A 56,415-nucleotide genomic window follows, 5' to 3' on the forward strand; every position below is an offset into this window, starting at 1 on the left:
CGCGCGGTGCTGGGCGAGATGGCCGGGGACGTGCTGGGCGGGGGCGGCCGGGGCGGCCTGCTGCGGGGCGGCCGGCTGCGGAGCGGGCTCGGGCTGCGCCGGGGCCGGGGCGGGCTCCGCCGGAGCCGGGGCGGCGGCCGGAGCGGCACCCGCCTCGCCGATGACGGCGAGCTTGGCGCCGACCTCGGCGGTCTCGTCCTCGCCCACCACGATCTCCAGCAGCGTGCCGGAGGCGGGGGCGGGGATCTCGGTGTCGACCTTGTCCGTCGACACCTCCAGCAGCGGCTCGTCGGCCTCGACGGTGTCACCGACCGACTTCAGCCAGCGGGTGACGGTGCCCTCGGTGACGGACTCGCCCAGCGCGGGCAGGACCACGTCCGTGCCCTGGGCGGAAGCGCCGCCGGCGGCGGCCTCGGCGGTGGGCGCCGGGGCGGGAGCGGCCTGCTCGGTGGACGGGACGGCAGCGGCGGGCTGGGGAGCCGGCTCGGCGGCCTGCTGGGCGGCCGGGGCCTGCTCGGCCGCGGGGGCGCCGGAGCCGTCGTCGATCACCGCGAGCTCGGCGCCGACCTCGACCGTCTCGTCCTCGGCGACCTTGATGGAGGACAGCACGCCGGAGGCGGGGGCGGGGATCTCGGTGTCGACCTTGTCCGTCGACACCTCCAGCAGCGGCTCGTCGGCCTCGACACGCTCGCCCTCGGCCTTCAGCCAACGGGTGACAGTGCCCTCGGTGACGCTCTCGCCGAGCGCCGGAAGGGTTACGGAAACCGCCATGGTTTCGGTTGCTCCTTTGGAAGTGCGGAAGTCTGTGTCGTCGCGCCCGAACGCGGCGAAGCGTCAGTCGTGGGAGTGCAGCGGCTTGCCCGCCAGCGCCAGGTGGGCCTCGCCGAGCGCCTCGTTCTGCGTCGGGTGGGAGTGGATGAGCTGGGCCACCTCGGCCGGCAGCGCCTCCCAGTTGTAGATCAGCTGGGCCTCGCCGACCTGCTCGCCCATACGGTCGCCGACCATGTGGACGCCGACCACCGCACCGTCCTTGACCTGGACGAGCTTGATCTCGCCCGCGGTCTTGAGGATCTTGCTCTTGCCGTTGCCCGCGAGGTTGTACTTCAGGGCCACGACCTTGTCCGCGCCGTAGATCTCCTTGGCCTTGGCCTCGGTGAGGCCGACGGAGGCGACCTCCGGGTGGCAGTAGGTCACCCGCGGCACACCGTCGTAGTCGATCGGCACGACCTTCAGACCGGCCAGCCGCTCGGCGACCAGGATGCCCTCCGCGAAGCCGACGTGCGCCAGCTGCAGGGTCGGGACCAGGTCACCGACGGCGGAGATGGTGGGCACGTTGGTGCGCATGTACTCGTCGACGAGGACGTAGCCGCGGTCCATGGCGACCCCGGCCTCCTCGTAGCCCAGACCCTGCGAGACCGGGCCGCGGCCGACGGCCACCAGCAGCACCTCGGCCTCGAACTCCTTGCCGTCGGCGAGGGTGACCTTGACACCGTCCTGGGTGTACTCGGCCTTCTGGAAGAAGGTGCCCAGGTTGAACTTGATGCCGCGCTTGCGGAAGGCGCGCTCCAGCAGCTTGGAGGAGTTCTCGTCCTCGACCGGGACGAGGTGCTTCAGGCCCTCGATGATGGTGACGTCCGCGCCGAAGGACTTCCACGCGGAGGCGAACTCCACGCCGATGACGCCGCCGCCCAGGACGATCGCGGACTTCGGCACGCGGTCCAGGACGAGGGCGTGGTCCGAGGAGATGATCCGGTCGCCGTCGATCTCCAGGCCCGGCAGCGACTTCGGCACCGAGCCGGTCGCCAGCAGGATGTGGCGGCCCTGGATGCGCTGCCCGTTGACATCCACAGAAGTGGGCGAGGACAGCCGGCCCTCGCCCTCGATGTAGGTCACCTTGCGGGAGGCGATCAGCCCCTGCAGACCCTTGTACAGGCCGGAGATGACCTCGTCCTTGTACTTGTGGACGGCGGGTACGTCGATGCCCTCGAAGCTGGCCTTCACGCCGAACTGCTCGCTCTCGCGGGCCTGGTCGGCGATCTCGCCCGCGTGCAGCAGGGCCTTGGTGGGGATGCATCCTCGGTGCAGGCAGGTGCCGCCGACCTTGTCCTTCTCGATCAGGGCGACGTCCAGGCCCAGCTGCGCCCCGCGCAGGGCCGCGGCGTATCCACCGCTGCCACCGCCGAGGATCACTAGGTCGAAAACGGTGCTGGCGTCGTTCGCCACGTCACGTCCTCCATGCATGTGCGCCACGCCGGTCTCCAGTGACCGGTCGGCGGCTGGTGTCCGGCCGCTCTTTGCTTTCGGCCCTTCGGTGGGGCCCTGTCCTGCCGAGCCCCATCTTCGCACTTGTCGCGTCGCTACGAGACGCCGGGCAGGTGTGTGAGACACCCCACGTCGTCGAGCGGTGCGAGCGGACACCCCCCGGGGGCCCGGCGACGCCGGGACCTCGCCCTACCCGCACGTGAGATCCCGGCGTCCGCCCGCGGACTCAGCCCAGCTCGCCGGCGGCCGTCAGCTCGGCGAGCCGGACCAGCGTCCGCACACCGGAACCGGTCCCGCCCTTCGGCGTGTACCCGAACGGGCCGCCCTCATTGAACGCCGGACCGGCGATGTCCAGGTGCGCCCAGGTGATGCCCTCGCCCACGAACTCCTTCAGGAACAGGCCGGCGACCAGGCCGCCGCCCATCCGCTCGCCCATGTTGGCGATGTCGGCGGTGGCCGAGTCCATGCCCTTGCGCAGGTGGTCGGGCAGCGGCATCGGCCAGGCCGGCTCGCCGACCTCCTCCGCGGCCTCGTGCACCCTGGCGCGGAAGGCGTCGTCGTTCGCCATGATCCCGAACGTGCGGTTGCCCAGCGCCAGCACCATCGCCCCGGTCAGCGTCGCCACGTCCACGATGGCGTCGGGCTTCTCCTGGGAGGCCGCCCACAGCGCGTCGGCGAGCACCAGCCGGCCCTCCGCGTCGGTGTTGAGCACCTCCACGGTCTTGCCGCTGTACATGCGCAGCACATCACCCGGACGGGTCGCCGAACCGGAGGGCATGTTCTCGGCCAGCGCCAGCCAGCCGGTGACGTTCACCTCGAGACCCAGCCGCGCGGCGGCGACGACCGCGGCGAAGACCGCCGCCGCACCGCTCATGTCGCACTTCATCGTCTCGTTGTGGCCGGCCGGCTTCAGCGAGATGCCGCCCGAGTCGTAGGTGATGCCCTTGCCGACGAACGCCAGGTGCTTCTTCGCCTTCGACGAGGTGTACGACAGCTTCACCAGCCGCGGGGCGGACGCCGAGCCGCCGCCCACGCCGAGGATGCCGCCGTAGCCGCCCTTGGCCAGCGCCTTCTCGTCGAGCACCTGCACCTTGATGCCGTGCTCCTTGGCCGCCGCCTGCGCGACGGCCGCGAACGCCTCCGGATTCAGGTCGTTCGGCGGGGTGTTGACGAGGTCGCGGGCGCGGTTGAGCTCCTCGGCGACCGCGGTGGCCCGCTCCAGCGCGGCCCGGTACGCCTTGTCGCGGGGCTTGGTGCCCAGCAGCGCGGCCTCGGCGAGCGGCGCCTTGCCGTTCTTGGCGTTCTTGCCGTTCTTCGAGCCGGAGTTGTCCGAGGTGTCCTTGTACGCGTCGAAGGAGTACGCGCCGAGCAGCACGCCCTCGGCGACGGCGCCCGCGTCGGCGGCGTCCGCCAGCGGCAGCGCGAACGCGGCCTTCTTGGAGCCGGCGAGGGCCCGCGCCGCGGCACCGGCCGCCCTGCGCAGCGCCTCGGCGTCGTAGCCGGAGCCCTTCTCGGGCTGGGAGCCCAGGCCCACCGCCACCACGACCGGCGCCTTGAAGCCGGCCGGTGCGGGGAGCTTCGTCACCTCGCCCTCGGCACCGGACGCGCCGAGAGTCTCCAGGACGCCGGCCAGCCTGCCGTCGTACCCCTTGTCCACGGCCTCGGCGCCGGGCGCGACGACCGGGCCGGAGGACCCGGTGCCCTTGGCGACACCGATCACGATCGCGTCGGCCCTGAGGCCGGCCGCCGCGGCGGTGCTGAGAGTGAGAGCAGTCACGGTGGTGAAATCTCGCTTCCGATGTGAAGTTGCAGTGGCCGAAAGTCGGTGGGTCGACCGGGCCCGGCGGTCCGCCCCCGGGTCGGACGACCCGGGAGCGCGTTCTCGGCGGGGCCTTCCCCGGTGCGGCGAACACTCGGGACGAGACTACGCGCGTATGTGTGTTCGCTCATTCATGTGGGGTGCACTCAGCCTTGAGCGGAAGCGGGAACCAGGGGCGCGACGGCGAGAACCGGACACGGTGAGGGGGTGCCGGGGGTGTGTGCCGGGGCCGGCTCAGCCCAGGGCCGCCACCACGAGCGCCGTGGTCGCCGCCGTCTCCGCGAGCCCGCCGAAGACGTCGCCAGTGATCCCGCCGAAGCGCCGTATGCAGTGCCGCAGCAGCAGTTCGGCCGCCCCGAGGGACAGCACCACGGCGAGGACGGCCCGCACGGCACCGCCCGCTCCGAGCAGGGCCCCGGCCGCCGCCGACGCGCCGGCCACCAGCAGCGCGACGGCCACCGCACCCCTGGCCGGCACGACACCGGCGACCGCCGCACCCAGCCCCTCCGGCCGCGCGGCCGGCACCCCCGCGCGGGCGGCGAGGGTGAGCGCGAGCCGGGCGGCGGCCGCCGCGACCACGGCGGCGAGCGCACCCCGCGGCCAGGAGCCGTCGTAGGCCGTGGTCAGCGCGGCCACCTGGGCCAGCAGCACCAGGACGAGGGTGATGACGCCGAAGGGGCCGATGTCCGACTGCTTCATGATCCGCAGCGCGTCCTCGGCGGGCCTGCCGCTGCCCAGCCCGTCGGCGGTGTCGGCCAGACCGTCCAGATGCAGACCACGGGTCAGCACGGCCGGTACGGCGACGGAGGCGACGGCGGCGAGCAGCGGCCCCGAGCCGAGCAGCAGCAGGGCGAGCCCGGCGGCGGCGGACAGCACGCCGACGACCAGTCCGGCCAGCGGGGCGCAGAGCATGCCGCCGCGCGCGGCCCCGCGGTCCCAGCGGGTCACCCTCACCGGGAGCACGGTGAGGGTGCCGAAGGCGAAGCGCAGGCCGTCGGCCGGGCGGCTGGAGGAGGGGTCGGGCACCGGCGCAGATTACCCGGCGGTCAGCAGGGCAGCCGCGGCGGCCGTGGATAAAGTGCGCATATGGGACAGTGGTGGGAGCGGAACATCATCGAGCCGGGCAAGCTGCCGCTGCTCCTCGCGCTCACGGCGTTCGTCCTCACCTTCGTGATCACCCGGATCATCACCCGCATGATCCGGGCCGGCAAGGGCCCCTTCGGCAACGTCAAGGCAGGGAAGCTGCACATCCACCACGTGGTGCCGGGGGTCATCCTCACCATCGTCGGCGGATTCGGCGCGGTGGCCGGCGGCCGGAACGGCTTCGGATCCGCGCTCGCCGCATTGGTGTTCGGCATCGGCGCGGGGCTGGTGCTGGACGAGTTCGCACTGATCCTGCACCTCGACGACGTCTACTGGAGCGAGGCCGGGCGCAAGAGCGTCGAGGTGGTCGTCCTCACCGCCGCCCTGGTCGGACTGCTGCTGCTCGGCTTCCTGCCGTTCGGCGTCGACGACCTCAACGACGACGAACTGCAGAACCGGGCGAGCGTCACCCTCAACGTGGTGGTCAACTTCCTGTTCTCGCTGATCGCGCTGAGCAAGGGCAAGCTGCGCCTGGCGATCTTCGGGGTGATCGTCCCCGTCGTCGCCCTGATCGGCGCGCTGCGGCTGGCCCGCCCCGGCTCACCATGGGCCAGACGCTTCTACCGCCGCCGCCCGCGGGCCCGCGCCAAGTCGATCCTGCGCGCCTACCACCACGACCGCCGCTGGTTGGGCCCCCGCCGCGTCCTCCAGGACTGGATCGGCGGCAAACCGGACCCGACACCGCCGTCCCTGCTGCCGTAGCCGGCAGGAGCCCCTGCACGGGTGGCGAGTGGCCGGAGGGGGCGGTGGCACCCGCCCCCACCGGAACCGGGACCGGACGCCGCGTCAGGACTTCTCCGGTCCCTCTTCCTCCGGGGTCTCCGCTGCGTTCTCCGGTTCCTTTTCCTTCGGTTCCGATTCCGCTTCCTTCGGTACCGATTCCTCCGCGGCCTCCGGGAGTCCGGCTGCGAGGGCGGCTGATGCCTGGACGAGGGGGAGGGCGAGGAGGGCGCCGGTGGCCTCGCCGACCGTGACGCCGTGGGACATCAGGGGCTCGAGGGCCATGCGGTCCAGGGCCTTCGCCTGGCCCGGCTCGCCGCTGTCGTGGGCGGCCAGCCACCAGTCGGGGGCGCGGAAGGCGATCCGCTGGCCCACCAGGGCGCACGCCGCCGTCACCACGCCGTCCAGCACCACCGGAAGCTTGCGCACCGCGGCCTGCAGCAGGAAGCCCGTCATGGCGGTGAGGTCCGCCCCGCCCACCGTGGCCAGCAGCTGCAGCTGGTCGCCGAGCACCGGGCGGGCCCGCCGCAGCGCGTCCCGGATCGCGGCGCACTTGCGCATCCAGGCCAGGTCGTCGATCGCCTGCCCGCCCCGCCCGGTGACCACCGACGCGTCCGTGCCGCACAGCGCCGCCACCAGCACGCCCGCCGCCGTCGTCCCGCCGACGCTGATGTCGCCCAGCACCACCAGATCCGTACCGGAGTCGGCCTCCTCGTCGGCCACCGCGACGCCCGCCCGGAACGCCGCCTCGGCCTCCTCGAGCGTCAGCGCGTCCTCGATGTCGATGCGCCCGCTGCCGCGCCGCACCCGGTGCCTGACCACGTCCTCGGGCAGCGAGCCCGGATCGCAGTCCAGGGCCATGTCGACCACCCGCACCGGCACGCCCATCCGCCGGGCCAGCACCGACACCGGCCGGCCGCCCTCCAGCACCTCGCGCACCAGCCGGTCCGCGCTGCCCGCGGGCCGCGCCGAGACGCCGAGCCCGGCGATCCCGTGGTCCCCTGCGAAGAGCACCACCCGCGGCCGTTCGATCGGCCGCACCGGCACCGCGGACTGCGCCGCCGCCAGCCACTCACCCAGCTCGTCGAGCCGGCCCAGCGACCCGGGCGGCACGATCCGGCTCTCCCGGTGCGCCTCGGCGTCACGGCGCACCGCGCTGTCCGGACGCTCGATCAGATCGGTGAAGTCGTCGAGATTAAGCGAGCTCATTCGCCGAACAGTACCGGCCCCGCTCGAACGGCACGGCCCCCGCCGGTCCCGCGCCCCCGTGCTCCCCTCCACCACGCCACCGTCGCGCCGTTCCACGGTCCGCCCCCTTCCGCTACGTAACGTTTTGCTCGGGATTGTCGTACGCCCGTCCCGCACGCCCTCTCGCCGGGAGCCGCCCATGACCGCACCGAGCACCCCCGCCGCAGCCTCCCGTCCCAAGGCCCCCGCACCCCGCGCGGCCCACCCGCACACCTCCGTCAAGGTGCACGAGCCGCGCCGCGAGGACTGCCCCTGGTGCGGCTCCGCCCGGCTGCGCAACCGGCTGCGCACCGGCGATCTGCGGCGGCACCGGCCGGGCCTGTTCACCGTCGACGAGTGCCGGGACTGCGGCCACACCTTCCAGAACCCGCGCCTGACCCCCGAGGGCCTCGCCTTCTACCGGCGGGCCGTGCCCGGGGCACCCCGCGACCCCGCCACCGAGGGCGTCCTCGCCCTGCGCGCCGCCCGCCGGCGCCGCCGCTCCGCCGCCCGCGCGATGCTCCGCTTCGGCGAGCCGGAGAGCTGGCTGGACGTCGGCACCGGGTACGCCCGCTTCCCGGAGACCGCCCGCGAGTTCTTCCCGTACACCGCCTTCGACGGCACCGACCCGACCGCGCGCATCGAACGGGCCCGCACCCTCGGCCGGGTGGAGGAGGCCCACCGCGGGGCGCTGACCGACCCTCACGTCCGCGAGCACGTGGCCGGCCGCTACGACGTCGTCAGCCTGCTGCACCACCTGGAGCAGACCACCGACCCCCGCGCCGAGCTGCACGCCGCCCTGGAAGCGCTGCGCCCCGGCGGGTACCTGCTGATCGAGACGCTCGACCCGCGCTGCGTGTTCGCCGCCCTGCTGGGCCGCTGGTGGCTGCCCTACGACCAGCCCCGCCGGCTGCATCTGCTGCCCCTGCGCAACCTGCGCGCCGAACTCGGGGAACGGGGCTGCGAGATCGTCACCGCCGGCCACCGCGCCGCGCACGTCCCGCACGACCTGGCCGGCGCCGCCGCCCTCGCCCTCTCCCACGCCCTGCCCGCCCCGGACACCCCCTGGCGGGCCATCCCGCCCACCCCCGCCCGGCAGCATCTGCGCACCGTGCTGCTGTACGCGGGGATCCCGCTGGTGGCCGCCGCCGGAGCGGCCGACCTCGCCCTGGCGCCCGCGCTGCGGCGCACCCCGTTCGCCAACGCCTACCGCGTCATCGCCCGCAAACCACGCGCCCGAAGGCGCGGCTGACGGCTCCTCAGCCGCGCGGCGCCACCGCGGTCAGCCGCGCAGCACGACCGCCTGGCCCGCCACCACCAGCAGCACCTGCTCGCACTCCTGGGCGAACGCCGCGTTCAGCCGCCCCAGTTCGTCCCGGTAGCGGCGGCCGGACGCGGTGGAGGGCACGATCCCGGACCCGACCTCGTTGGACACGGCGACCACCGTCCGCGCGGTCTCCCGCACCGCGTTCGTCAGCTCCCGCACCCGCTCGCGGAGCATCCGCTCCCCGCCGCCCGCCCACTCCGCGTCGTCCCACGCGCCGGCCGCGTCCATCGCATCGGTCAGCCACAGCGACAGGCAGTCGATCAGCAGCGGCGGCCCGTCGTCCTTCAGCAGCGGCACCAGATCGCAGGTCTCCACGGTCCGCCACGACCCCGGCCGCCGCTCCTGATGCGCCGCCACCCGCGCCGCCCACTCGGTGTCCCCGTTGCGCGACCCGCCGGTCGCCACGTACAGCACCTCGGGGAAGGACTCCAGACGCCGCTCGGCCTCCACCGACTTGCCGGAACGGGCCCCGCCCAGCACCAGCGTCCGGCGCGGCACATCGGGCACGTCCTCGTAGGCGCCCACCCGCAGCGACGTTCCGTCCGGCACGGCGCGCGCCCCGGCCGCCGCGAGCCGGCGCCGCAGCTCCGCGCCCGGCGGCACATCGTGGTCGACGTGCACGGCGACCACGTCCGTGGTCGGCCCCACCGCGCCCACCTCGCGCAGCCTCGCCAGCGCGTCCGGCCGCCCCACCACGTCCAGCAGCACCATGTCGTACGGCTCGGCCGGCTCCTCCAGCCCGGCCGGCGCCCCGCCCGGCGGCAGATACAGCAGCCGTTCCCCGTCCGGGCCGGTGACCGCGTACCCGGTGCCGGGCGCGTCCAGCGCCATGGCCCGCACCCGGTGCCCGGTCAGCAGCGTCAGCTCCTGGCCGTCCGGCACCCGGCCCGGCTGCGGCAGCCCGGCCGGCACCTCGACCGCGGGACCGTCGTGCGGATGCGACAGCAGCACCTGCTGCACCCCGCTCAGCGACCGCCCGGCACGCGCCGCGGCGAACGCCGCACCCGGCGTCAGATCCAGCAGCAGCGCACCGTCCACCAGAGCGGCGGTCGCCGCCCGCGCGTCCGGCCCCAGCGCACAGGCGCACACGGCGCAGGGGCAGTCGGGGCGGGGCAGTCCCGCGGGGGCACCGGTACCGAGCAGAGTGAGTTCCACGCCCCGATTTTCGCGTGTCCCCACAGCTCGTGCGCGTCCGACTAGGCTCTGGGCAGCGGCCGGACCAAGATCCGGCCGTCTCGGTGCAGTGTGCTCACACCCTGGGAGGCGTACATGGCGGCATGGACGTGGCGGTTCGAGAAGTCCGACGGGACGCAGGTCGAGCCCGCCGTGCCGGTGGAGGAGTTCTCCACCCAGGGGGACGCCGAGTCCTGGATCGGGGAGAACTGGAAGGCCCTGCTGGAGGGCGGCGCCGACCAGGTGCGGCTGCTGGAGGACGGCACCGAGGTCTACGGTCCGATGAGCCTGCACGCCGACGAGTCATGAGCCGAGCCGAGTCCTGAGCCCGCCGGGCGGGGGCCCGCCCGGCCCTCGCTCCGCACCCCGCTGACGGCCCTCGCCCGTACCCCGCCGGCCGACGCGGTCTCAGCCGCGCACGTCAACGACGCACGCTCAGCCGCGCACCCCGCACAGATGCAGCAGCGCCGCCACTCCGCGATAGGGGTCGGTGCGCCCGGCCCGCTCCTCGACCGCGAGCAGCGTCTGAAGGTCCTCGGGAGCCTCCGCACCGTCGGCCGCCGTATCCGTGAAGACCCGCACCCCGTACCAGGCGCGCAGCGGCGCCCCGATCCCCGCGAGGGTCGCCGTCAGGTCCTTCAGCCGGTCGGCACGCACGTCGAGCCCCAGCCGGTTGGTGCAGGCGGTGGTGCCGAAGGCAGCCAGCGCGCCCGCCCAGTCACCGGCCAGCCCCGGCCGCATCGCCAGCGCGTCGCCGTTGCGCACCAGCAGCGACAGCAGCCCGCCCGGGGCGAGCATCCGGGCCAGCCCCGCCACCAGCGGGTCCGGCTCCTCCACGTACATCAGCACCCCGTGGCAGAGCACCACGTCGAAGCTGCCCGGCAGGAAGTGCACGCCGGTGTCCCGGCCGTCCCCCTCGATGATCCGCATCCGTTCCCGGATGCCCTCCGGTTCCCGCGCGAGCGCCTCCCGCGCGGCGGCGATCATCGTCGCGTCCCGCTCCATACCGGTCACCGTGTGCCCGGCCCGGGCCAGCCGCAGCGCCTGCGTGCCCTGGCCCATGCCGACGTCCAGCACCCGCAGCCGCCGTCCGACCGCGAAGCGGGCGGCCATCTGCTCGTCCAGCTGGCGGGAGACCAGTTCCTGCCGTACGACGTCCCGCAGGCCGCCGAGCTTGCTCAGCCAGGCCTCGGCCGCGCCGCCGGTGAACGGCGTCGCGCTCAGGGCCGCTCCCCGCGCTTGACCTGGGGCTTGGGCAGCCGCAGCCGGCGCATCTGCAGCGAACGCATCAGCGCGTAGGCCACCGCGCCGCGGCGGTTGTCGTCGGGGAAGCGCTCCGCGAGCTGCTTCTTCAGCCGGAAGCCGGTGACGATCGAGTCGAGCACGATGGTCACGATCACCACGAGCCACAGCAGCAGCGCGATGCTCTGCAGCGCCGGCACCCGGATCATGCTCAGCACGAGGATGATCACGGCCATCGGCAGGAAGAACTCGGCGATGTTGAACCGCGAGTCGACGAAGTCGCGCGCGAACCGGCGCACCGGGCCCTTGTCGCGGGCCGGCAGGTACCGCTCGTCGCCGCTGGCCAGCGCCTGGCGCTGCCGCTCCAGCGCGGCCCGCCGCTCCTCGCGCTGACGCCTCGCGGCCTCCTTGCGCGACATCCGTGTATTGGCCACGCTGCGACGCTGGGACTGCGCCACGCTCCGCTTGGGCGTGGGGCGGCCCTTGGGGGCCTCGGGGTGACGGGTCTGCTTGGAGGTGGTCACCGTCGCCTTGTCGGCGGCAGGTGCCTTCTCTTCCTTGGCACGGCTACGGAACACAAAACCCAAGAGTACGGGGTGTCCGGGGTTGGACCCCACCCCCGCGGGGAACGATCCGGCAACACCACTCGTCTGTAAGGGGACAGAGGGTACACAGAGGGGACACAGAGGAGACGTCGTGTCCGTCTCCGGGCCAGCCGGCCGGCCGGACCCGGGGATCACCTACTCCTTGCGCCGGATCGGGAGGATGCTCAGTCGTCCTTGGGGATGAGCGCATCCGTCCCCGGACAGTGCGGTAATGGAGTCAGGGCCCGTACTGTGGGTTCTGTCGCAGGTGCTGGAGCTGAAGTCGGTCAGAAGGGGGCGCGCGAAGCCCATGAGCGGTGTCATGAAGCGTATGGGGATGATCTTCCGCGCGAAGGCGAACAGGGCCCTTGACCGGGCCGAGGACCCGCGCGAGACCCTCGATTACTCGTACCAGAAGCAGCTGGAGCTGCTCCAGAAGGTCCGCCGCGGCGTCGCCGACGTGGCGACCAGCCGCAAGCGCCTGGAGCTCCAGCTCAACCAGCTCCAGTCGCAGTCGGCCAAGCTGGAGGACCAGGGCCGCAAGGCGCTCGCGCTGGGCCGCGAGGACCTCGCCCGCGAGGCGCTCTCCCGCCGCGCCGCCCTGCAGCAGCAGGTGACCGACCTGGAGACCCAGCACGCCACGCTCCAGGGCGAGGAGGAGAAGCTCACCCTGGCGGCCCAGCGGCTCCAGGCGAAGGTGGACGCCTTCCGCACGAAGAAGGAGACCATCAAGGCCACCTACACCGCCGCCCAGGCGCAGACCCGGATCGGCGAGGCCTTCTCCGGCATCTCCGAGGAGATGGGGGACGTGGGCCTGGCCATCCAGCGCGCCGAGGACAAGACCGCCCAGCTCCAGGCGCGCGCCGGTGCGATCGACGAGCTGCTCGCCTCCGGCGCGCTCGACGACCAGTCCGGCATGCACAAGGACGACATCCAGGCCGAGCTGGACCGCCTCTCCGGTGGTACGGATGTGGAGCTTGAGCTGCAGCGCATGAAGGCCGAGCTGGCCGGCGGCAGCACGGGCGGGCAGCAGGCCATCGAGGGCGGCAACGGACAGCAGCAGACCCAGCAGGAGTCGCAGGACACCCCGCGCTTCGACAAGCAGTAGCAGCCCACGCCGAGGAGGCGTCGTGATCGTACGGATCATGGGGGAGGGGCAGGTGGCTCTGTCCGAGAGCCACCTCGCCGAGCTGAACAAACTCGACGAGGAACTCCTCGCCGAGATGAACAACGGCGACGGCCCCGGCTTCCGCGCCACGCTCCAGGCCCTGCTGACGAAGGTCCGTGAACTGGGCGAGCCGCTGCCGGACGACTCCCTGGAACCGTCCGACCTGATCCTCCCGTCCCCGGACGCCACCATCGCGGAGGTCCGGGAACTGCTGAGCGACGACGGCCTGATCCCGGGCCCCTGACCCGTGCGGGCCGGTGAGCCGCGGCCCGCCCCCCGCTCCGGGGCGTGCCCCGTCGGCGGACGGCGGCAGCCCGGGCGCGCGGAGCCGGGCTACCGTACATGCCCGTGACCACGTTCCAGCGGGCCAGACGCTACGCCAAGACCCACCCCCTGGCCCTGGACGCCGCGCTCGCGGCCGGCGTGCTGCTGTGCATGCTCGCCGGCTCCTTCCTCGAGCCGCACGACCCGCAGGGCGCCAGCTGGGGCCTGCGCACCCCCGACCCGCTCAGCCTGGTCCTGATGACCCTCGGCGCCGCGGCCCTGGTGCTGCGCCGCCGCGCCCCGCGCACCGTCCTCGCGGTGACCTCGGCCTTCTCGCTCACCGAGTCGGTCACCGGCGACCCGCGCGCCCCCGTCGCCATGAGCGCGGTGATCGCCCTCTACACCGTCGCCGCCACCACCGACCGCCCCACCACCTGGCGCGTCGGCCTGCTCACCATGACCGTGCTGACCGGCACCGCCATGGCCGCGGGACCGCTGCCCTGGTACGCGCAGGAGAACCTCGCCCTGTTCGCCTGGACCGGCATCGGCGCCACCGCCGGCGACGCCGTGCGCAGCCGCCGCGCCTTCGTCCAGGCCATCCGCGAACGCGCCGAGCGGGCCGAGCGCACCCGCGAGGAGGAGGCCCGCCGCCGGGTCGCCGAGGAGCGCCTGCGCATCGCCCGCGACCTGCACGACGTGGTCGCCCACCACATCGCCCTGGTCAACGTGCAGGCCGGCGTCGCCGCGCATGTCATGGACCGGCGGCCCGACCAGGCCAAGGAGGCCCTCTCCCACGTGCGCGAGGCCAGCCGCACCGCGCTCGGCGAACTGCGCGCCACCGTCGGCCTGCTGCGCCAGTCCGGCGACCCCGAGGCACCCACCGAGCCCGCTCCCGGCCTGGACCGGCTCGACGACCTGGCCAACACCTTCCGCAGCGCCGGCCTCACGGTCGAGGTGGCCCGCGCCGACCAGGACACCGATCTGCCCGCCGCCGTCGACCTCGCCGCCTACCGGATCATCCAGGAGGCCCTCACCAACGTGCAGAAGCACGCGGGTCCCGGCGCCCGGGCCGAGGTCAGCATCGTCCGGGTCGGACCCCACATCGAGATCACCGTGCTCGACGACGGCGCCGGCGGCCGGGACCACGAGCCGGCACCCGGCGGCGGCCACGGACTGCTCGGCATGCGGGAACGCGTCACCGCCCTGCGCGGCACCCTCACCACCGGCCCCCGCTACGGCGGCGGATTCCGCGTCCATGCGATCCTGCCCGTCCAGACCCGCACGTCCGCCTCGCCCGCCGCGTCCGCCGACGCCGCGGGCGGCCCGTGAGCCGCGCCCAGGGGGAGCCCGTATGACCATCCGTGTCCTGCTCGCCGACGACCAGGCACTGCTGCGCAGCGCCTTCCGGGTGCTCGTCGACTCCGAGCCGGACATGGAGGTGGTCGGCGAGGCCGCCGAGGGCGCCGAGGCGGTGCGCCTCGCCCGCGAGCAGCGCGCCGACGTCGTCCTGATGGACATCCGGATGCCCGGCACCGACGGCCTGGCCGCCACCCGCACCATCTGCGCCGACCCGGAACTCGCCGGGGTGCGCGTGGTGATCCTGACCACCTTCGAGGTCGACGACTACGTGGTGCAGGCGCTGCGCGCCGGTGCCTCCGGCTTCCTCGGCAAGGGCTCCGAGCCCGACGAGCTGCTGAACGCCATCCGCATCGCCGCCGCGGGCGAGGCGCTGCTGTCCCCGGCCGCCACCAAGGGCCTGATCGCCCGCTTCCTCGCCCAGGAGGGCGGCGACGGCGACCGCCCCGACACGGCCCGCGCCGACCGCCTCGCCGCGCTCACCGGGCGCGAGCGTGAGGTGCTGGTGCAGGTCGCCGGCGGGCACTCCAACGACGAGATCGCCGAACGCCTCGAGGTCAGCCCGCTCACCGTGAAGACGCACGTCAACCGGGCCATGGCCAAGCTGGGCGCCCGCGACCGCGCCCAGCTGGTGGTGATCGCCTACGAGTCGGGCCTGGTCCGTCCAAGGGTGGACTGAGCCGGGGCGGGGCGTACTGCGGGCGGAGTAGAGGCCGCCGGAGGAATCGCACCTCAAGGCTACGGATCGGCGGCCTGACGTGCCCGAGGGTGTATCACGGGCGCCCGGCTGCGCCCATCCGTGCGTCTGTACGTCCTCCCAACAGAAGAGAGACCCTGACCCATGTCCTGGCTGTCCAGGTTCAGCCTCGCGCAACGGGCACTGATCGGACTGATGTCGATCATCGCGCTCGTCTTCGGGGCGATCGCGATACCCCAGCTGAAACAGCAGCTGCTGCCCACCATCGAACTGCCGATGGTCTCCGTGGTCGCGCCCTACCAGGGGGCCTCCCCGGACGTCGTGGAGAAGCAGGTCGTCGAGCCCATCGAGGGCCACCTCGAGGCCGTCGACGGCCTCACCGGCGTCACCTCCACGGCCTCCGAGGGCAGCGCCGTGATCATGGCGTCCTTCGACTACGGCAACGACACCAAGCAGCTCGTCGCCGACGTCCAGCAGGCCGTCAACCGGGCCCGCGCCCAGCTCCCGGACGACGTCGACCCGCAGGTGGTCGCCGGCTCCACCGACGACATCCCGACCGTGGTGCTCGCCGTCACCTCCGACAAGGACCAGCAGGCGCTCGCCGACCAGCTCGACCGGACGGTCGTGCCCGCGCTGGAGGACATCGACGGCGTCGGCCAGGTCACCGTCGACGGCGTGCGCGACCTCCAGGTCACCGTCACCCCCGACCCGGCGAAGCTGGCCAGGGCGGGCCTGACCCCGCAGTCGCTGGCCGAGGCCCTGCAGGCGGGCGGCGCGACCGTCCCGGCGGGCTCCTTCGACGAGGACGGCGCCAACCGCACCGTCCAGGTCGGCGGCGGCTTCACCTCGCTCGAGCAGATCGAGGATTTGATGGTCACCGCCGGGCCCGGCAAGGGCAAGCCGGTCCGGCTCGGCGACGTGGCGACGGTCAGGCAGCAGGAGGCCCGCGCCGACTCCCTGACCCGCACCAACGGCAGGCCCAGCCTCGCCGTGATGGCCACCATGGACCACGACGGCAGCGCTGTCGCCATCTCCGAGGCCGTCCAGGACAAGCTGCCCGAGCTGCGCGAGCAACTCGGCGCCGGCGCGAGCCTCACCGTCGTCAGCGACCAGGGCCCGGCCGTCTCCGAGGCCATCGAGGGACTGACCACCGAGGGCGCGCTCGGCCTGCTCTTCGCGGTGCTGGTCATCCTCGTCTTCCTGGCGTCGGTCCGCTCGACGCTGGTCACCGCGGTGTCCATCCCGCTGTCCGTGGTGCTGGCGCTGATCGTGCTGTGGACGCGCGACCTGTCGCTGAACATGCTGACGCTGGGCGCGCTGACCATCGCCGTCGGCCGGGTCGTGGACGACTCCATCGTCGTCCTGGAGAACATCAAGCGGCACCTCGGCTACGGCGAGGAGCGCCGCGCGGCCATCCTCGGCGCGGTCCGCGAGGTCGCCGGAGCGGTGACCTCCTCCACCCTCACCACGGTCGCCGTCTTCCTGCCGATCGGCCTGGTCGGCGGCATGGTCGGCGAGCTGTTCGGCTCCTTCAGCCTCACCGTCACCGCGGCGCTGCTGGCCTCCCTGCTGGTGTCGCTGACGGTCGTGCCGGTCCTGTCGTACTGGTTCCTGCGCGCCCCCAAGGGCACCCCCGAGGACGCCGAGGAGGCCCGCAGGCTCGCCGAGGAGAAGGAGGCCCGCAGCCGCCTGCAGCGGATCTACGTGCCCGTGCTGCGCTTCGCCACCCGGCGCCGGCTGACCAGCGTGGCCATCGCGGTCGTGGTGCTGATCGGCACCTTCGCCATGGCGCCCCTGCTGAAGACCAACTTCTTCGACCAGGGCGCGCAGAAGGTCCTGACCGTCCGTCAGGAGCTGAAGCCCGGCACCAGCCTGGCGGCGACCGACGCCCAGGCGAAGAAGGTCGAGCGGCTGCTCGCCGGCACCGAGGGCGTCAAGGACTACCAGGTGACGGTCGGCTCGTCGGGCTGGATGGCGGCCTTCGGCGGCGGCACCGACACCAACCAGGCGATGTACCAGGTGATGCTGGAGGACTCTGCCTCCTTCGAGGACGTCCAGGACCGCCTGGAGGACGGACTCGGCGAGCTGGACGGCATCGGCACCACCACCATCGCCGCCGGCGACGGCTTCGGCAGCCAGGACCTGAGCGTCGTCGTCAAGGCGGCCGACCCGCAGGTGCTGCGCAAGGCCGCCGACCAGGTGCAGCAGGCCGTGGCCTCCCTGGACGACGTCACCGACGTCACCAGCGACCTGGCGCAGAGCGTGCCGCGGATCTCGGTGAGGGCCAATGAGAAGGCCGCCGCGGCCGGGTTCGACGACCGGACCCTCGGCGCGGCCGTCGCCCAGGCGGTCCGGGGCACCCCGGCCGGCACGGCCGTCCTGGACGACACCGAGCGGGACATCGTCATCGCCTCGGCGAAGCCCGCCACCACCCTGGCCGAGCTGAAGAAGCTGGACCTGGGCGGGGCGAAGCTGGGCGACCTCGCCACCGTCGAGCTGGTGGACGGCCCGGTGTCGATGACCCGGATCGACGGCCAGCGCGCGGCGACCGTCACCGCCAAGCCGACCGGTGACAACACCGGCGCGGTCAGCGCCGAGCTCCAGTCGAAGATCGACGCCCTGACCCTGCCGGCGGGCGCGACGGCGGAGATCGGCGGCGTCACCGAGGACCAGCAGGAGGCGTTCGCCAGCCTGGGCCTGGCGATGCTGGCGGCCGTCGCCATCGTCTTCATGCTGCTGGTCGGCACGTTCCGCTCGCTCGCCCAGCCGCTGATCCTGCTGGTGGCGATCCCGTTCGCGGCGACCGGCGCGATCGGTCTGCTGGTCGCCACGGGCACCCCGATGGGCGTCCCGGCGATGATCGGCATGCTGATGCTGATCGGCATCGTGGTCACCAACGCGATCGTGCTGATCGACCTGATCAACCAGTACCGCAGGCGGGGCCACGGCGTCGTCGAGGCGGTCGTGGAGGGCGGCCGCCACCGGCTGCGGCCCATCCTGATGACCGCCCTGGCGACCATCTTCGCCCTGCTGCCGATGGCGCTCGGCATCACCGGCGAGGGCGGCTTCATCGCCCAGCCGCTGGCCGTGGTGGTGATCGGCGGTCTGGTCACCTCGACGCTGCTGACGCTGCTCCTCGTCCCGACGCTCTACGCGATGCTCGAACTGCGCAAGGAGCGCCGCGCGAAGAAGCGGGCGGCCAAGCGGCAGGCCCGCGAGGAAGAGGTGCTGGAGCCGGCCGGCACCTGACCGGCACGGCCCCCGGCCCACATGGCGAAGGCCCGGTCCCCGCGCGACGCGCGGGGACCGGGCCTTCGCCATGTCATGTGTCGGAACCGTGCCTTACGGGAGCGCCAGCATCCGCTCCAGGGCCAGCTTGGCGAACGCCTCGGTCTCCTTGTCGACCTCGATCCGGTTGACCAGGTTGCCCTCGGCGAGCGACTCCAGCGCCCACACCAGATGCGGCAGGTCGATGCGGTTCATGGTCGAGCAGAAGCACACCGTCCGGTCGAGGAAGACGACCTCCTTGCCCTCCGGCGCGAACCGGTTCGCCAGGCGGCGCACCAGGTTCAGCTCGGTGCCGATGGCCCACTTGGAGCCGGCCGGGGCGGCCTGAAGGGTCTTGATGATGTACTCGGTCGACCCGACGTAGTCCGCCGCGGCCACCACCTCGTGCCGGCACTCGGGGTGCACCAGCACATTGACGCCCGGGATGCGCTCGCGCACGTCGTTGACGGAGTCGAGGTTGAACCGGCCGTGCACCGAGCAGTGCCCGCGCCACAGGATCATCTTCGCGGACCGCAGCTCCTCGGCGGTCAGCCCGCCGTTCGGCCGGTGCGGGTTGTAGACCACGCAGTCGTCCAGGGACATGCCCATGTCCCGCACCGCGGTGTTGCGGCCCAGGTGCTGGTCGGGCAGGAACAGCACCTTCTCGCCCTGCTCGAAGGCCCAGTCCAGCGCCCGCTTGGCATTGGAGGAGGTGCAGATCGTGCCGCCGTGCTTGCCCGTGAACGCCTTGATGTCGGCGGAGGAGTTCATGTACGACACCGGCACGACCTGCTCGGCTATGCCGGCCTCGGTCAGTACGTCCCAGCACTCGGCGACCTGCTCGGCCGTGGCCATGTCGGCCATCGAGCAGCCGGCCGCCAGGTCGGGCAGGACCACCTTCTGGTCGTCGGACGTCAGAATGTCCGCGGACTCGGCCATGAAGTGCACACCGCAGAAGACGATGTACTCGGCCTCGGGGCGCGCCGCGGCGTCCCGGGCCAGCTTGAAGGAGTCACCCGTGACGTCGGCGAACTGGATGACCTCGTCGCGCTGGTAGTGGTGGCCGAGCACGAAGACCTTGTCCCCGAGCTTCTCCTTCGCCCTGCGGGCCCGCTCCACCAGATCCGGGTCGGACGGCGAGGGCAGGTCGCCGGGACACTCCACGCCCCGTTCGCTCTTCGGGTCGGCCTCACGGCCGAGGAGCAGCAGGGCGAGGGGCGTCGGCTGGACGTCGAGCTCCTGGGGCTGGGCGGTGGTCACGACACGCACCCTTTCTGTTTCTGGCGACTTCTCGTCGATTTGACGCTATCTATCATAACCGCTTCACGTCACTTTGACGATGGCCATAGCGTCCATGTGACGTGAATCCCGCGCACCCGCGGTTCATTCCCCGGAGATTCCCGGAAGGTCCCACAAGAGGCGGTTTCGGCTCGGGCGGGCGTGTGCGAGCATGAAGCAGGAGCCGAGAACCACGAGCCCCGGCCCGGAATGAATCCGTGGCCCCGCCGGTTGCAACCGTCGGCAAGCAGTCTCCGTACAACCCGGGAGAGATGTAGATGTCCGTATCGGACGAGACCACTACCGTCACCGACGGCATCATCCTGACCGACGCCGCCGCGGCCAAGGTCAAGGCCCTGCTCGACCAGGAAGGCCGTGACGACCTCGCGCTGCGTGTGGCCGTTCAGCCGGGTGGCTGCTCCGGCCTGCGGTACCAGCTGTTCTTCGACGAGCGCTCGCTCGACGGCGACGTGGTGAAGGACTTCGGTGGTGTGAAGGTCGTCACCGACCGCATGAGCGCCCCGTACCTGGGCGGCGCCACCATCGACTTCGTCGACACCATCGAGAAGCAGGGCTTCACGATCGACAACCCGAACGCCACCGGCTCCTGCGCCTGCGGCGACTCCTTCAGCTGAGCCGGGTACCGGCCCAGGCCCGCAGAACGTCGAAGGCGGCGGTCCCTCATCGAGGGGCCGCCGCCTTCGGGCGTTTCCGGTGCCGCGGCGCTTCCGCGTCGCGCGCCCGCCGTCTCCGCCTGGCGCGGCCGGTCCTCCCATGTGCGCCTGGCGCGGTCAGTCCTTCTGCGTCGGCGGAGCCGGCAGCCGGGAGCCGTCCTTGTGCAGCGGGACCGGCTCGCCGTCCGCGCCGACCACCTTGCGGTCACCGAGCGGCGCGTCCAGCTGGACCGTCATCTGGTACTGCTTGGCGATCATGATGCAGACCTTGCCGGCCCACGGGCTCTCGGTCACCGTGACCTTCACCCGGTCCCCGCTCTCCTCGGTCCGCACGTCGTAGTCGGCGCACACCCCGCCCGAGAACACCACGGTCAGCTCGCTGCCCTCGGCGGTGTACCCCTGCACCGCCACCTCGCGGTCGGAGGGCTTCGCCGTCGGCTCGTCACCGGGCTCACCCGGCTCCGCGGACGACTGCCCGGGCTGCTCGATGTACTTCGGCTCCACCGCCGGGTGCGTCACGGTGAGGGTGCCCGAGGCGCCCTTGGGACGCACCTCGAACAGCCAGGACGGCACCAGCGCCTGCTGCCCGTCCACCGAGTGCGCGGCCAGGCCGAACACCGCCTTCTGGACGGTCAGCGTGTCCTTCTTCGGCGCCTCGGGCTGCGAGGTCGCCGCCTCGCACGGCTCGGGCGGGGTCTGCTCCCCGTCCAGCGGCACGGGAGTGGCGCAGCCCCCGATGCCGCCCCGCGCACCGGCGCGCGGAGCCGCGTTCATCAGCTCCAGCGCCCGCTCGGCGCTCACCACCGGGTAGGTGTCACCCTTCACCGGCTTCGCGAGCCTTCCGCTGCCGCCGGTGATCTCGCCGTCGGCGCCGACGACGAGCCCGGTCGTCCAGCCGTGCGTGGGCAGCCCGCCGATCTCGGGCTGGGCGTTCACCATCCGGCCGGACCCCACGCTCTGGCTCGCGTCGGTCTTGGCGTCGTCCTGGCCGACCGCCTTCAGCACCGGCACGGCGGCCTTCTTCGCGGCGGCCTCGCTGATCCGCGGCTCGCCGGCGGCGGGCGGCTTGCTGCCGCACTCGGGGCCCTTGCAGTCGTCGGTGCCCGGCGTGTGCCGGCTGAAGGACCAGGAGCCGGGGGCCGCCCGGTCCACCCGCAGGGTGGGCCCGGAGCCGTCCTTCCCGCCGATCCGCCAGCCCTGCCCGTCGGCCACGGGTGCGCCGTCCAGGCCGAGCGCCCGGGCCAGCTCGGTGACCTGCGCCTCGGTGACCTCCCCGCGCGTGCGGTACACCGGCGCGGAGTCCGGGCCCTCGGGGAGCGCCCCGTCGGCGCGGTAGACGGCGCCGTACGGGTTCGGCTCACCGGGTGCGATCCCGGGCGCCCCGCTCTCGGAGTGGCCGTCCAGTGTCAGCGGCGGGGGAGTGGCGTCCCCGTTGGCCCCGGGAGCGCTGTCGGTCCCCGAGCCGCCGGAGAGGCTGGTGGCCAGATACGCCCCGCCCCCGCCGATCAGCAGCACGGCGGCGGCGACGGAGGCGACGAGCGCGGGAGTGCGCCGCCGGGAGGAAGAGCCGGACCTGGACCCGGGCTCCGGGCCGGCCTCCGGGTGTCCGGCGGCCGTGGTCCCGGCACCGGCGCGCCCGGCACCGTGCTCCGGTGCCCCGGCGTCGAGGTCCTCCTGCTCGGGCGCCTGGGCGGAAGCCGCCGCCCTGCCTCCGGCGGTCTCCGCTTCCGCCGCCCCGCCTCCGGTGGTCTCGGGTTCCGCCGTCCCGGCGCCGGCGGTCTCCGCTTCCGCCGTCCCGGCGCCGACGGTCTCCGCTTCCGCCGTCCCGGCGCCGACGGTCTCCCGTTCCGGCGCTCCGGCACCGGTGACCTCCTGCCCGGACGCCCGGTCGTCGCCGGCCTCTCCCTGTGTCGCCGAGACCCGAGCGGTCTTCGACTCCGGCACCGCTGCCTCGGCGGCGTCCCGCTCCGGCGCACCGGCATCCGCGGCTTCCTGCTCGGGCGTGGCGGCATCCGCGGCTTCTGGCTCGGGCGTCCCGGCATCCGCGGCTTCCCGCTCCGGCGCCCCGGCACCAGCGGCTTCCCGCTCCGGCGCCCCGGCATCCGCGGCCTCCCGCTCGGGCGCACCGGCGTCGGCGGCGGCACCCTCCGCCGCCCCTGCCTCGGAGGAGGCCGGTTCCGCCCCGGCCGGGGCTTCACCGGCGTCGCGCTCGCCGCCGCCGGTGCCCGCCCCGGCCTCGGGGGAAACCGTCTCCTCACTGCCCGGAGCTTCCCCGGTGCCGCGCACGCTGCCGTCGGCCTTCGCCTCGGCGTCGTCGTTGTCGGGTCGCTCGGTGTTCACCGCATCGCTCCTTCGGCTGCACAGCTGTCCCGGTACACCCATGCCCGGTCGTACCCGGACTGCTGGTGGGTCGTATCCCGCATCCCCATTTCGGGGGACGGCGATGGGACGCAGCGGGGGAGCGCGCGGTTCCCCTGAAGGGACGGATCCGTCAGTCGCCGTAGTCCGGCATCGCGTCCACCAGCCGCGCCGACGACGAGGGCACCCGCACGCCGTGGATCAGGGACGGCGGGACCGGCCGGGACGCGGCCCGCTTCGGAGCCGCCCAGTGGGGAACCATGCGGGCACAGTCACCCTGGAGCGACGCCAGGTCGCCGTCGAGGTAGGCCGGGTCGGGAGCGTGGACTTCGAGGTTCGTCATGTCCGCACCGTATGCACGCCGAAGGTCACGAAGAAAGATCTACTATCGGGTAGTTTCGGCGCTTCAGCGCGCCGTCGCCACCCGGTAGCGTGAAGTGTCAAACCGCCTCCCTCAGGAGAGACCACGCCGTGCGCATCGCAGTCACCGGCTCCATCGCCACCGATCACCTCATGACCTTCCCCGGGCGCTTCGCCGACCAGCTCGTCGCGGACCAGCTCCACACGGTCTCGCTGTCGTTCCTGGTCGACAACCTCGACGTGCGACGGGGCGGCGTGGGGGCGAACATCGCCTTCGGGATGGGCCAGCTCGGCACCCGCCCGATCCTCGTCGGCGCGGCCGGCTTCGACTTCGAGGACTACCGGGCCTGGCTGGAGAGGCACGGCGTCGACACCGACTCCGTCCGCATCTCCGACACGCTGCACACCGCCCGCTTCGTGTGCACCACCGACGCCGACCACAACCAGATCGGCTCCTTCTACACGGGCGCCATGAGCGAGGCCCGGCTGATCGAGCTGAAGACGGTCGCCGACCGGGTGGGCGGCCTCGACCTCGTCTCCATCGGCGCCGACGACCCGGAGGCCATGCTGCGGCACACCGAGGAGTGCCGTGCGCGGGGCATCCCGTTCGCCGCGGACTTCTCCCAGCAGATCGCCCGGATGAACGGGGAGGAGATCCGGATACTGCTGGACGGGGCGACCTACCTCTTCTCCAACGAGTACGAGAAGGGGCTCATCGAGGCCAAGACCGGCTGGAGCGACGCGGAGATCCTGCAGCGGGTGGGCCACCGGATCACCACGCGCGGCGCGCTGGGCGTGCGGATCGAGAAGGCGGGCGAGGAGCCGATCGAGGTCGGCTGCCCGGAGGAGGAGCGCAAGGCCGACCCGACGGGCGTCGGCGACGCCTTCCGGGCCGGCTTCCTGTCCGGGCTGGTGTGGGGCGTCTCGCTGGAGCGCGCCGCCCAGGTGGGCTGCATGCTCGCCACCCTCGTCATCGAGACCGTCGGCACCCAGGAGTACCAGCTGCGGCGCGGGCACTTCATGGAGCGCTTCACCAAGGCCTACGGGGACGAGGCGGCCGAGGAGGTCCGCAAGCACCTGCGGTAGCCCCGGCCCCGCACGCGCCTCAGCCGACCCGGCGGACCAGGTACGCCGTGCCCTGCTCCGCCGGTTCCTCCCCCACGTACTCCTGCCCGCGCATCTCGCACCAGGCCGGGATGTCCAGGCGGGCCGCCTCGTCGTCGGCGAGCACCCGGACCAGGCCGCCCACCGGCACCCGGTCGATCACCTTGGCCAGTTCGATGACGGGGACCGGGCAGCGCCGGCCGAGGGCGTCCACCACCAGGACGTCCTCCTGCACGGCCGCCGCGGCCGGCGCCGGCGCTCCCAGCTTCTCCCGCACCTCGCCCACCACCCCGGGCAGCACGGACAGGAACCGCTCCACGTCCTCATCCGCCGTGCCCGGCGGCAGCGACACCCGGACGTTGCCCTCGCTCAGGACGCCCATCGCCTTCAGCACATGGCTCGGCATCAGCGTGCTGCTGGTGCAGGACGAACCGGACGAGACGGAGAAACCGGCCCGGTCCAGCTCGTGCAGCACGGTCTCTCCGTCGACATAGAGACACGAGAAGGTGACGATGCCGGGCAGCCGCCGCTCCGGATCGCCGACCACCTCCACGTCCGGCACCAGCCGCGGCACCCGCTCCCGGATCCGGTCCGTCAGTTCCCGCAGCCGCGCCGCCTCCTCGGCCGCCTCCGCCCGCACCGCTCGCAGCGCCGCCACCGCGGCCACGATCGCCGGGATGTTCTCGAAACCGGGCGCCCGCCCCGACTCCCGCTCGTCCACCGGGCCCTGGGGCGCGAAGCGGACGCCCTTGCGCACCACCAGCAGCCCGACCCCGGCCGGGCCGCCCCACTTGTGGGCGCCGGCGGTCAGCAGCGACCAGTCGCCCGGCACCGGGCCCCAGCCCAGCGACTGCGCCGCGTCCACCAGCAGCGGCACCCCGGCGGCCCGGCACACCTCGGCCACCTCGGCCACCGGCTGGACGGTCCCCACCTCGTGGTTGGCCGACTGCAGACACGCCAGCGCGGTGTCCGGCCGCAGCGCCCCGGCGTACCCGGACGGAGCAACGGCACCCTGCCGGTCCACCGGCACCTCGGTGACCGACCCTCCGCCGGCCCGGTGAACTTCCCCCGCGTGGAGCACCGAAGAGTGTTCGACCGCGGACACGACCAGGTGATCACCGACCCGCCGCCGGCCCGCCAGCGCCCCCGCGATCCCCGAGTGCACCGCCGCGGTCCCGGACGGGGTGAACACCACCTCGTCCGCCCGGCACCCCACGGCCTCGGCCGCGGCCTCGCGCGCGGCGTCCAGCAGCATCCGGGCCCGGCGCCCCTCCCGGTACAACCGCGCGGGATCGGCCCACCCTTCGTCCAGCGACGCCACCAACGCCTGCCGGGCGACGGGATGAAGAGGAAGACCGGAAGCGGCGTCGAAGTAGGCCATACGCCAATTAAAACCCCGGCAACTGCACCGGCCCCAAGGGGCGCGGGGCGGTGTCCGATATGCGGCTTCGCCGCAGGGCGCGACCGGCCTCCACGCACCCGCAGCCGCCAAACCAGCGAACCACCCGAGCTACAAGGCACCCCTCCCCGCGAACCCCCGGAGGGCGTCGGCTAGGGTTTGGTCCGCATAAACATCCAAACCCCTGCCCGTCGCAGGGCGGCGACCGACCAGCGAGAAGGCCGCAGCCACCACGCGCGGGCGCGACTCTCGGGAAGGCGCTACGTGAGTCCCAACGGCTCCGACCGCTCGCCGCGGCGCCCGATGCGGCGGAAGCTGCTGCAGGCACTGACCGCGGGCCTGGTCCTGGCGACCGCCACCGGTTGCACATGGGAGGACTTCCCCCGCCTTGGTATGCCCACCCCGACCACGGAAGAGGCTCCGCGGATCCTCTCCCTGTGGCAGGGATCCTGGGCTGCCGCGCTCGCCGTCGGCGTGCTGGTGTGGGGCCTGATCCTGTGGAGTGCTTTCTTCCACCGGCGCAGCCGCACCAAGGTCGAAGTTCCTCCGCAGACCCGGTACAACATGCCCATCGAGGCGCTGTACACGGTCGCTCCGCTCCTCGTCGTCTCGGTGCTGTTCTACTTCACGGCCCGTGACGAGTCCGAGCTGCTGAAGCTCGAGAAGAAGCCCGACGTCACGGTCAACGTGGTCGGCTTCCAGTGGAGCTGGTGCTTCAACTACGTCGAGAACGTCGAGGGCTCCTCCGGCGACGCCAGGAAGGCCCCCGAGCTCGACGCGATCCCGAACCGCTACAAGGACGCCTTCCCGGCCAACGCCGGCGGCGTCTACGACTGCGGTACCCCCGGCACCCGCAACGCGCAGACCGGCAACCCGGGCCCCACCCTGTGGCTGCCCGAGGGCAAGCGGGTCCGCTTCGTCCTGACCTCTCGTGACGTCATCCACTCCTTCTGGGTGGTGCCGTTCCTGATGAAGCAGGACGTCATCCCGGGCCACACCAACGCCTTCGAGGTGACCCCCAACAAGGAGGGCACCTTCCTGGGCAAGTGCGCCGAGCTGTGCGGAGTGGACCACTCCCGGATGCTGTTCAACGTCAAGGTCGTCTCCCCTGAGCGCTACGAACAGCACCTGAAGGACCTCGTGAAGAAGGGGCAGACCGGTTACGTGCCCGCGGGCATCCCGCAGTCGGGCCACGAGAAGAACCGGGAGTCGAACATCCTGTGAGCATCCTCAACGAACCCCAGGGTGCCGCGGCAGCAGGGTCCCACTACGAGGACGAGCTGCCGGTCCGGCGCCAGAACCGTGGCAGCGTCGTGGTCAAGTGGCTGACGACCACCGACCACAAGACCATCGGCACGCTGTACCTGGTGACGTCGTTCGCGTTCTTCCTGATCGGCGGCGTGATGGCGCTCTTCATGCGCGCCGAGCTGGCCCGTCCGGGCACGCAGATCATGTCGAACGAGCAGTTCAACCAGGCCTTCACCATGCACGGCACGGTGATGCTGCTGATGTTCGCGACGCCCCTGTTCGCCGGCTTCGCGAACTGGATCATGCCGCTGCAGATCGGCGCGCCCGACGTGGCCTTCCCGCGGCTGAACATGTTCGCCTACTGGCTCTACTCGTTCGGCTCGCTGATCGCGCTGGGCGGTTTCCTCACGCCGGACGGCGCCGCCGACTTCGGCTGGTTCGCCTACTCCCCGCTGTCGGACGCGGTCCGCTCGCCGGGCATCGGCGCCGACATGTGGATCATGGGTCTGGCCCTCTCCGGCTTCGGCACCATCCTCGGCTCGGTCAACTTCATCACCACGATCATCTGCATGCGCGCCCCGGGCATGACGATGTTCCGCATGCCGATCTTCACCTGGAACGTGCTGCTGACCGCCCTGCTGGTCCTCATGGTGTTCCCCGTGCTGGCCGCCGCGCTCTTCGCGCTGGAGGCGGACCGCAAGTTCGGCTCGCACATCTTCGACTCGGCCAACGGCGGAGCGCTGCTGTGGCAGCACCTCTTCTGGTTCTTCGGCCACCCCGAGGTGTACATCATCGCGCTGCCGTTCTTCGGCATCATCAGCGAGGTCGTCCCGGTCTTCTCCCGCAAGCCGATGTTCGGCTACATGGGTCTGATCGGCGCGACCATCGCGATCGCGGGTCTGTCCGTGACGGTGTGGGCGCACCACATGTACGTCACCGGTGGTGTGCTGCTGCCGTTCTTCTCCTTCATGACCTTCCTGATCGCGGTCCCGACCGGTGTGAAGTTCTTCAACTGGATCGGCACCATGTGGAAGGGCTCGCTCTCCTTCGAGACGCCGATGCTGTGGGCGGCCGGCTTCCTGATCACCTTCGTCTTCGGTGGTCTGACCGGCGTCATCCTGGCCTCGCCGCCGCTGGACTTCCACGTCTCCGACTCGTACTTCGTGGTGGCGCACTTCCACTACGTGGTGTTCGGCACCGTGGTGTTCGCGATGTTCTCGGGCTTCCACTTCTGGTGGCCCAAGTTCACCGGCAAGATGCTCGACGAGCGTCTCGGCAAGATCACCTTCTGGACGCTGTTCATCGGCTTCCACGGCACCTTCCTGGTCCAGCACTGGCTGGGTGTCGAGGGCATGCCGCGCCGGTACGCGGACTACCTCGCGGCCGACGGCTTCACCGCGCTGAACACCGTCTCCACGATCTCGTCCTTCCTGCTCGGCCTGTCGATCCTGCCGTTCCTCTACAACGTCTGGAAGACGGCCAAGTACGGCAAGCCGGTCGGCGTGGACGACCCGTGGGGCTACGGCCGCTCCCTGGAGTGGGCGACCTCCTGCCCGCCGCCGCGGCACAACTTCCTCACCCTGCCGCGCATCCGCAGCGAATCCCCGGCGTTCGACCTGCACCACCCTGAGATCGCCGCGCTCGACGAGCTCGAGAACATCGGTCACGGCGAGAAGGCCGTCGCTGGCAGCAAGGAGGCCGGCAAGTGAAGATCCAGGGCAAGATGTTCATGTGGCTGAGCGTCTTCCTCCTCATCATGGCCGTGGTCTACGGCGTGTGGTCGAAGGAGCCGGCCGGTACCACCGCCCTCTTCCTGGCCTTCGGCCTGGCGATCATGATCGGCTTCTACCTCGGCTTCACGGCCAGGCGGGTCGACGTGGGCGCTCAGGACAACAAGGAGGCGGACGTCGCCGACGACGCCGGCGAGCTCGGGTTCTTCAGCCCGCACAGCTGGCAGCCGCTCTTCCTGGCCCTCGGCGGTTCCTTCGCGTTCCTGTCCGTCGCCATCGGCTGGTGGCTGATGTACTTCGCGGCACCGCTGATCCTGGCCAGCATCTGGGGCTGGGTCTTCGAGTACTACCGCGGTGAGAACCGCACGCAGTAGCGGGACCACTCGGGCAGGGGCCCGGACACTCCGTCAGGAGGGTCCGGGCCCCTGCCTTTGGGCGCAATCCCCGTCACTCGTTCGAGTCTCCCAGCGCGCCACGGTTGACGGGCCTTCCTAGCGTGAGGCCATGAGACACCACCCGCGCACCCGTACCGTCGTCGGCTGCACGCTGCTGGTGATCGCCCTCGGCGCGGGCGTCACCGGCTGCAGCTCGGACGGCAACCCGCTGTCCGCCGAGCCGTACGACGCGGCGGGCCAGATCTCGTTCAGCGGCCCCACCGGCGACAAGAAGACCGTCGACCCGGACAAGCCCCTGGAGGTCGTCGCCGAGGACGACGACGGCCGCATCACGGACGTCACCGCCCGCGACACCACAGGCCGCTATGTCGCGGGTGAACTCGCCGCCGACGGCAGCCGGTGGCACAGCACCTCACCGCTGGCCGCCAACGCCCAGTACACGGTCCGGGTGAGCACCGAGAACGAGGACGGGGCGCCCGGCCGCAAGGTGATCACCTTCACCACGGGCAAGCCCTCCACCACCAAGCGCCTGGGCGTCACCCTCGGCCCCAAGGCGGGCACCTACGGCGTCGGCCAGCCCATCACCGCCGAGCTGAGCGCACCGGTCAAGGACCGCGCCCAGCGGGCCGTGGTGGAGCGCGGGCTGAAGGTCACCTCCACGCCCGCGGTGACCGGCAGCTGGTACTGGGTGGACGACAAGAAGCTCCACTTCCGCCCCAAGGACTACTGGCCCGCCCGCGCCACCGTGCAGGTGCGCAGCAACCTGGAGGGCATCAAGATCAACGACCGGCTCCGCGGCGGGAAGGCCAAGCCGCTCACCATCACCACGGGCGACCAGGTCATAGCCGTGACCGACGCCGCCGCCCACCGGCTGACGGTGTACAAGAACGGCGAGGAGGTCAAGACGATCCCCGTCACGACCGGCAAGCCGGGCTTCGAGACCCGCAACGGCGTCAAGGTCGTCCTCGGCAAGGAACTCTTCGTACGTATGCGCAGCACCACCGTGGGCATAGCCGAGGGCTCGTCGGAGTCCTACGACCTCAATGTGCAGTTCGCCACCCGCATCACCTGGAGCGGCGAGTACGTCCACGCCGCCCCCTGGTCGGTCGGCTCCCAGGGCTACGCCAACGTCAGCCACGGCTGCGTCGGCATGAGCACCGCCAACGCCGAGTGGTTCTTCGGCAACGTCCGCGAGGGCGACCTGGTGAAGGTCGTGAACTCCGACGGCGACACGATGGAGCCGTTCGGCAACGGCTTCGGCGACTGGAACGTCCCGTGGGAGAAGTGGCAGCAGGGCAGCGCGCTCACGGCCGGCCCCGCGGCGCCCCAGGAGGCGGCACGGCTGCGCCCGGCGGCTGCCTGAGACGCCCCACGGAGGGCACGGGGGAGCCGCGCACCGGACACGGGACCGCGCGCCGGACACGGCGGCCCGCAGGACCGCAGCCCCGCAAGGCCGCCGGACGGAACGCCCCAGCCCCCGAGCAGGCTGGGGCTAGGTGTGCTGCAGGCGCCGGGAGCGCAGCAGGGAGGCCAGCGCCGAGGCGAACTCCACCGGGTCCACCGGCAGGGTCACGGCGGCCTCAGCCCGGCTCCAGGTGGCCAGCCAGGCGTCCTGGGGCCGCCCGATGAGCAGCAGCACCGGGGGAGCCTGGAAGATCTCGTCCTTGATCTGCCGGCACAGCCCCATGCCGCCCATCGGCACGGCCTCGCCGTCCAGCACGCAGACGTCGATCCCGCCCTTGTCCAGCTCGCGGATCACCGCGGCCGGGGTCGCGCACTCCACGAACTCCACCACAGGGACGTCCGGAGCCGGCCGTCGGCCGGTCGCCAACCGCACCTGTTCCCGCGTGTTCGCGTCGTCGCTGTACACCAGCACCGTGGCGGTCGGCTGCATGCTTCCTCCGTGACGTCAGCGTCGTAAGGACAAGCCCGTTGGGCCGGATGCTACTCCCTTGAAGACCACGTCAACACCGGTGCGGCGGGTGGAGACACTCCGAACGGCACCCCCCGGAGTGAGGGCGGGATAAGCGACCGACATAATGTCGGCGTGGCGACAGCAACGACAGTAGATACCGGGCACGCGCACCCGTCGGTCAACCGGCCGAACCTCACCAGCGTCGGAACCATCATCTGGCTGAGTTCCGAGCTGATGTTCTTCGCGGCCCTCTTCGCGATGTACTTCACCCTGCGATCGGTGACCGGACCCGACTTCTGGTCGGAGAAGGCCGACGCGCTGAACTTCCCGTTCTCGGCGACGAACACCACGATCCTGGTGCTCTCCTCGCTCACCTGCCAGCTCGGCGTCTTCGCCGCCGAGCGCGGTGACGTGAAGAAGCTCCGGGGCTGGTTCATCGTCACCTTCATCATGGGCGCGGTGTTCATCGGCGGCCAGGTCTTCGAGTACACCGAGCTGGTCAAGCACGAGGGCCTGTCGCTCTCGTCCGACCCGTACGGCTCGGTGTTCTACCTGACCACCGGCTTCCACGGCCTGCACGTGACAGGCGGTCTGATCGCCTTCCTGCTGGTCCTGGGACGCACCTACGCGGCCCGGAGGTTCACCCACGAACAGGCGACCGCGGCCATCGTCGTGTCCTACTACTGGCACTTCGTCGACGTCGTCTGGATCGGCCTCTTCGCCACGATCTACATGATCAAGTAGCCGGGCCCGCAACCGCGCGCGCTTGAAGAAGCGCACCAAGCCAGAAGCATCGACGCAGAAGATCCTGACACCGGGGTAATCCGTGAAAAAGCTCTCCGCACGACGACGCCACCCGGCGGCGGCGCTCGTCGTCCTACTCCTCGCGCTGGCATGCACCGGGGGGCTGTACGCCGTGTTCGCGCCCGCGGACAAGGCGCAGGCCGACGAAACCGCCCAGTCCCTGACCATCGAGGAGGGGAAGAAGCTCTACGCGGTCGGCTGCGCCAGCTGCCACGGCACCGGCGGTCAGGGCACCTCCGACGGGCCGAGCCTGGTGGGCGTGGGCGCCGCGGCCGTGGACTTCCAGGTGGGCACCGGCCGCATGCCGGCCGCCACCTCGCAGGGCGCGCAGGTCCCGCGCAAGAAGCCGGTCTACACCCAGGCCGAGATCGACGCGCTGGCGGCGTACATCGCCTCCCTCGGCGCCGGCCCGGCCATCCCGACCGAGTCGCAGTACGGCCCCGAGGGTGCCGACATCGCCAAGGGCGGCGAACTGTTCCGCAACAACTGCGCGCAGTGCCACAACTTCACCGGCAAGGGCGGCGCCCTGACCCACGGCAAGTACGCGCCGAACCTCGAGGACGTCGACCCGAAGCACATCTACGAGGCCATGCTCACCGGCCCGCAGAACATGCCTTCCTTCCCCGACAGCACCCTGTCGGAGCAGAACAAGAAGGACATCATCGCGTACCTGGACGAGGTCAACAGCCAGGACACCGAGAACCCCGGCGGCCTTGAGCTGGGCGGGCTCGGCCCGGTCAGCGAGGGTCTGTTCGGCTGGATCTTCGGTCTCGGCGGTCTGATCGCCGTCGCTGTGTGGGTCGCCGCTCGGACCGCAAAGGCCAAGAAGTCATGAGTAGCCAAGACATTCCAGAAGAGAACCTGCCCGCAGCGCAGGACGACGCCTACGGCGCGGTACGTGTGGCGGACGAGAAGAACCCGTTCGCCGACCCGGGGCTGCCGCCTCACGAGCACCGGAGGCAGGACATCGACGAGCGGGCCGCCAAGCGGTCCGAGCGCACGGTCGCCCTGCTGTTCACGGTCTCCATGCTGGCCACTATCGGCTTCATCGCCGCCTTCGTGGCGATCCCGGTCGACGAGATCGTCTACATCTTCCCGTTCGGTCACGTCAGCGCGCTGAACTTCGCGCTCGGTGTGACGCTCGGCCTCTCCCTGTTCACCATCGGCGCCGGCGCGGTCCACTGGGCCCGCACGCTGATGTCCGACGAGGAGCTGACCGACGAGCGGCACGCGATCGAGGCCGGGTCCGAGGTCCGCGCCAAGGTCATGGACGACTTCCGCCAGGGCGCGAAGGAGTCGCAGCTCGGCCGGCGCAAGCTCATCCGCAACACCATGTTCGGTGCGCTGGCCCTGGTGCCGCTGTCCGGCGTCGTGGTCCTGCGCGAACTGGGCCCGGCGCCCGGGGACAAGCTGCGCCACACCCTGTGGTCCAAGGGCAAGCTGATCATCAACATGAACACCGGGGAGCCGATGCGCCCCTCGGACATCGTGACCGGCTCCCTCACCTTCGCCAAGCCCGAGGGCCTGGAGGAGCACGACCACGACTTCCAAAACGAGATCGCCAAGGCCGCCCTGATGCTCGTCCGCATCCAGCCGGAGGACATCAAGGACAAGCGCACGCTGGAGTGGGGACACGAGGGCATCCTCGCGTACTCGAAGATCTGCACCCACGTCGGTTGCCCGATCTCCCTGTACGAGCAGCAGACGCACCACGTGCTCTGCCCCTGCCACCAGTCCACCTTCGACCTCTCCGACGGTGCCAAGGTGATCTTCGGTCCCGCCGGTCACGCTCTCCCGCAGCTGCGGATCGGCGTGAACGATGAGGGCTACCTCGAAGCGCTCAGTGACTTCGAAGAGCCCGTCGGTCCTGCATTCTGGGAGCGCGGATGAGCACCAACACCAGCACACAGCCCCGCTCTCGCGGGAAGGCGCCGGCCGGCGAGCGCGTCGCCGACTGGGCGGACGGCCGGCTCGGGGTCTACTCCCTGGCCAAGGCCAACATGCGCAAGATCTTCCCGGACCACTGGTCCTTCATGCTGGGCGAGATCTGCCTGTACAGCTTCATCATCATCATCCTCACGGGTGTGTATCTGACGCTGTTCTTCCACCCGTCGATGAACGAGGTGGAGTACCACGGCAGCTACGTCCCGATGCAGGGCCGGCTGATGTCGGAGGCGTACGCCTCCACGCTGAGGATCAGCTTCGACGTCCGGGGCGGTCTGCTCATCCGGCAGATCCACCACTGGGCCGCGGTCGTCTTCCTCGCCGGCATGTTCGTGCACATGATGCGCGTCTTCTTCACCGGCGCGTTCCGCAAGCCGCGTGAGATCAACTGGCTGTTCGGCTTCCTGCTGTTCGTGCTCGGCATGTTCACCGGCTTCACCGGCTACTCGCTGCCGGACGACCTGCTCTCCGGCACCGGTGTCCGCTTCACCCAGGGCGCGATCCTGTCCGTGCCGATCGTCGGCACGTACCTCTCGATGTTCCTGTTCGGCGGGGAGTTCCCCGGCACCGACTTCGTCGCGCGGTTCTACTCGATCCACATCCTGCTGCTGCCGGGCATCATGCTCGGTCTGGTGGTCGGCCACCTGATCCTGGTCTTCTACCACAAGCACACGCAGTTCGCGGGTCCCGGACGGAACAACAAGAACGTCGTCGGCATGCCGCTGCTGCCGGTGTACATGGCCAAGGCGGGAGGCTTCTTCTTCCTGGTCTTCGGCTTCATCGCGCTGCTCGCCGGCATCGCCTCGATCAACCCGATCTGGAACCTGGGCCCGTACCGCCCGGACATGGTCTCCACCGGAGCCCAGCCCGACTGGTACATGGGCTTCGCCGAGGGCCTGGTCCGCGCCATGCCCGGCTGGGAGATCAACTTCTGGGGCCACACCCTGGTCCTGGGCGTGTTCGTCCCGCTGGTGCTGTTCGGCCTCTTCCTCGGGGTCATCGCCCTGTACCCGTTCATCGAGTCCTGGATCACCGGGGACAAGCGCGAGCACCACATCCTGGACCGCCCGCGCAACGCCCCGACCCGTACGGCCTTCGGTGTCGCCTGGGTCACCGGCTACATGATCATGCTGATCGGTGGCGGCAACGACATCATCGCCACGCACTTCAACCTCTCGATCAACGCGGTCACCTGGTTCGTCCGGATCGGGTTCTTCGCCGGCCCGGTCATCGCGTTCATCGTCACCAAGCGGATCTGCCTCGGCCTGCAGCGCCGGGACCGGGACAAGGTGCTGCACGGCCGCGAGTCGGGCATCATCAAGCGCCTGCCGCACGGTGAGTTCATCGAGGTGCACGAGCCGCTCAGCCAGGAGGCCCTGTACACGCTCACCGCGCACGAGCAGTACAAGCCGCTGGAGATCGGCCCGACCGTCGACGAGCACGGCGTCGAGCGCAAGGTGAAGGGCACCGAGAAGGTGCGCGCCAAGCTCAGCAAGGCGTACTACGGCGAGGAGTCCCAGATTCCGAAGCCGACCGTCGAGGAGTACAACGAGATCACGAGCGGCCACGGCCACCACTGATCGCTGCACTCGCCACGCCACCTGAAGGGCCCCGTCCGGTCTGCGGACGGGGCCCTTCGGCATACCCCGGGCTGGATAGGGTGGTGCCCGAGACCCAACCGTGTTTTCTACGACCATCAGGAGCGGCTATGAGCGCTGTGACCCCCGCTGGAGGCGACACCGCGGCGGGCCGCTCCTGGCCCGCCTTGCTGAACGGGCTGCTGGACGGCCGGGACCTCACCGCGGACGACACCGCCTGGGCGATGGACCTGATCATGCGGGGCGAGGCCACCGACGCGCAGATCGCCGGGTTCGTGGTGTCGCTGCGCGCCAAGGGAGAGACGGTAGAGGAGATCACCGGCTGTGTCCGGGCCCTGTACGAGCACGCCAATGTCATCGAGGTGCCCGGGGAGACCGTCGACATCGTCGGCACCGGCGGCGACGGCGCCCGCACCGTCAACATCTCCACGATGTCCTCGATCGTGGTCGCCGGCACCGGCGCCAAGGTGGTCAAGCACGGCAACCGGGCCGCCTCCTCGGCCTCCGGCGCCTCCGACGTCCTGGAGAAGCTCGGCGTCAATCTGGAGCTGACCCCGCGGCGGGTGGCCGAGGTCGCCGAGGAGGCCGGGATCACCTTCTGCTTCGCGGTGAAGTTCCACCCCGCGCTGCGCCATGTGGCCGCCGCCCGCTCGCAGCTGGGCGTCCGCACGGTGTTCAACTTCCTCGGACCGCTGGCCAACCCCGCCCGGGTCAAGTGCCAGGCGGTCGGCGTCGCCGACCCGCGGATGGCGCCCATCATGGCGGGCGTGTTCGCCGAGCGAGGCAACTCCTCGCTGGTGTTCCGCGGCGACGACGGTCTGGACGAGCTGACCACCACCGCCACCTCCCGGGTGTGGGTGGTCCGCGACGGCACGGTCATCGAGGAGACCTTCGACCCGCGGGACGTCGGCATCGAGCTGGTGCCCGTCGAGGCGCTGCGCGGCGCCGACGCCTCCTACAACGCGGAGGTCGCCCGGCGGGTGCTGGACGGCGAGCGGGGCCCGGTGCGCGACGCGGTGCTGCTGAACTCGGCGGCGGCGCTGGTCGCGCTGCGGCCGGGCAGCGGCTCGCTCACCGAGCAGATCCGGGCCGGGATGGAGCAGGCCGCCGAGTCGATCGACTCCGGCGCCGCCCGGCGCGTACTGGAACGCTGGGTGGCCGTCAGCAACGCCTGACGCCCCACGGACGATGTCCCGCGATCCGGACACGGGTTGCGGGACATCGCTGTGATCGCCTACGTTCCTGTCCAGGTCATGAGTGACAGTCATCAGGCCCCGGCCGACTGTCCGGCAACCCTCCGTCCGTGGCGGGGTGCCCCGGGTGAAGACCAGGCCGTATGGCAGCAAGGCCTACGGCAAGCGCGGACCCCTCGCGACACCAGGGGTCCTGGTCCATCGAGGGAGTCTTCCGTGAGCAAGCGAATGCGTTAGGGCCGTTTCCTTCGGCCCGCCTCCGCACACCCTTCACACCCTTCTTCCTTTCACCTTCTCGGCCGGTGGTGTGTTCCCGGCCGCCTTTGCCTTCACGGGAGTTCCCCATGTCTGTCGTCACCCCTGCCGCCGACGTGTCCGTTTGTGCCCCGCTGCCCGTTCTGGGGAGGGATGTCACCGTTCCGCTCGTCACCGGCGGCGAGGTCACCTACGCCGCGCTCGACTACGCCGCCAGCGCCCCCGCCCTCCAGCGCGTCTGGGACGACGTCGCCGCCTACGCGCCCTACTACGGCAGCGTGCACCGCGGCGCCGGATACCTCTCCCAGCTCTCCACCGACCTGTTCGAGAACTCCCGCCGGACCGTCGCCGAGTTCCTCGACTGCCGCGCCGACGACCAGGTGGTGTTCACCCGGTCCACCACCGACTCCCTCAACCTGCTGGCCTCCGCGCTCCCCGCCGGCTGCCAGGTCTTCGTCTTCGAGACCGAGCACCACGCCTCGCTGCTGCCCTGGCGCGAGGCACGGGTCACCTACCTCGACGCGCCGGACAGCCCCCGGCGGGCCGTCGAGACCCTGGAGCGGGCGCTGGCCGGCCGCGACCCGCACGGCCCGGCCCTGGTCTGCGTCACCGGCGCCTCCAACGTCACCGGCGAGCTGTGGCCGGTGCGGGAACTGGCCGCCGCCGCCCATGCGCACGGCGCCCGGATCGTGCTGGACGCCGCCCAGCTCGCCCCGCACCACCCGGTGAGCGTCCGCGACCTGGACGTCGACTGGGTCGCCTTCTCCGGGCACAAGCTGTACGCCCCCTTCGGCTCCGGCGTCCTCGCCGGGCGGCCCGACTGGCTGCGCGCGGCCGAGCCCTACCTGGCGGGCGGCGGCGCCAGCCGTAAGGTCGGCCGGCGCGCGGACGGGGGAGTGGACGTCGAGTGGCACGAGGGCGCCGCCCGGCACGAGGCCGGCTCGCCCAACGTCATCGGCGCCTACGCCATCGCCTCCGCCTGCAAGGCGCTCACCGAGGCCGGCTTCGGCACGCTGGTGGCGCGGGAGCAGTACCTGATCCGCCGGGTGCGCGAGGCACTGGCCGGCGTGCCCGAGGTGCGCTTCCTGTCGCTGTTCGGCGAGGACGCCCCGCGCGTCGGCGTGCTGTCCTTCGTCGTTGGCGGCTGGAACAGCTCCCACTTCGCCGCCGCGCTGTCCGCCGAGTACGGCATCGGCGTGCGCGACGGCCTCTTCTGCGCCCACCCGCTGGTGCGGACCCTGCTCGGCGCCGAGGCCCAGGCCCAGGGCGAGTGCGGCGCCCCCGAGGCGGCGCCGGGGGAGAAGTCCCTCAACGCCATCCGCGTCAGCTTCGGCGCGGGCACCCCCGACGAGCACGTCGACCGCTTCGTGACCGCCGTCAAGGAACTGGTCCGCGACGGCGCCCGCTGGACCTACCACACGGTGGACGGCCGCTGCGTGCCGGACACGTCGGCCTGACGAGGCTCTGTCGCCGAAGCGGCGACCGACGTCGGGAGCCTGGTGCCCAACAGGATGAGGCGCAGGGCGCGTTCGGTGGCGTCGGTGAGGAGTTCGGGGGCTCGTCGGAGGGCTTCGGGGAGGGTCATGGGGGCGGGGAGGATGCCGTGGCAGGCGTCGACGCCCGGGACCTGGTGGGCGCCCTCGCCGAGGGTGCCGGCGAGGGCCAGGCCCGCTCAGCCCGGGGAAGTTGCCGGGGACCGCGAGCAGCGCACACAGCGACAGGGCCACGCACAGGGCGGTGCCCGAACGGAGATTCAGGGTCACGCCATCGAGGGTGCATCCGCGGGGTGAGCGATGGATGAGCCCCCTATGGCGTCGGTCACCGGCGGCCGGGACACGACCTGGTCGCTGGGCGTCGGCTCGGGCCGGGTGGCGCTCGGCGACGGTGTCGGCGAGCCGCTCTCCAGCTCCACCTTCGCCGGCACCTCGGGTTCCCGGGGGCTGTCGGTGAGGGCGAAGCTGGTGGCCGCGATACCGAGGGGGATCAGGACGACGGCCGCGAGGGCCGCGAGTCGGCGGGAGAAGACCATGTCACCGATCCTGCCGCCGCCTTCGCGAACTCCGGATGAGCCGGAGATGAAGAACTCTTCATCCGGCGAGGCGCGGCCCCCCGGGGCCGGAGGCCTCACCCGGGGCCGGCAGGTCTCAGTTGTCCAGCCCGATGGCGAACGCGGCCTCGAGGTCGTGCTGCGAGTACGTCCGGAAGGCGACGTGCGTGTCGGTCGCCTCCACCCCCGGGATCTTGCTGATGCGGCCCGGGATGACCTCCGCCAGGTCCTCGTGCTCCTTCACGCGCACCATGGCGATCAGGTCGTAGGTGCCGGTCACGGAGAAGACCTCGCTGACGTTCTCCAGCGCGGCGATCTGCTCCGCGATCTCGGGGATCCGGTCCACGCTGGTCTTGATGAGGACGATCGCGGTGATCACGGCTGGTTCTCTCCCTCGGAGGCCGGTGCAGGGGCGGCCTTCACTCTAGTCGCCCGGCCGAACCGGACCCAGGCGAAGAGGAAGCCCAGGCCGAAGCCCACCAGATGGGCCAGATAGGCCACCCCCGGACCGTCCGGGGCCTGCTGCCGTGCCGCCGCCCACTGCAGCGCCGCCCAGAACGGCAGGACCACCCAGGCGGGCAGCCGCACCGGCAGGAAGAAGGCGAACGGCAGCAGACTGGTGACCCGGGCGCGCGGGAACAGGAAGAGGAAGGCGCCGAGGACCGCCGAGATCGCCCCGGAGGCGCCCACCAGGGGCTGCTCCGACCGCGCGTTCGCCGCCGCGTACCCCAGCAGCGCGAGGCAGCCGCAGCCGAGGCAGAAGAAGGTGAACTGCACGCGGCCCATCCGCGCCTCGGTCATCACCCCGAAGACGTGGAGGAAGAGCATGTTGCCGAGCAGATGCACCCAGCTCGCGTGCACGAACAGGGCGGTGGCCGGGGTGAGCACCGCCGCCGGGGACCCCTCGAACAGGTCTGCGGGGATCACGCCCCAGCGCCGGAACCAGGCCCGCTGCGCCGCGAGCAGCTCGTCCCCGGCGCCGTACAGCGGATTGAGGCCGGAGGCCGGTCCGAGCAGGAAGACCACGCAGCACAGGACGATCAGGGTGCGGGTCACCGGGGCCGGCGAGCTGAGGCCCGCCCCGTCGGCGGCCGGCGCGCTCCAGATGCGGATCATGGCTACAGAGCATGACGTAACCGGACGCAACCGTACAGAAAGCCTCGCGGCCGTGGACGGGCGGGCGGCGGGGAGCCCCCAGGCCGTAGGGTTACGAGCCATGACGGACCGCGTGCGCGGGGCGTCGCCGACAATGGAAGCCCAGAAGGAAAAGAGCCAAGGCCCGATGACGGTTCCCCTGCCGACCGCCACGACGCGGTGGCGCTGCACGCTCTGCGGCAATCTCACCCGCTTCGACGTGACCCGCTCGTCGAAGGTCGTGGAGTACGTCCACCTCGATCTGGCCGGAGAGCCCAAGGTCGAGGAGCGCGAGGTGCTCAGTGAGACGATCGAGTCGGTGCGGTGCCGCTGGTGCAACGCCGTGGACCAGGTGGAACTCGTGGACAGGCCGGGCGCCGGCTCCTGAAGGAAGGGGGTCCCTCCCGCTCGAGCGAAGTCGAGAGTGGGGGAGGGCCCCGCTGACGGTGACCCCGCTCGCGGGGTCACACACAGGCATTGGGGTGTGACGGATGGTGGAGACCGCAGGCGGGGGGCCGCAGGACGGCACCGCTGAGGTGCTCGACCGTCCGCTGCCCGACGGGGTGCGCCGCCGCGTCGTGCAGATCGTCTCCGCCGGCTTCGGGCAGCTGACCGTCTCGGAGCTGCCCGTCCAGCTGCGGCAGTACGCGCGCTTCGCCCCGAACCGCAGAGCCAAGTTCGCGGGCAACGCCATGGCCGCCGCGCTGGAGACCGACCCGCTGTTCCGGCAGCGGATCGGGGAGAAGCTCAGAGAGGCCCAGCCGGAACTCGCCGGCGCCCTCGACTCCGGCTCCCCGCCCCCGGCCGCGGATCCGCTCGACGTGGCGGCCGCGGCCTATGTTCTGCGGCCGCCGGGCTGGGTGAAGCTGGTGGCCGCCGCCGGCGAGGAGGTCCAGCGGGCCGACGCCGAGCGCGCCGACGAGGAGATGCGGGCCGAGGTGGAGCGGCTGCGCGCCGAACTCGCCCGGGCCCGCGAGCACACCAAGTCGGAGACCGAGCGGCTGCGCGGCGAGCTGGAGACGGCCCGCAAGGAGGCCGAGTCGCTGCACCGCAAGCTGCGCAGCGCGCTCAGCGACGTCAAGCGCGGCGAGGCGGCGCTGCGCAAGCTGCAGGGCGAGATGGAGGCCGTGCGCGCCGAGGGGCAGGCCCAGGTGTCGGCCGCCGAGAGCGAGACCCGGCGGCTCAAGGCCCGCCTCGGCGAGACGGGTGCCGCGCTGGAGGTGGCCCGCCGGGCGGCCCGGGAGGGCCGCAGCCTGGAGGACATGCGGGTGCGGCTGCTGCTCGACACCGTGCTGGACGCCGCCCAGGGACTGCGCCGCGAACTCGCCCTGCCGCCGGTGTCCGTGCGGCCCGCCGAGACCGTGGACGCCGTGGAGCCGGGCCGGATGACCCCGAAGGACATCGCCGCCCGCGCCCTCTCCGAGAACGACCCGGCCATCCTGGACCAGCTGCTCGCGCTGCCGCAGGCCCATCTGGTCGTCGACGGCTACAACGTCACCAAGACCGGCTATCCCCAGATGCCCCTGGAGAAGCAGCGCCTCAGGCTGCTGGGGCAGCTGGCCCAGCTCGCCGCGCAGACCGGCGCCGAGGTCACCTGCGTCTTCGACGGGGCCGAACTGGCCGCGCCGGTGCTGCTGGCGCCGCCGCGCGGGGTGCGGGTGCTGTTCTCCAAGCCCGGGGTCACCGCCGACGAGCTGATCCGCCAGCTGGTGCGCGCCGAACCGCCGGGCCGGCCCGTCATCGTCGTCTCCACCGACCGCGAGGTCGCCGACGGGGTCGCCCGCGCCGGCGCACGCCCGGTGGCATCGGCGGTGCTTCTCAAGCGGCTTTCCTGATATTCATCAGGCACTCGGCAAGCGGCTTTCCTGACACTCGGATCACTTCCGTCCCCCGTGCAACGTAGCGTCCCTATGCCCGAATTGACGGAACCGCCACGCAACGTAGCGTCAATCGGGCATCACTGCAGGTGAGTTGAGGGTAAATAAACGCGCTGTAGCGGAGATTTTGTGGCCGGGGATTTGAACTGATCACAAGAACATCATTAGGGTCTGCTCGAACCCGCGACCGCGCGATCACTCTCGAGAAGGAGCTCGTCTCCGTGGCGTCCCACCGTCGTCCCAAGCAGCCGAGCCGCGCACGTGTGACCGTGCTCACCACCGCTGCTGCTGCCGCTGTTGCCCTGAGTTCTCAGGCCGCCAATGCCGCTCCGAGCGAGAAGCCGAGCAAGGACGAGGTCAAGGCCAAGGTCGACAAGCTCTACGAGCAGGCCGAGAAGGCCACCGAGAAGTACAACGGGGCCAAGGAGAAGCAGGAGAAGCTCCAGAAGGAGATCTCCACCATCCAGGACGACGTGGCCCGCGGTCAGCAGGAACTCAACGAACTGCGCGACGGCCTCGGTTCGATGGCAAGCGCCCAGTACCGCAGCGGCGGTATCGACCCCTCCGTCCAGCTGCTGCTCTCCTCCGACCCGGACGACTACCTCGACAAGGCATCCACCCTCGACCAGCTCAGCGGACAGCAGGTCGAGGCGCTGAAGAAGATCCAGGAGAAGCAGCGCGAACTCGCCCAGCAGCGCTCCGAGGCGGCCGAGAAGCTCAAGGACCTCTCCTCCACCCGCACCGAGCTGGGCAAGAAGAAGAAGGAGGTCCAGAGCAAGCTCGCCGCCGCGCAGAAGCTGCTCAACAGCCTCACCGCCGAGGAGAAGGCGCAGCTCGCCGAGGAGCAGAACCGCGCCAGCCGCGCCGCCGAGCGCGACGCCCTCAGCGCCAATGTGCCGCCCGGCTCCGGCCGCGCCGCCGCCGCCTTCGCCGCCGCGCAGAGCAAGCTCGGCAGCCCCTATGTCTACGGCGCCACCGGCCCGTCCTCCTTCGACTGCTCGGGCCTGACCTCCTGGGCGTACGCGCAGGCCGGCGTTCAGCTCCCGCGCACCTCCCAGGCCCAGACCGGCGCCGGCACCAAGATCTACTCGGTGGACCAGCTCAAGGTCGGCGACCTGGTCTTCTTCTTCAACGACCTGCACCACGTGGGTCTGTACGCGGGCAACGGCCAGATCATCCACGCCCCGCGCACCGGCACCGTGGTGCGCTACGAGTCGATGAACACCATCGGCGGCCCGTTCATGTTCGGCGTCCGCGTCTGACGGACCCCGCACCAGGTCTGACGAACCCCCGCACCAGGTGCCTCCGTTCGGGGGAATCACCACGCCGCCCGGCAAGCCTGCGCCCCGCCTGTGACCTGCGTCGCAGGCGGGGCGTCACCGTGCGTGGCGGCCGAGGTCGTTGGCCGGACTCCGGGCTCGGGGCTACTGTCTGCCGCGTTTCCCGTCCGCGAGCGGAAGGAGTGCGGCTTCCCGTGGGGTCCCATCGCCGCCTTGCACCGTCCTCCGGTGTCGACCGGGGGGCCACCGTCGCCGTCGGTCTGCTCTCCGCGGCGGCCGCCGCCCTGGCCGCCGTACCGGCCGCGGCCGCACCCGCCGACGACACCCGCTCCGAGGTGGACCGCCTCCACCGGCAGGCCGAGAAGGCGATCGAGGCGTACAACAAGGCCGGCGAGCGGGCCGGCCGGCTGCGCGGGCAGATCCGCACCGCCCAGGACGAGATCGCCCGGCAGCAGGAGCGAGTCAACACCCTGCGGGAGTCGCTCGGTTCGCTCGCCGGGGCCCAGTACCGCTCCGGCGGCCTCGACCCCTCCCTGGAGCTGCTGTTCTCCGACGACCCGGCGGACTACCTCGACAAGGCGTCCGTGCTGGACCGGATCACCGGCCGCCAGGCCGGACAGCTCAGAACCCTGCACCAGGCGCTGCGCACCCTCGCCCAGGAGCGCTCCGCCGCGGCCGGGAAGCTGTCCGAGCTGGAGCGCAGCCGCAAGTCCGCCGCCGCGCACAAGCGGACCGTCGAGCGCAAGCTCGCGAAGGCGCGGCGGCTGCTCGACTCCCTCCCCGGCGCCGAGCGCGCCGCCTACGAACGCGCCACCCGCTCCGGCCGCGGCGACCTGCCCGGCCCTCCCGGCGCCGCCCCCGCCTCCTCGCGTGCGGCGGCCGCCGTCGCCGCCGCCCGCTCCGCCCTCGGCAGGCCCTACGTCTGGGGCGCCAACGGGCCCTCCGGGTTCGACTGCTCCGGGCTGACCCAGTGGGCGTACCGGCAGGCCGGGGTGTCCCTGCCGCGGACCTCGCAGGGCCAGCGGTACGCCGGCCGGCAGGTCCCGCTGTCCGAGGCGCGCCCCGGCGACCTCGTGATCTACCGCTCCGACGCCGGCCATGTCGGCATGTACATGGGCAACGGTCGGGTGATCCACGCCCCGTATCCCGGCGCGCCGGTGCGGTACGACCCGGTCGGCATGATGCCCGTCTCGTCGGTCACCAGGGTCTGACCACAGCGGGCGGGCGCCCGTACCCTCAGAAAGGTGGCTGGTCGAAGGCGGGTGTCGGGGGCGTCGGTGGTGGCGCTGTGTCTGCTGCTCGTCGCCCTGGTGGCGTGCGGCGGACCGCCGGTCGCCGACTCCGCACGCGCCGAGGTGCAGTCGCTGCTCGACCGGCGGGCCCGTGCCGTCCTCGACCGCGACCCCGTGGCCTACGCCCGCACCGGCGACCGCACCGGCTACGACAGGCTCAGCGCCGTACCGCTGGCCGACTGGTCCTACCGGGTGACCGCCGTGCGGCGCACCGGCGACACCGCCACCGCCCAGGCCGACCTGAGCTACCGCGTCCGGGGCCACGACCACGCACCGGTCACCACCGTCCGCACCCTGCGGCTGAGCCGCGGCGCCGGCGACCGCTGGAGAGTCGACTCCGACCGCCCCGCCCGCAAGGCCGGCCAGCAGCTGTGGGACCAGGGCACGGTGCGCGTCGCCCGGGGCGCGCGCAGCCTGGTGCTGGGCGTGGGCCGGCCCGCGGACCAGCTGCGTGACTACGCCGAGTCCGCCGACCGCGCGGTCCCCGCCGTCTCGGACGCCTGGGGACGCCCCTGGCCCCGCCGCGTGGTCGTCCTGGTCCCCGAGTCCCTGCAGGGCATGGCGGGCCTGCTGAACTCGCCCGCTTCCTCCTACCGGGGCATCGCCGCCGTCACCACCGGCGAGACCGGCACCGGCAGGCGGGCGCCCGCGGACCGGATCATCGTCAACCCGGACGCCTTCGGCCTGCTCGGCGACTCCAGCCGCCGGGTGGTCCTCACCCACGAGACCACCCATGTCGCCACCCGCACCCACACCACGGCCGCCACCCCGCTGTGGCTCTCCGAGGGTTTCGCCGACTGGGTCGGCTACCGCAGCGGTGAGCGCACCCCCGCCGAGGCCGCCCCGGAGCTCGCCTACGCCGCCGGCCGCGGCGACCTGCCCACCGCCCTCCCCGACGACGAGGACTTCGGCTTCTCCGGCGACGCCGACCGCCTCGCCCGCGCCTACGAGAGCGGCTGGCTCGCCTGCCGCCTGATCGCCGACCGCTGGGGCGAGGACCGCCTGGGCGAGTTCTACCGCGCCGTGGGCGCCCACGGGCAGCGCGAGGGCGCGGTCGAGTCCGCCATGAAGACCGTCCTCGGCACCACCCGCGAGGCCTTCACCGCCCAGTGGCGCGACTACCTGCGCTCCGAGCTGGGCTGATCCAGCTCCCCCTCATGCGCCGGCCTCAGGAGGAGGGGACGCCCGCCTCCGGGGTGCGGGTGCGGTGAGCGGGGGCCGGGGAGGACGGCACGGGCCGGGGGACGGTGTCGGTCCACAGGCGGCGGGCCGCCAGCAGCGTGGCGGCCACCAGCAGGCCGTTGCGCAGGGCGAGCAGGGCGATGCCGAGGGCGTCGCCGGCCACCACCTCGGCGAAGAAGACGGGGAACTCCAGCACCGTGACCGGGCAGGCGGCCAGGACCAGGACGGCCGGGAGCGTCATGCGGCTGCTGCGGAAGCACAGGCACACCGCGGCCAGGCCGACCAGCCACACCATGTACTGCGGGCTGATCACCCGGCTGGTGGTGGTGAACAGCAGGACGGCCGTGAAGGCCGCGTCGGCGACGGTGTGCGCCTCGAAGCGGGCGGCCAGCACCCGCCACAGCAGCAGCCAGGCCAGGGCCAGGCCGGTGAGGACGAGCGCACCCGTGCTCACCCAGGACACATGCGGTCCGAGGAACTCCACCGAGCCGTAGTTGAGCAGCACCTCGCCCTCCCAGCCGTGGTGCCGGGCGACATGGAAGACCAGCGCGCCCAGCGACTCGACCTCGGTGCCCCGGTCCCGCTGGAAGGTCAGGAAGGCGAAGGAGCCCGGCATCAGCATCGCGAACAGGACGGCGACGGCGGCGGCCGTCGCCAGCGCCGACGTCCAGGTGCGGCGCCGGCGCGCCCCGAGCAGCAGCATCGCCGGCCACACCTTCAGCATCGCCCCGAACCCGGCGAGCGCCCCCATCAGCCGCGGGTGCCGGGCGCCGGCCACCACCGCGGCGACCGCCACCGCGGTCACCATCACGTCGTAGCGGGCGTACACCGTCGGCCCGAGCAGCGGCACGCCCGCCACCCACATCCACGCCCCGCGTCCGGACCGGCCGGCCCGCCGCCCCGCGTGCACCAGCAGGGCCAGCGTGACCGCGTCGGCGACGCAGGCCAGCACGAAGAACGCGGTGGCGTACTCGAGGAACGGCAGCAGGCCGGGGGAGAGGATCGCCAGGGCGGCGGCGGGCGGGTACTGCCAGGTGACGTCGTTCAGCGGGAACGTTCCGTCGCCCAGGACGCCGTACCAGCGCTGGTAGATCACGGAGACGTCGCTGGTGACGTCCGGGCCGGGGAAGGTGATCACCTTCAGGACGAACAGCAGCAGCGCGGCGCGGGTGAGACCCCAGACGGTCAGGAGCCCGGCGAGGGCTGCCCCCCGTGCGGCCGTCGTCTTCACGTGATCTCGTCCCGTCGCTCCGGGGGCTGCTGACCGGCCCATGATGTCCCGAGAAGCTGTGCGGGATCCAGCAAGCCCGGCTCCGACCGGGTCGGCTAGGGTCGGCGGCGATGCACAAGACCCTGATCGTGACCAACGACTTCCCGCCCCGCCCCGGCGGCATCCAGGCCTTCCTGCACAACATGGCGCTGCGCCTGGACCCGGACCGGCTGGTCGTCTACGCCTCCACCTGGAAGCGCTCCCGGGAGGGCATCGCGGCCACCGCCGCCTTCGACGCCGAGCAGCCCTTCACCGTCGTACGCGACCGTACGACGATGCTGCTGCCGACCCCCGGCGCCACCCGGCGGGCCGTCGGCCTGCTGCGCGAGCACGGCTGCACCTCGGTGTGGTTCGGCGCGGCGGCCCCGCTCGGGCTGATGGCACCGGCGCTGCGCCGCGCGGGCGCCGAGCGGATCGTGGCCACCACCCACGGCCACGAGGCCGGCTGGGCCCAGCTGCCCGCCGCCCGGCAGCTGCTGCGCCGGATCGGCGATTCCACGGACACGATCACCTACCTCGGCGAGTACACCCGCTCCCGGATCGCCACGGCACTGACGCCCGAGGCCGCCTCCCGGATGGTGCAGCTGCCGCCCGGCGTCGACGAGAAGACCTTCCACCCGGCGTCCGGCGGCGACGAGATCCGGGCACGGCTCGGGCTGACCGACCGGCCCGTCGTCGTCTGCGTCTCCCGGCTGGTGCGCCGCAAGGGCCAGGACACCCTGATCCGGGCGATGCCCGCGATCCTGGCGGCCGAACCGGACACCGTGCTGCTGATCGTCGGCGGCGGCCCCTACGAGAAGGACCTGCGCCGGCTCGCCCGTGAGACCGGTGTCGCCGCCTCCGTCCGCTTCACCGGCCCGGTGCCCTGGGAGGAGCTGCCCGCCCACTACGGCGCCGGGGACGTCTTCGCCATGCCCTGCCGCACCCGGCGCGGCGGCCTGGACGTCGAGGGCCTCGGCATCGTCTACCTGGAGGCCTCCGCCACCGGCCTGCCCGTCGTCGCCGGCGACTCCGGCGGCGCCCCGGACGCGGTCCTCGACGGCGAGACCGGCTGGGTCGTCCGCGGCGGCGACGAGACCCAGACCGCCGACCGCATCATCACCCTCCTCGGCGACGCGGAACTCCGCCGCCGCATGGGCGAACGCGGCCGCTCCTGGGTGGAGGAACGCTGGCGCTGGGACACACTCGCCGAGCGCCTCAAAACCCTGCTGTAGAGCAACACCCCCCAGGGGCGCGGGGACCACCTGAAACCCCGGGCGCGCCCAACACCCTTAGGGGCGCGGGGAACTGCGCGCCCAGCCCCAACCCACCCGCACCCGCCCACGGCGGCGAACCACAACGGCGTTGAAGACCGCGAAACGGCGCCCCCGGGAAAACTCCCGAGGGCGCCGTCAACCTGCTCAATCCCGAAGAACTACTTCGCGTAGATCGCCTCGATCTCGTGCGCGTAATCCTTCGCGACAACGTTCCGCTTCAGCTTCAGCGACGGAGTCAGATGCCCCGACTCCTCCGTGAACTGCGCCGGCAGAATCCGGAACTTCCGCACCGACTCCGCCTTCGACACCGCCGCATTGCCGTCGTCGATCGCCGTCTGGATCGCCGCGATCAGATCCGGATCGTCCCGCAGCGACGCCGCCGTGGAGCCGGCCGGCTTGCCGTTCTCCTCGCACCAGCGGGCCAGGAACTCCTCGTCGATGGTGACCAGCGCGCCCACGAACGGCCGCCCGTCGCCCACCACCATGCACTCCGCGACCAGCGCGTGCGCCCGGATCCGGTCCTCGATCACCGCCGGCGCGACGTTCTTGCCGCCCGCCGTCACCAGGATCTCCTTCTTGCGCCCGGTGATCCGCAGGTAGCCGTCCTCGTCCAGGGTGCCGATGTCCCCGGTGTGGAACCAGCCGTCGGCCAGCGCCTCGGCCGTGGCGGCCGGGTTGTTCCAGTACTCCTTGAACAGGTGCTCGCCGTGCAGCAGCACCTCGCCGTCGTCCGCTATCCGCACCACGGACCCCGGCAGCGGCTGACCGACCGTGCCGATCTTCTGCCGGTCCCACGGGTTGAAGGCGGTCGCCGCGCAGGACTCGGTCAGGCCGTAGCCCTCCAGCACCGTGAAGCCGATGCCGCGGAAGAAGTGGCCGAGCCGCTCGCCCAGCGGGGCGCCGCCGGAGATGGCGTACTCGCCGCGTCCGCCCAGCACCGCCCGCAGCTTGCTGTAGACGAGCTTGTCGAACACCTTGTGCTTGATCTTCAGGCCCAGCGCCGGGCCCGACGGGGTGTCCAGCGCCTGGCTGTAGGCGATCGCCGTGTCGGCGGCCTTGTCGAAGATCTTGCCCTTGCCCTCGGCCTGCGCCTTGGCCCGCGCCGAGTTGTAGACCTTCTCGAAGACCCGCGGCACACCCAGCACCAGCGTCGGCCGGAAGGCGGCCAGCTCGTCCGTGAGCTGCTTGATGTCCGGCACACAGCCCAGCTTGATCGGCGCCATCATCGGCGCGATCTGCACCAGCCGGCCGAACACGTGCGCCAGCGGCAGGAACAGCAAAACCGAGCACTCGCCGGTGCGGAACAGCGGACGCAGCCGCTCCACGATGTTGCCGCACTCGGCGAAGAAGCTGCGGTGGGTGAGCACACAGCCCTTGGGGCGGCCGGTGGTGCCCGAGGTGTAGACGATGGTCGCCGGGTCGTCGGCCTTGGCGACCGAGCTGCGCTCGTCGACCGTCTCCTCGGTGACGCCCTGCCCCAGACGCCCCAGCTCCTCCAGCGCGCCCGCCTCGATCTGCCACACGTGCTTCAGCTCGGGCAGCCGGTCGCGCACCGACTCCACGGCGGCGGCATGGGCGTCGAGCTCCACCAGGCAGGCGGTGGCACCCGAGTCGCCGAGGATCCACGCCACCTGCTCCGGCGAGCTGGTCTCGTACACCGGCACGGTGATCGCGCCGGCGCTCCAGATCGCGAAGTCCAGCAGCGTCCACTCGTAGCGGGTGCGGGACATCAGGCCGACGCGGTCGCCGGGCTGGACGCCCGCCGCGATCAGGCCCTTGGCGGCCGCCCGCACCTCCGCGAGGAAGGCGGTGGCCGTCACGTCCTGCCAGGCTCCGGCGACCTTACGGGCGATGACGGCGACATCCGGGTGCTGCGCGGCGTTTCTGCGGACGATGTCGGCCAGATTGCCGTCCGCTGGGACCTCGTACAAAGCCGGAAGGCTGAACTCGCGCAAGACTGCTGCTCCTCTTAGGGCGCCGACGCCACGACGGTGTGCGATGCGACGGTGCGGTCCAAGGCTCGGGAGTGCTCGCGACATTCAGAAGTTGAAATCCCGAGCACGACTGGACTGCCCGGACGTTACCCGCCGGTATGGCTTCTACGACAGGGGGGCCCGGCGAGATGTTCGCTGCGTCACACAGGTTGGGGTTCCCAAGCGCACAGTAGTCCACCCCGCTCCCGACGAGCCAGTAACCGCAGGTCCCGGCCCCAGGTCTGCACAAGTACGCTGCATCTTCATGGCATCCACACCTGCCGGGAACCGGAGGACACGCGTCCATGTGGTCAGCGACGTGCACGGCAACGTGCGCGACCTGACCCGGGCCGGGGAGGGCGCCGATGCCCTGATCTGCCTGGGTGACCTGGTGCTCTTTCTCGACTACGCCGACCACTCGCGCGGCATCTTCCCCGACCTGTTCGGCGTGGAGAACGCCGACCGCATCGTGGAGCTGCGCACCGCGCGCCGCTTCGAGGAGGCGCGCGAGTTCGGCAGACGGCTGTGGGCCGGCATCGGCATGGACCGGGCGGCGGCCATCGAGAAGGCGGTGCGCAAGCAGTACGCCGAGCTGTTCGCCGCGTTCCCCACCCCGACGTACGCCACCTACGGCAATGTCGACATACCGCCCCTGTGGCCGGAGTACGCCTCGGACGGCACCACCGTCCTGGACGGCGAGCGGGTCGAGATCGGCGGCTGGACCTTCGGCTTCGTCGGCGGCGGCCTGCGCACGCCGATGCGCACCCCGTACGAGATCAGCGACGAGGAGTACGCGGCGAAGATCGAGGCGGTCGGCGAGGTCGACGTGCTGTGCACCCACATCCCGCCGGAGGTCCCGGAGCTGGTCTACGACACCGTGGCGCGCCGCTTCGAGCGCGGCAGCCGGGCCCTGCTGGACGCGATCCGGCGCACCCGGCCGCGGTACGCGCTGTTCGGGCATGTGCACCAGCCGCTGGTGCGGCGCATGCGGATCGGGGCCACCGAGTGCGTGAATGTCGGCCACTTCGCGGGCACCGGTCGGCCCTGGGTGCTCGAGTGGTGACGCGATGTCCCAGGTCGGGTGAGTTCGGCCGGACCGGCGCGCGGTAGCCTTCACGCTGCACCGAACGTGCGCGTGCAGCTTGCGCACGCCGATACGACACGGCCCGCATCCGGAGGAGCCACGGCGATGGCGGAACACACCAGCTCGAGCATCACGATCGAGGCGGCACCGGCCGAGGTCATGGGGGTGATCGCCGACTTCGCCCGGTACCCGGAGTGGACCGGTGAGGTGAAGGAGGCGGAGGTCCTCAAGGAGGACGACCAGGGCCGCGCCGAGCAGGTGCGCCTCGTCATGGACGCGGGGGCGATCAAGGACGATCAGACGCTGGCGTACACGTGGCGCGGGGAGCACGAGGTCTCCTGGACGCTGGTGAAGTCGCAGATGCTGCGGGCTCTCGACGGGTCGTACGTCTTGAAGCCGACGGGGAGCGGTTCCACCGAGGTCACGTATCAGCTGACGGTCGATGTGAAGATTCCGATGCTGGGGATGATCAAGCGGAAGGCGGAGAAGGTCATCATCGACCGGGCGCTGGCGGGGTTGAAGAAGCGGGTGGAGTCGGGGGTCTGAGCTTCGGCGCGTCTGTCGGTTTGGTGAGGGTCGTCCGTCGGTCGGTCGTGGCCGGCTGCGGCCGGGTGGGGGCTGGTCGCGCAGTTCCCCGCGCCCCTTGGGTGAGTTGCAGTCGCCTTGGTTGGCAGGTGCCCGGTGTTGCGGTGACGTGCGCGGTTCCCCGCGCCCCTGGGGAGGGCGCCCGGCGTTCCGAAGACCGCTCCGTTACCGTTCACGTTCATGCGCACCCTCCTGATCACCGGGCCGGGGGGCAGTGGACGTACGACCGTTGCCGCCGCCACCGCCGTTGCCGCGGCTCGTGCGGGCGCCCGGACGCTGCTGCTGGCCACCGACCGGACCGACACGCTGACCCCGGTGCTCGGTGCCGGGGCCGTCCCGGGGCTGACCACCCGCTTCCTGGATGCCGCCGCCGGCTTCCGGGAGGACCTCGCCGCCCTGCAGGAGCGTGCCGCCTCCGTCCTCGACCTGTTCGGCGCCTCCCGCCTGGACGCCGAGGAGATCACCCCGCTGCCCGGCGCCGAGGAACTGGCGCTGCTGCGGGCGCTGCGGGACGCCGCGCTGGCCGAGGAGCACGATCTGCTCGTCGTCGACCTTCCTCCCGTCGCCCGCGCCCTGGATCTGCTCGCTCTCCCCGAGGAGCTGCGGCGCTGCCTGCGCCGGCTGCTGCCGCCCGAGCGGCAGGCCGCCCGTGCGCTGCGCCCGGTGCTCGGGCGGCTGGCCGGAGTCCCGCTGCCCGCCGAGTGGCTGTACGAGACGGCGGCCCGGTGGGATGTCGAGCTGGGTGCCGCCGAGGCGGTGCTCGCCGATCCCGGCACCTCCGTCCGCCTGGTCGCCGAGCCCGGTCCGGCCGGTGCCGACGCGGTCCGCACCGCCACGCTCGGCCTGGCCCTGCGCGGTCTGCGCACCGATCTGCTGATCGCCAGCCGGGTCCTGCCGGAGCATGTGGCGGACGCCTGGCTGGCCACTCCGGTCGCCCAGCAGCGCAAGGTGCTGGAGGAGTGGCGGGAGACCCATCGGGTCCATGCCGTCCCGCATCTCGGCCGGGATCCGCGCGGCCTGGACGACCTCGCCGAGCTGGGCCTGCCCGGTGCCGATGCCGTGCCCGGCCGGGTCGAGTGGCCGGTCACCGACCGGCTCGCCGAGGACGGGGTGCTGGTCTGGCACATCCCGCTGCCCGCCGCCCGCCGCGAGGACCTGGACCTGATCCGGCGCGGCGACGAACTCGCGGTCACCGCGGGCCCCTTCCGCAGGACCGTTCCGCTGCCGTCGGCGCTGCGCCGCTGCACCGTGGACGGCGCCTCCCTGCGCGAGGGCGAGCTGCGCATCCGGTTCCGGCCGGATCCGGCGCTGTGGCCGCGCGGCCGGTGATGGCCGTGCGGCCGTTCGGGTAACGTCGGAGGGGCTCACCGTAGTCAGGAGTCCGTCATGAGCGAACAGCTCCCCCCGCCCGACGACGCACGCGACGGCGCTCGCGACCACGCAGGGGACGAGGCCCCGGACGACGCACGGGCGGACAAGACCCCCGCCGAGGACGTCCCTGTCGAGGACGTCCCAGTCGAGGACGTCCCTGTAGCAGATGTTCCCGTGGTGGACGCGCCCGCCGACGGCCGGTCCCAGGAGGCCGACCCGGACGCCTGGGCCACCGCCGTCGCCGAGGACCTCGAGGCGGAGAAGGCCCGCCGCCGCGCTCAGCACGGACCGCCCCCGGGCTCCGCCGCCGAGGAGCTGAAGAAACTCGTCGACACCGTGGCCGAGAAGCTCTCCGGACTGCAGTCACCGCTGCTCGGTGCCGTCGCAGGGCCCGCCGCGCAGCAGGTCGTGCGCCAGGTCGTGGAGCAGGCCAGAGCCGCGGTGGAGCCGGTCATCGAACGCAATCCTGACGTCTTCGACCACCTCGCCGCGGCCGGCAGCGAGCTGCTCGCCGCCTACCGCTCCGCCGTGCAGGGCCAGGAGCGCCGCTGGACCTCCGGTGCCCAGCGCGACGCCCGCGACGTCACCGAGCGGCGCGACCGCGGGGACGAGTCCGGGCCCGGCGAGCGCATCGATCTGGACTGAGGGGCCCGAAGGGGAGCCGGTCCCTCGGAACCCGTTCACCGTACGGACGCCGCGAAATCCGGGGCAGCGCCTCGGGTACCGTGGGCGGTAGCGGGGCTCGACCGAAACTGAGGGATTCATGGGACTCACCATCGGCGTCGACATCGGCGGCACGAAGATCGCGGCCGGCGTGGTCGACGAGGAAGGCAACATCCTCTCGACCCACAAGGTGCCGACCCCGGGCACGCCCGAGGGAATCGTGGACGCCATCTCCTCCGCGGTGGAGGGAGCGCGCGCGGGACACGACATCGCCGGCGTGGGAATCGGTGCGGCCGGCTACGTCAACCGTCAGCGTTCCGAGGTGTACTTCGCGCCCAACATCCACTGGCGCAACGAGCCGCTGAAGCAGAAGGTCGAGGCCCGGGTGGGCCTCCCGGTCGTCGTGGAGAACGACGCCAACGCAGCGGCCTGGGGCGAGTACAAGTTCGGCGCGGGCAAGGGACACCGCAACGTCATCTGCATCACGCTCGGCACCGGCCTCGGCGGCGGCATCATCATCGGCAACAAGCTGCGCCGCGGTCACTTCGGCGTGGCCGCCGAGTTCGGCCACATCCGCATGGTGCCGGACGGTCTGCTGTGCGGCTGTGGCTCGCAGGGCTGCTGGGAGCAGTACGCCTCCGGCCGCGCCCTGGTCCGCTACGCCAGGCAGCGCGCCAACGCCACCCCGGAGAACGCGGAGCTGCTGCTCTCCCTGGGCGACGGCACCCCGGAGGGCATCGAGGGCAAGCACATCTCCATGGCCGCCCGCCAGGGCGACCGGGTCGCCGTCGACTCCTACCGCGAGCTGGCCCGCTGGGTCGGCGCGGGACTCGCCGACCTGGCCTCGCTCTTCGACCCCTCGGCGTTCATCGTCGGCGGCGGCCTCTCCGACGAGGGCGAGCTGGTCCTCGGCCCGATCCGCAAGTCCTACAAGCGCTGGCTGGTGGGCGGCAACTGGCGCCCGGTGGCCGAGGTCCTCGCCGCCCAGCTGGGCAACAAGGCGGGCCTGGTGGGCGCGGCGGACCTGGCCCGCGAGCCCGACCCGATCATGTAACGCCGTCCAGGGAACCACGGGACCACAGAGCGACTGCCGCACCTTCAGGGGCGCGGGGACTGCGCGGCCGGGCGCGACGCACCGGCGCCGGCGCACGACCTCGCGCCCCGGTCCGTGGGCGTACATTGATCCGCATGGAGCCGCTGCCCAACTCCCGTACCGAGCCGGACGGTTCTCCCCTTCTCCGCGTGCTGAGCTACAACGTCCGCTCGCTGCGCGACGACACGGCCGCCCTGGCCCGGGTCATCAAGGCATGCGCCCCCGACCTGGTCCTCGTCCAGGAGGCCCCCCGCTTCTTCCGCTGGCGCAAGAAGCTCGCCCAGCTCGCCCACGCCGCCGACCTGGTGATCCTCACCGGAGGCGCCACCGCCGCCGGCCCGGCGATCCTCTGCTCGCTCAGGGCGACGGTCGAGCGCACCGAGGACGTCCTGCTCCCGCTCACCCCCGGCCTGCACCGGCGCGGCTTCGCCACCGCCGTCGTCCGTTTCGCCGGGGCCCGCCTCGGCGTGCTCAGCTGCCATCTGTCCCTGGACACGAACGAGCGATACCAGCAGGGCGGCATGCTGCTGGACCGGCTGGCGGCCCTGGGCACCGAGCACGCGATCGCCGGCGGCGACCTCAACGAACGCCCCGACGGCCGCACCTTCCGCCGGCTGGCCGCCGAGCTCCAGGACTGCTGGGCCACCGCCCCCTGGGGCACGGAGCACACCTGGACGCCGGGCAACCCCTACCAGCGCATCGACGCGATCTTCGCGACCAAGGGCATCGAGGTCCTGGGCTGCGGCGTCCCCACGGAGCACCCCGGGGTGAGAGAGGCGGACCTCAGGGCGGCCAGCGACCACCTGCCGGTACTGGCCGCGCTCAAGGTCCCGGCGGGGTGAGGGGCGGGCGTGTCACCAACGTCCCGGGACAGCACAGCTAGGGCCTTTCGTTTGGATCAGCCTGCGGGAATCGCCGGCGCGCCTTGTCAGCACCGGCGAGCGGGGTCTGGTGCGTGCAGCTGCAAGGCGGAGGAGGGCGCCGATGCGGAGCATCGGCAACCGACGACAACGCCGCAGATGCGCGTGCCAGACCCCGCGCCCGCGGGCTGATCCAAACGACAGGCCCTAGACGACCGCGCCGCGCCCCGGGTCGTCGTCCTCCTCGTCGTCCGTGCGCATCCGCATCACCAGGGTGGCGACGCCGCCCAGGAAGCCGCCGATGGTCGCCGTGGTCAGCCACCACGACATCTCCCAGCCCAGCAGCACCGCCAGCAGGAGCAGCACCGGACTGCCCAGCACTCCCAGCCAGGCGAACCTGGCGGTGGTGTCGGCCTCCGGCAGCGGGGGCGGCTCCGGGGGCACGAAGTGGCCCTCGTCGCTCTCGTCGAGGTCGTCGTCGGACGGCTCGGCCACGCTGTAGTCGCGCGGGCCGACACCGGGGGCGAAGGCGACCGAGCTGCCGAGCGGCCCGGCCGGTCCGCCCTCCGTCTTCTTCGGCGCCTCTCCCTTCGGCGCCTCTGGGTCCACCGCGCTCTCGCCGTTGGTCTCGGACTCCAGCAGCGCCAGGTCCTCCACCGACTTGAAGGGCTTGGCGCCCGGAGGGTCCGGCGGCTCCTCGCCGTACCCGGCGACGATCGCCGCCCACGCGGCCTCCTCGTCGAAGGGGACGTTCTGCTCCCCGGGCTCATGGCCCTCGCGCCGGTCGCGGTCCTCGCGCTCCTCGCGGTCCTCGCGCCCCGAGTCGTGCTCAGCCACCTGCGGTCGTCCCTTCCTTGCCGAGACCGGGCTCCTTGACGGCTCCAGGCGCGAGCCGGCCGATGAACGCGGTGCTGACGTCCGTCCAGGAGATCCGGGCGAGGATC

52 protein-coding genes, 1 pseudogene and 1 riboswitch (1 of these 54 only partly in view) are annotated in these 56,415 nt (G+C 72.1%); of the genes and pseudogenes, 32 read left to right on the forward strand and 21 right to left on the reverse strand.

Annotated elements, in window-relative coordinates:
• The 4 genes from ABD198_RS14310 to ABD198_RS14325 form a co-directional block, all read right to left on the reverse strand.
• A partial coding sequence (locus tag ABD198_RS14310) for a biotin/lipoyl-containing protein (RefSeq protein ID WP_344001065.1) occupies window positions 1-771 on the reverse strand: 771 nt, incomplete at its 3' end.
• 63 nt (window positions 772-834) lie between these two features.
• Entirely contained in the window at window positions 835-2,223 is a 1,389-nt protein-coding gene (gene lpdA, locus ABD198_RS14315; protein ID WP_344001066.1) for a dihydrolipoyl dehydrogenase, read from the reverse strand.
• 265 nt (window positions 2,224-2,488) lie between these two features.
• Window positions 2,489-4,039 carry a leucyl aminopeptidase gene (locus ABD198_RS14320; RefSeq protein ID WP_344001068.1) on the reverse strand — a complete coding sequence of 517 codons (1,551 nt, stop codon included), beginning with the start codon at window positions 4,037-4,039 and terminating at the stop codon, window positions 2,489-2,491.
• A 276-nt stretch (window positions 4,040-4,315) separates the two neighbouring features.
• Entirely contained in the window at window positions 4,316-5,107 is a 792-nt protein-coding gene (locus tag ABD198_RS14325; RefSeq protein ID WP_344001070.1) for an adenosylcobinamide-GDP ribazoletransferase, read from the reverse strand.
• Window positions 5,108-5,167: 60 nt separating this feature from the next.
• On the opposite strand from ABD198_RS14325, the gene ABD198_RS14330 reads away from it, so the two are divergent.
• Window positions 5,168-5,926, forward strand: coding sequence for a hypothetical protein (locus ABD198_RS14330; protein WP_344001072.1), 759 nt, complete (start codon window positions 5,168-5,170; stop codon window positions 5,924-5,926).
• A gap of 84 nt (window positions 5,927-6,010) precedes the next feature.
• Here the strand turns inward: ABD198_RS14330 and cobT are convergent, their stop codons facing one another.
• On the reverse strand, window positions 6,011-7,153 hold the full coding sequence (cobT, locus tag ABD198_RS14335) for a nicotinate-nucleotide--dimethylbenzimidazole phosphoribosyltransferase (RefSeq protein WP_344001075.1): 1,143 nt from the start codon (window positions 7,151-7,153) through the stop codon (window positions 6,011-6,013).
• A 178-nt stretch (window positions 7,154-7,331) separates the two neighbouring features.
• Here cobT and ABD198_RS14340 point away from each other — a divergent pair, with 178 nt between their 5' ends.
• Window positions 7,332-8,423: a class I SAM-dependent methyltransferase gene (locus ABD198_RS14340; RefSeq protein ID WP_344001077.1), complete on the forward strand. Its 1,092-nt coding sequence runs from the start codon at window positions 7,332-7,334 to the stop codon at window positions 8,421-8,423.
• A 30-nt stretch (window positions 8,424-8,453) separates the two neighbouring features.
• Here the strand turns inward: ABD198_RS14340 and ABD198_RS14345 are convergent, their stop codons facing one another.
• Window positions 8,454-9,653 (reverse strand): bifunctional adenosylcobinamide kinase/adenosylcobinamide-phosphate guanylyltransferase, encoded by a 1,200-nt coding sequence (locus ABD198_RS14345; protein WP_344001079.1) that lies wholly within the window; start codon window positions 9,651-9,653, stop codon window positions 8,454-8,456.
• Window positions 9,654-9,767: 114 nt separating this feature from the next.
• Between ABD198_RS14345 and ABD198_RS14350 the strand changes: the two genes are divergently transcribed.
• Window positions 9,768-9,980, forward strand: a complete 213-nt coding sequence (locus ABD198_RS14350) for a hypothetical protein (protein ID WP_167994508.1) — start codon at window positions 9,768-9,770, stop codon at window positions 9,978-9,980.
• A gap of 126 nt (window positions 9,981-10,106) precedes the next feature.
• Here ABD198_RS14350 and ABD198_RS14355 read toward each other — a convergent pair whose 3' ends face one another.
• Together ABD198_RS14355 and ABD198_RS14360 are read right to left on the reverse strand one after the other, a co-directional pair.
• Window positions 10,107-10,784: a class I SAM-dependent methyltransferase gene (locus ABD198_RS14355; RefSeq protein WP_425580476.1), complete on the reverse strand. Its 678-nt coding sequence runs from the start codon at window positions 10,782-10,784 to the stop codon at window positions 10,107-10,109.
• 107 nt (window positions 10,785-10,891) lie between these two features.
• Window positions 10,892-11,530 carry a DUF3043 domain-containing protein gene (locus tag ABD198_RS14360; protein WP_344001082.1) on the reverse strand — a complete coding sequence of 213 codons (639 nt, stop codon included), beginning with the start codon at window positions 11,528-11,530 and terminating at the stop codon, window positions 10,892-10,894.
• Window positions 11,531-11,819: 289 nt separating this feature from the next.
• Here ABD198_RS14360 and ABD198_RS14365 point away from each other — a divergent pair, with 289 nt between their 5' ends.
• The 5 genes from ABD198_RS14365 to ABD198_RS14385 all read left to right on the forward strand — a co-directional run bounded on the left by ABD198_RS14365 (window position 11,820) and on the right by ABD198_RS14385 (window position 18,231).
• Window positions 11,820-12,605: a PspA/IM30 family protein gene (locus ABD198_RS14365; protein ID WP_344001084.1), complete on the forward strand. Its 786-nt coding sequence runs from the start codon at window positions 11,820-11,822 to the stop codon at window positions 12,603-12,605.
• 22 nt (window positions 12,606-12,627) lie between these two features.
• Entirely contained in the window at window positions 12,628-12,909 is a 282-nt protein-coding gene (gene pspAA / locus ABD198_RS14370; protein WP_344001086.1) for a PspA-associated protein PspAA, read from the forward strand.
• 104 nt (window positions 12,910-13,013) lie between these two features.
• Complete coding sequence (locus ABD198_RS14375; protein WP_344001088.1) at window positions 13,014-14,258, forward strand: sensor histidine kinase; 1,245 nt, start codon at window positions 13,014-13,016, stop codon at window positions 14,256-14,258.
• Window positions 14,259-14,280: 22 nt separating this feature from the next.
• Entirely contained in the window at window positions 14,281-14,964 is a 684-nt protein-coding gene (locus ABD198_RS14380) for a response regulator (protein WP_344001091.1), read from the forward strand.
• Between the two features lie 162 nt (window positions 14,965-15,126).
• Complete coding sequence (locus ABD198_RS14385) at window positions 15,127-18,231, forward strand: efflux RND transporter permease subunit (RefSeq protein WP_344001092.1); 3,105 nt, start codon at window positions 15,127-15,129, stop codon at window positions 18,229-18,231.
• 93 nt (window positions 18,232-18,324) lie between these two features.
• Here ABD198_RS14385 and nadA read toward each other — a convergent pair whose 3' ends face one another.
• Window positions 18,325-19,509: a quinolinate synthase NadA gene (nadA, locus tag ABD198_RS14390; RefSeq protein WP_344001094.1), complete on the reverse strand. Its 1,185-nt coding sequence runs from the start codon at window positions 19,507-19,509 to the stop codon at window positions 18,325-18,327.
• Window positions 19,510-19,805: 296 nt separating this feature from the next.
• On the opposite strand from nadA, the gene ABD198_RS14395 reads away from it, so the two are divergent.
• Window positions 19,806-20,162 (forward strand): HesB/IscA family protein, encoded by a 357-nt coding sequence (locus tag ABD198_RS14395; RefSeq protein ID WP_014672245.1) that lies wholly within the window; start codon window positions 19,806-19,808, stop codon window positions 20,160-20,162.
• Window positions 20,163-20,318: 156 nt separating this feature from the next.
• Here ABD198_RS14395 and ABD198_RS14400 read toward each other — a convergent pair whose 3' ends face one another.
• The gene (locus ABD198_RS14400) at window positions 20,319-22,541 is read right to left on the reverse strand and encodes a hypothetical protein (RefSeq protein ID WP_344001097.1); all 2,223 of its coding nucleotides are present in this window, start codon (window positions 22,539-22,541) and stop codon (window positions 20,319-20,321) included.
• Between the two features lie 151 nt (window positions 22,542-22,692).
• Window positions 22,693-22,902, reverse strand: a complete 210-nt coding sequence (locus tag ABD198_RS14405) for a hypothetical protein (RefSeq protein WP_344001099.1) — start codon at window positions 22,900-22,902, stop codon at window positions 22,693-22,695.
• 128 nt (window positions 22,903-23,030) lie between these two features.
• On the opposite strand from ABD198_RS14405, the gene ABD198_RS14410 reads away from it, so the two are divergent.
• On the forward strand, window positions 23,031-24,005 hold the full coding sequence (locus ABD198_RS14410) for a carbohydrate kinase family protein (protein ID WP_344001101.1): 975 nt from the start codon (window positions 23,031-23,033) through the stop codon (window positions 24,003-24,005).
• Between the two features lie 19 nt (window positions 24,006-24,024).
• Here ABD198_RS14410 and ABD198_RS14415 read toward each other — a convergent pair whose 3' ends face one another.
• Window positions 24,025-25,404 carry a cysteine desulfurase/sulfurtransferase TusA family protein gene (locus ABD198_RS14415; protein WP_344001103.1) on the reverse strand — a complete coding sequence of 460 codons (1,380 nt, stop codon included), beginning with the start codon at window positions 25,402-25,404 and terminating at the stop codon, window positions 24,025-24,027.
• A gap of 282 nt (window positions 25,405-25,686) precedes the next feature.
• On the opposite strand from ABD198_RS14415, the gene ctaC reads away from it, so the two are divergent.
• The 4 genes from ctaC to ABD198_RS14435 all read left to right on the forward strand — a co-directional run bounded on the left by ctaC (window position 25,687) and on the right by ABD198_RS14435 (window position 30,158).
• Window positions 25,687-26,646, forward strand: a complete 960-nt coding sequence (ctaC, locus tag ABD198_RS14420; RefSeq protein ID WP_344001105.1) for an aa3-type cytochrome oxidase subunit II — start codon at window positions 25,687-25,689, stop codon at window positions 26,644-26,646.
• Window positions 26,643-28,379, forward strand: a complete 1,737-nt coding sequence (gene ctaD / locus ABD198_RS14425) for an aa3-type cytochrome oxidase subunit I (RefSeq protein WP_344001107.1) — start codon at window positions 26,643-26,645, stop codon at window positions 28,377-28,379. Before ctaC ends, ctaD begins: the two co-directional genes overlap by 4 nt.
• A complete protein-coding gene (locus tag ABD198_RS14430) occupies window positions 28,376-28,774 on the forward strand; it encodes a cytochrome c oxidase subunit 4 (RefSeq protein ID WP_344001109.1) in 399 nt (132 codons plus the stop codon). Before ctaD ends, ABD198_RS14430 begins: the two co-directional genes overlap by 4 nt.
• Before the next feature lie 130 nt (window positions 28,775-28,904).
• Window positions 28,905-30,158, forward strand: coding sequence for a L,D-transpeptidase (locus ABD198_RS14435; protein ID WP_344001111.1), 1,254 nt, complete (start codon window positions 28,905-28,907; stop codon window positions 30,156-30,158).
• A 129-nt stretch (window positions 30,159-30,287) separates the two neighbouring features.
• Here the strand turns inward: ABD198_RS14435 and ABD198_RS14440 are convergent, their stop codons facing one another.
• The gene (locus tag ABD198_RS14440; protein WP_344001113.1) at window positions 30,288-30,689 is read right to left on the reverse strand and encodes a response regulator; all 402 of its coding nucleotides are present in this window, start codon (window positions 30,687-30,689) and stop codon (window positions 30,288-30,290) included.
• A 153-nt stretch (window positions 30,690-30,842) separates the two neighbouring features.
• Between ABD198_RS14440 and ctaE the strand changes: the two genes are divergently transcribed.
• From ctaE to ABD198_RS14470, 6 genes are all read left to right on the forward strand, one after another.
• Window positions 30,843-31,454 (forward strand): aa3-type cytochrome oxidase subunit III, encoded by a 612-nt coding sequence (gene ctaE, locus ABD198_RS14445; RefSeq protein ID WP_344001115.1) that lies wholly within the window; start codon window positions 30,843-30,845, stop codon window positions 31,452-31,454.
• A gap of 82 nt (window positions 31,455-31,536) precedes the next feature.
• Complete coding sequence (gene qcrC, locus ABD198_RS14450) at window positions 31,537-32,349, forward strand: cytochrome bc1 complex diheme cytochrome c subunit (protein WP_344001117.1); 813 nt, start codon at window positions 31,537-31,539, stop codon at window positions 32,347-32,349.
• On the forward strand, window positions 32,346-33,404 hold the full coding sequence (qcrA, locus tag ABD198_RS14455; RefSeq protein ID WP_344001119.1) for a cytochrome bc1 complex Rieske iron-sulfur subunit: 1,059 nt from the start codon (window positions 32,346-32,348) through the stop codon (window positions 33,402-33,404). The genes qcrC and qcrA overlap by 4 nt, the downstream gene beginning before the upstream one ends.
• On the forward strand, window positions 33,401-35,038 hold the full coding sequence (gene qcrB / locus ABD198_RS14460; protein WP_344001121.1) for a cytochrome bc1 complex cytochrome b subunit: 1,638 nt from the start codon (window positions 33,401-33,403) through the stop codon (window positions 35,036-35,038). The genes qcrA and qcrB overlap by 4 nt, the downstream gene beginning before the upstream one ends.
• A 128-nt stretch (window positions 35,039-35,166) precedes the next feature.
• Window positions 35,167-36,231 (forward strand): anthranilate phosphoribosyltransferase, encoded by a 1,065-nt coding sequence (trpD, locus tag ABD198_RS14465; protein WP_344001123.1) that lies wholly within the window; start codon window positions 35,167-35,169, stop codon window positions 36,229-36,231.
• 74 nt (window positions 36,232-36,305) lie between these two features.
• Window positions 36,306-36,423, forward strand: a riboswitch (SAM riboswitch).
• 170 nt (window positions 36,424-36,593) lie between these two features.
• Window positions 36,594-37,961 carry an aminotransferase class V-fold PLP-dependent enzyme gene (locus ABD198_RS14470; RefSeq protein WP_344001126.1) on the forward strand — a complete coding sequence of 456 codons (1,368 nt, stop codon included), beginning with the start codon at window positions 36,594-36,596 and terminating at the stop codon, window positions 37,959-37,961.
• Here the strand turns inward: ABD198_RS14470 and ABD198_RS14475 are convergent.
• The 4 genes and pseudogenes from ABD198_RS14475 to ABD198_RS14490 all read right to left on the reverse strand — a co-directional run.
• Window positions 37,916-38,170: pseudogene (locus ABD198_RS14475) on the reverse strand (glycerate kinase); the annotation flags it as partial. The gene ABD198_RS14470 and the pseudogene ABD198_RS14475 overlap by 46 nt on opposite strands.
• A gap of 93 nt (window positions 38,171-38,263) precedes the next feature.
• Window positions 38,264-38,533 carry a small secreted hydrophilic protein gene (locus ABD198_RS14480; RefSeq protein WP_344001127.1) on the reverse strand — a complete coding sequence of 90 codons (270 nt, stop codon included), beginning with the start codon at window positions 38,531-38,533 and terminating at the stop codon, window positions 38,264-38,266.
• Between the two features lie 115 nt (window positions 38,534-38,648).
• The gene (locus tag ABD198_RS14485) at window positions 38,649-38,930 is read right to left on the reverse strand and encodes an Lrp/AsnC family transcriptional regulator (RefSeq protein ID WP_344001129.1); all 282 of its coding nucleotides are present in this window, start codon (window positions 38,928-38,930) and stop codon (window positions 38,649-38,651) included.
• Window positions 38,927-39,667: a rhomboid family intramembrane serine protease gene (locus ABD198_RS14490; protein WP_344001131.1), complete on the reverse strand. Its 741-nt coding sequence runs from the start codon at window positions 39,665-39,667 to the stop codon at window positions 38,927-38,929. The genes ABD198_RS14485 and ABD198_RS14490 overlap by 4 nt, the downstream gene beginning before the upstream one ends.
• A 166-nt stretch (window positions 39,668-39,833) precedes the next feature.
• Between ABD198_RS14490 and ABD198_RS14495 the strand changes: the two genes are divergently transcribed.
• From ABD198_RS14495 to ABD198_RS14515, 5 genes are all read left to right on the forward strand, one after another.
• Window positions 39,834-40,073, forward strand: a complete 240-nt coding sequence (locus ABD198_RS14495) for a hypothetical protein (RefSeq protein WP_167994558.1) — start codon at window positions 39,834-39,836, stop codon at window positions 40,071-40,073.
• Between the two features lie 103 nt (window positions 40,074-40,176).
• Window positions 40,177-41,520: an NYN domain-containing protein gene (locus ABD198_RS14500; RefSeq protein ID WP_344001133.1), complete on the forward strand. Its 1,344-nt coding sequence runs from the start codon at window positions 40,177-40,179 to the stop codon at window positions 41,518-41,520.
• Between the two features lie 263 nt (window positions 41,521-41,783).
• Window positions 41,784-42,824 carry a C40 family peptidase gene (locus tag ABD198_RS14505; protein ID WP_344001135.1) on the forward strand — a complete coding sequence of 347 codons (1,041 nt, stop codon included), beginning with the start codon at window positions 41,784-41,786 and terminating at the stop codon, window positions 42,822-42,824.
• Between the two features lie 212 nt (window positions 42,825-43,036).
• Window positions 43,037-44,053 (forward strand): C40 family peptidase, encoded by a 1,017-nt coding sequence (locus ABD198_RS14510; protein ID WP_344001137.1) that lies wholly within the window; start codon window positions 43,037-43,039, stop codon window positions 44,051-44,053.
• A 33-nt stretch (window positions 44,054-44,086) separates the two neighbouring features.
• Window positions 44,087-45,277, forward strand: coding sequence for a hypothetical protein (locus ABD198_RS14515; RefSeq protein WP_344001139.1), 1,191 nt, complete (start codon window positions 44,087-44,089; stop codon window positions 45,275-45,277).
• A 25-nt stretch (window positions 45,278-45,302) separates the two neighbouring features.
• Here the strand turns inward: ABD198_RS14515 and ABD198_RS14520 are convergent, their stop codons facing one another.
• Window positions 45,303-46,547, reverse strand: coding sequence for a glycosyltransferase 87 family protein (locus tag ABD198_RS14520; RefSeq protein ID WP_344001141.1), 1,245 nt, complete (start codon window positions 46,545-46,547; stop codon window positions 45,303-45,305).
• Between the two features lie 110 nt (window positions 46,548-46,657).
• Here ABD198_RS14520 and ABD198_RS14525 point away from each other — a divergent pair, with 110 nt between their 5' ends.
• Entirely contained in the window at window positions 46,658-47,800 is a 1,143-nt protein-coding gene (locus ABD198_RS14525) for a glycosyltransferase family 4 protein (RefSeq protein ID WP_344001143.1), read from the forward strand.
• A 200-nt stretch (window positions 47,801-48,000) separates the two neighbouring features.
• Here the strand turns inward: ABD198_RS14525 and ABD198_RS14530 are convergent, their stop codons facing one another.
• Window positions 48,001-49,797 (reverse strand): AMP-dependent synthetase/ligase, encoded by a 1,797-nt coding sequence (locus tag ABD198_RS14530; RefSeq protein WP_344001145.1) that lies wholly within the window; start codon window positions 49,795-49,797, stop codon window positions 48,001-48,003.
• Window positions 49,798-50,080: 283 nt separating this feature from the next.
• On the opposite strand from ABD198_RS14530, the gene ABD198_RS14535 reads away from it, so the two are divergent.
• The 6 genes from ABD198_RS14535 to ABD198_RS14560 all read left to right on the forward strand — a co-directional run bounded on the left by ABD198_RS14535 (window position 50,081) and on the right by ABD198_RS14560 (window position 55,453).
• Window positions 50,081-50,878: a metallophosphoesterase family protein gene (locus tag ABD198_RS14535; protein ID WP_344001147.1), complete on the forward strand. Its 798-nt coding sequence runs from the start codon at window positions 50,081-50,083 to the stop codon at window positions 50,876-50,878.
• A gap of 126 nt (window positions 50,879-51,004) precedes the next feature.
• Window positions 51,005-51,445, forward strand: coding sequence for an SRPBCC family protein (locus tag ABD198_RS14540; protein WP_344001149.1), 441 nt, complete (start codon window positions 51,005-51,007; stop codon window positions 51,443-51,445).
• Window positions 51,446-51,664: 219 nt separating this feature from the next.
• Window positions 51,665-52,813 carry an ArsA family ATPase gene (locus ABD198_RS14545; protein ID WP_344001151.1) on the forward strand — a complete coding sequence of 383 codons (1,149 nt, stop codon included), beginning with the start codon at window positions 51,665-51,667 and terminating at the stop codon, window positions 52,811-52,813.
• A 57-nt stretch (window positions 52,814-52,870) separates the two neighbouring features.
• Complete coding sequence (locus ABD198_RS14550; RefSeq protein ID WP_344001153.1) at window positions 52,871-53,500, forward strand: DUF5304 domain-containing protein; 630 nt, start codon at window positions 52,871-52,873, stop codon at window positions 53,498-53,500.
• Window positions 53,501-53,618: 118 nt separating this feature from the next.
• The gene (locus ABD198_RS14555; protein WP_344001155.1) at window positions 53,619-54,572 is read left to right on the forward strand and encodes an ROK family glucokinase; all 954 of its coding nucleotides are present in this window, start codon (window positions 53,619-53,621) and stop codon (window positions 54,570-54,572) included.
• A gap of 134 nt (window positions 54,573-54,706) precedes the next feature.
• On the forward strand, window positions 54,707-55,453 hold the full coding sequence (locus tag ABD198_RS14560; protein WP_344001157.1) for an endonuclease/exonuclease/phosphatase family protein: 747 nt from the start codon (window positions 54,707-54,709) through the stop codon (window positions 55,451-55,453).
• A 225-nt stretch (window positions 55,454-55,678) separates the two neighbouring features.
• On the opposite strand, the gene ABD198_RS14565 is transcribed toward ABD198_RS14560, so the two are convergent.
• Together ABD198_RS14565 and ABD198_RS14570 are read right to left on the reverse strand one after the other, a co-directional pair.
• Complete coding sequence (locus ABD198_RS14565) at window positions 55,679-56,308, reverse strand: hypothetical protein (protein WP_344001159.1); 630 nt, start codon at window positions 56,306-56,308, stop codon at window positions 55,679-55,681.
• Window positions 56,301-56,415: the end of an alpha/beta hydrolase gene (locus tag ABD198_RS14570; protein WP_344001161.1), read on the reverse strand. 305 nt of this gene lie beyond the right edge of the window; only the last 115 of its 420 coding nucleotides appear in the window; its start codon lies off the right edge, out of view; its stop codon occupies window positions 56,301-56,303. The genes ABD198_RS14565 and ABD198_RS14570 overlap by 8 nt, the downstream gene beginning before the upstream one ends.

The organism is Streptomyces thermocarboxydovorans (assembly GCF_039524635.1).
Classification (GTDB): domain Bacteria; phylum Actinomycetota; class Actinomycetes; order Streptomycetales; family Streptomycetaceae; genus Streptomyces; species Streptomyces thermocarboxydovorans.

What these genes read in the sequence shown, in the direction of transcription:
- ABD198_RS14560 (WP_344001157.1), top strand. Translation starts at nt 54,707, where the DNA reads ATGGAGCCGCTGCCCAACTCCCGTACCGAGCCGGACGGTTCTCCCCTT.
- ABD198_RS14405 (WP_344001099.1), bottom strand. Translation starts at nt 22,902, where the DNA reads ATGACGAACCTCGAAGTCCACGCTCCCGACCCGGCCTACCTCGACGGC.
- ABD198_RS14540 (WP_344001149.1), top strand. Translation starts at nt 51,005, where the DNA reads ATGGCGGAACACACCAGCTCGAGCATCACGATCGAGGCGGCACCGGCC.
- ABD198_RS14415 (WP_344001103.1), bottom strand. Translation starts at nt 25,404, where the DNA reads ATGGCCTACTTCGACGCCGCTTCCGGTCTTCCTCTTCATCCCGTCGCC.
- ABD198_RS14440 (WP_344001113.1), bottom strand. Translation starts at nt 30,689, where the DNA reads ATGCAGCCGACCGCCACGGTGCTGGTGTACAGCGACGACGCGAACACG.
- ABD198_RS14490 (WP_344001131.1), bottom strand. Translation starts at nt 39,667, where the DNA reads ATGATCCGCATCTGGAGCGCGCCGGCCGCCGACGGGGCGGGCCTCAGC.
- trpD (WP_344001123.1), top strand. Translation starts at nt 35,167, where the DNA reads ATGAGCGCTGTGACCCCCGCTGGAGGCGACACCGCGGCGGGCCGCTCC.
- ABD198_RS14525 (WP_344001143.1), top strand. Translation starts at nt 46,658, where the DNA reads ATGCACAAGACCCTGATCGTGACCAACGACTTCCCGCCCCGCCCCGGC.
- ABD198_RS14355 (WP_425580476.1), bottom strand. Translation starts at nt 10,784, where the DNA reads ATGGCCGCCCGCTTCGCGGTCGGACGGCGGCTGCGGGTGCTGGACGTC.
- cobT (WP_344001075.1), bottom strand. Translation starts at nt 7,153, where the DNA reads ATGAGCTCGCTTAATCTCGACGACTTCACCGATCTGATCGAGCGTCCG.
- ABD198_RS14340 (WP_344001077.1), top strand. Translation starts at nt 7,332, where the DNA reads ATGACCGCACCGAGCACCCCCGCCGCAGCCTCCCGTCCCAAGGCCCCC.
- ABD198_RS14500 (WP_344001133.1), top strand. Translation starts at nt 40,177, where the DNA reads ATGGTGGAGACCGCAGGCGGGGGGCCGCAGGACGGCACCGCTGAGGTG.
- ABD198_RS14395 (WP_014672245.1), top strand. Translation starts at nt 19,806, where the DNA reads ATGTCCGTATCGGACGAGACCACTACCGTCACCGACGGCATCATCCTG.
- ABD198_RS14380 (WP_344001091.1), top strand. Translation starts at nt 14,281, where the DNA reads ATGACCATCCGTGTCCTGCTCGCCGACGACCAGGCACTGCTGCGCAGC.
- ABD198_RS14495 (WP_167994558.1), top strand. Translation starts at nt 39,834, where the DNA reads ATGACGGTTCCCCTGCCGACCGCCACGACGCGGTGGCGCTGCACGCTC.
- ABD198_RS14330 (WP_344001072.1), top strand. Translation starts at nt 5,168, where the DNA reads ATGGGACAGTGGTGGGAGCGGAACATCATCGAGCCGGGCAAGCTGCCG.
- ABD198_RS14535 (WP_344001147.1), top strand. Translation starts at nt 50,081, where the DNA reads ATGGCATCCACACCTGCCGGGAACCGGAGGACACGCGTCCATGTGGTC.
- qcrB (WP_344001121.1), top strand. Translation starts at nt 33,401, where the DNA reads ATGAGCACCAACACCAGCACACAGCCCCGCTCTCGCGGGAAGGCGCCG.
- ABD198_RS14555 (WP_344001155.1), top strand. Translation starts at nt 53,619, where the DNA reads ATGGGACTCACCATCGGCGTCGACATCGGCGGCACGAAGATCGCGGCC.
- ABD198_RS14385 (WP_344001092.1), top strand. Translation starts at nt 15,127, where the DNA reads ATGTCCTGGCTGTCCAGGTTCAGCCTCGCGCAACGGGCACTGATCGGA.
- ABD198_RS14435 (WP_344001111.1), top strand. Translation starts at nt 28,905, where the DNA reads ATGAGACACCACCCGCGCACCCGTACCGTCGTCGGCTGCACGCTGCTG.
- ABD198_RS14365 (WP_344001084.1), top strand. Translation starts at nt 11,820, where the DNA reads ATGAAGCGTATGGGGATGATCTTCCGCGCGAAGGCGAACAGGGCCCTT.
- ABD198_RS14545 (WP_344001151.1), top strand. Translation starts at nt 51,665, where the DNA reads ATGCGCACCCTCCTGATCACCGGGCCGGGGGGCAGTGGACGTACGACC.
- ABD198_RS14550 (WP_344001153.1), top strand. Translation starts at nt 52,871, where the DNA reads ATGAGCGAACAGCTCCCCCCGCCCGACGACGCACGCGACGGCGCTCGC.
- ABD198_RS14350 (WP_167994508.1), top strand. Translation starts at nt 9,768, where the DNA reads ATGGCGGCATGGACGTGGCGGTTCGAGAAGTCCGACGGGACGCAGGTC.
- ABD198_RS14480 (WP_344001127.1), bottom strand. Translation starts at nt 38,533, where the DNA reads ATGGTCTTCTCCCGCCGACTCGCGGCCCTCGCGGCCGTCGTCCTGATC.
- ABD198_RS14470 (WP_344001126.1), top strand. Translation starts at nt 36,594, where the DNA reads ATGTCTGTCGTCACCCCTGCCGCCGACGTGTCCGTTTGTGCCCCGCTG.
- qcrA (WP_344001119.1), top strand. Translation starts at nt 32,346, where the DNA reads ATGAGTAGCCAAGACATTCCAGAAGAGAACCTGCCCGCAGCGCAGGAC.